We start from the raw sequence: 56,268 nt of genomic DNA on the forward strand, positions 1-56,268 counted from the left end.
TCGCGGCCCACGCCTGCTGCGACGCGCTCTTCTCCGCCGCAGGACTCGGCGACCTGGGGTCCAACTTCGGCACCTCAGAGCCCGAGTGGGCCGGGGCCGCCGGAGTCGTCCTGCTCGCCGAGGCCGCGCGCCGCGTCCGGGAGGCCGGTTTCGAGATCGGCAACGTCGCCGTCCAGGTGATCGGCAACCGGCCCAAGATCGGTCCGCGGCGCGACGAGGCCAACCGGGTGCTCTCCGCGGCGGCCGGAGCGAGCGTCACCGTGACCGCCACGACCACCGACGGCCTCGGGCTCACCGGACGCGGCGAAGGCGTCGCCGCGATCGCAACCGCGCTCGTCGTGCGTCGCGATAGCTAGGGAACCCGCGTACGTCCCTAGACTTGGGGTATGGCACTTCGGCTCTACGACTCGGCGACCCGTGAAGTACGTGACTTCACCCCCTTGCAGCCCGGCAAGGCGTCGCTCTATGTCTGTGGCCTGACCGTGCAGAGCGAGCCGCATGTCGGACATGTCCGCAGCGGGGTGAACTTCGACGTGCTGCAGCGGTGGCTGCGGGCGTCGGGCTACGAGACCACGTTCATCCGCAACGTCACCGACATCGACGACAAGATCCTGGCGAAGTCCGCGGACCAGGGACGCCCCTGGTACAACCTCGGCTACGAGATGCACCGCGAGCTCGACACCGCCTACGCCTCGCTCAACGTCGCCCGCCCGACCTACGAGCCGCTGGCCACCGGTCACATCCCCGAGATCATCGCGCTGATCGAGGAGCTGATCGCGAAGGGGCACGCCTACGCCGCCGAGGACGGCTCGGCCGACGTCTACTTCGACGTACGCTCCTGGCCCGCCTACGGCGAGCTGTCGGGGCAGAAGGTCGACGACATGGAGGCCGCTGCCGACGCGACCCCCCAAGAAATTGCACAGCGCAAGCGCGACCCGCGTGACTTCGCTTTGTGGAAGGGCCGGAAGGTCTCCGAGCCGGAGACCGCCTCCTGGCCCTCGCCCTGGGGGCTGGGTCGGCCCGGGTGGCACATCGAGTGCTCGGCGATGGCCGGGAAGTACCTCGGGCCCGCCTTCGACTTCCACGGCGGTGGCCTCGACCTGCGCTTCCCGCACCACGAGAACGAGCAGGCGCAGTCGCGCGCTGCCGGCCGCCCCTTCGCGAGCTACTGGCTTCACAACGCCTGGATCACCACCTCCGGCGAGAAGATGTCGAAGTCGCTGGGCAACTCGCTGGTCATCCCGGAGGTGCTGAAGAAGGTACGCGGCATCGAGCTGCGCTACTACCTGGTCGCGGCCCATTACCGGTCCCACGTCGAGTTCTCCTTCGAGGCGCTCGGAGAGGCGGCCGCCGGGTTCCAGCGGATCGAAGGTTTCCTGGAGCGGGCGGCGTCGGTGGTCGGGGAGATTCCTTCCGACGGTGTCGCGTGCGCCGACTTCGTCAACGCGATGGACGACGACCTCGGCACTCCCGCGGCCGTCGCCGCGCTGCACGAGGTCGTACGCGAGGGCAACAAGCTGCTCGCCGACGGTGACAGCCCGGCGCTGCGCGGGGTCGCCGCGAGCGTCCGGGCGATGCTGGACATCCTCGGTCTGGACCCCGCCGACCCGGCATGGGGTCCGGCGAGCGGTGATGACGAGAAACTGACCGGCGCGCTCGACGTGCTGGTCCGCGGGGTCCTGGACGAGCGCGCCGAGGCGCGCGCCGCCAAGGACTGGGCCCGCGCCGATGCAATGCGAGACCGGCTCAAGGACGCCGGGATCGAGATCGAGGACACCCCTGAGGGTCCGAAATGGAGCGTTAACTGATGGCAGGCAACTCCCAGCGTCGCGGAGCGATCGCGAAGGGACGCAAGAAGGGTGCCCAGGTCGGCACCGGCGGCAACCGGCGCAAGGGTCTGGAGGGCAAGGGCCCGACGCCGAGGGCGGTCGACCGGCCGTACCACAAGGCGCACAAGGCGGCCCAGGCCGCCGAGAAGCGAGCCGGCAAGGGTCCGCGCAAGCGGGCCGCCGGTGACGCCGAGTGGATCATCGGACGCAACTCCGTGGTCGAGGCGCTGCGCGAGGACGTACCTGTCAACGGGATCTACGTCGCCGAGGGTGCCGAGCGCGACGGGCGGCTGCGCGAGGCGTTCATGCTCGCCTCCGAGAAGGGCATCTCGCTGCTCGAGGTGACCAAGGTCGAGCTCGACCGGCTGACCGGCTTCAACGGTCACCAGGGGCTGGCCGCGCGGATCCCCGCCTATGAGTACGCCCACGCCGACGACCTGATCGACCGGGCGGCCGAGACCGGGGAGAAGGCGCTGATCGTGGCGCTCGACCAGGTCACCGACCCGCGCAACCTCGGTGCGATCGTCCGCTCCGCGGCCGCCTTCGGCGCGCACGGCGTGGTCATCCCCGAGCGGCGTGCCGCGGGCATGACCGCGGCCGCCTGGAAGACGTCCGCCGGTGCTGCGGCTCGGATCCCGGTCGCGCAGACCGTCAACCTGACCCGGCAGCTGAAGGCCTACCAGGAGGCCGGCTGCATGGTCGTCGGGCTCGACATGGAGGGTGACGTCACGCTGCCCGAGCTCGGCGCCCCCGATGGCCTCGCCGACGGTCCGCTGGTGATCGTCGTCGGTGCCGAGGGTGGTGGGCTCTCCCGCTTGGTCCAGGAGACCTGCGACCAGATAGTGTCGATCCCGATGGCCAACTCCGTAGAGTCCCTCAATGCCGGCGTCGCTGCGTCGGTCGTGCTCTACGCGGTCGCGGAGGCGCGCAGCTGATTTCTCGCCGCACTCTGTTTCGGGGCCTCGCCGTCTGGGCGGGGCTCGGAGTGCTGTGGCTCGTGCTGGCCGTCGCGCTGAGCGCGTGGCTCTTCCTGTCCAGCGAACGCCAGGTGGTCCTGGCCGGCCACGACTCGGTCCTGCGCCCGACGCTGTCGGGGAAGGCGATCATCCACACCGGACCGGTGCTGCCTGACGTACGCCTGGACGTGGGTGGCCCGATCGGTGTCGACGTCACCCTCGGGAAGACCGAGCTGCGGTCGATGGACGAGCTCTTCGAGCGCTACGCGGTCCTCGGCTCGGCCCCCGACGGCCAGCGCGCGGTCGTGGTGGAGGAGGTCGAGTCGATGCTCGTCGCGGCCGTGCTCCGCGGCGCCGCCGTCTCGTCGGTGATCGTCGCCGGAGGCGTCCTGCTGTGGTGGCTTCCTGGTGCCCAACGCCGGGCTGACCTGCGCGGACGCGTCAAGGAGGCAGTCCGTACGCGGCGCGGCATCACCACCGCGGGCGTCGGCGTGGTCACGGTGGCGGTGCTCGCGGTCGCGGTCTGGCAGCCCTGGGGCGAGCCCGGAGCGCCGGCCGCCGACAAGGAGGCCGGACCGGTCGCCGGCGACTGGACCCCGCTGGCCGACTTCCTCGGCGCGGAGATCCCCGTGCCCGAGGAGCTGGCCGATGTGGAGGTCCGTGGCGACGCCTACGCCAACCAGACCCGCCGGCTCGTGGCCAGCGCCGTCGACACCTACAACTCCAGCCGGACCTTCTACGAGAAGGTCGTGGCGAAGGTGCCGGACCTGGCGCTGCGCGAGCCTGGCGAGGACGAGACCGTGTCGGTACTCGTCTCCGATCGCCACGACAACGTCGGCATGGACTCGGTGGTGCGCGCGATCGCCGACGAGGGCGGCGCGACCGGCATCCTCGACGCCGGGGACGACACCTCGACCGGGTCCGAGTGGGAGACCTTCTCCCTCGACTCGCTCACCGACGCGAGCGACGGCCTGGACAAGTGGGCGGTCACCGGCAACCACGACCACGGTCCGACGGTCGGCGACTATCTGGCCGACCAGGGCTGGACCGTGCTCGACGGCGAGGTCGTCGACGGCCCCGGTGGCTCGACGCTCCTGGGCGTCCCCGATCCGCGCACCAGCGGCCTCGGCAACTGGATCGACGAGAAGGGCGTCACCCTCGAGGAGGCCGGAGAGAAGCTGGCCGACATCGCCTGTGCCTCGAAGGAGGAGGGTGAGCCCGTCGCGACCCTCCTCGTCCACGACCCGTCGCTGGGCCGCGAGACCCTGCGCCGTGGTTGCGCGACCCTCGTCGTCGGTGGCCACCGTCACGTGCACCTGGGACCCGGCGAAGTGACCGGTGAGAACGGCAACATCGGCTGGACCTACACCAACGGCACCACCGGCGGCGCGGCGTACGCCTTCGCGATGGGGAAGATCCGCCGCACCGCCGAGGTCAGCCTGATCACCTACGCCGACGGGCAGCCCGTCGGCATCCAGTCCGTCGAGCTGGAGACCAACGGAGTCCTCACCGCCCACGAGTACGTCCCGCTCGATCCCGCTCGTTAGCCGCGTCGGCTGCGCACATCGGTGGACGACTGGCTACGATGTCCCCGCCGGTCACCTCGTGGTTGGCATGCCGCGTTAGCTCAGTTGGCAGAGCGCCAATCTTGTAAATTGGATGCCAGGAGTTCGATTCTCCTACGCGGCTCCAGAAAAGTTCCGATAGTGCGCCGTACAGTCATTGCCATGACTCGATGCATGGGGTGTGGGCAGGAACTGACCCAGCGCCACCAGAAGATCTATTGCAGCAACGCCTGCCAGATGCGGGTCAAGCAGAAGCGCATGGTCGAGGAGTGGCTGGCGACGGGGACAGGCAAGGCTCTCAGCAAGCGGCGCCACTGCATCCGCGACTATGTCCTGCAGCAGCAAGAAGGCCTTTGCGCGATCTGTGTGATCCGAGCGGAGTGGAACGGCCTGGAACTCGCTTTCGTGCTTGATCACATCGACGGCGATGCCTCGAACAACCGCCGCGATAACCTTCGGCTCCTGTGCCCGAACTGCGACAGCCAGCTCCCGACGTACAAGGCCAAGAACCGGGGGAGCGGCAGGGCCTGGCGCCGGCAGAGATACGCCGACGGCAAGTCCTACTGATCAGCGGAGCTGGGTGACCTCGTACGTCGTCGGCGGGTTGGCGATGTCGTCCTGGGAGGCGATGAGCTCGAGCTCGCGGCGACCCGACTTCAGCGTCCGGTCGAGGATGGCGAAGAGGGTGTTGGCGGTGCGGCCCAGCGCGGCCGGGGTGGAGCCGGTCGAGAGCAGGTGGGAGAGGTAGACCGCGGCGGTGACGTCGCCGCCGCCGTTGGGGGAGATCGGGAGCAGCGGAGTGGTGACCGACCAGGCACCCTCGTCGGAGACCGCGACCAGGTCTATGTGGGTGGGGTCCTTGGTGATCACCGAGGTGACGAGCACGTTCGACGGGCCGGACTCGCGGACGATGTCGACCGCGGCGAGCACCTCCTGGAGCGTGTCGGTGGTCTCGACGCCGGCGAGGAAGTTGAGCTCGAAGTGGTTGGGCGTGATGACGTCGGCGGCGGGCACGACCTGGTCGCGCATGAACTCCGGGATGCCCTCACGGACGAACATCCCGCGCCCGACGTCGCCCATCACCGGGTCGCAGCAGTAGAGGGCCCGCGGGTTGAGCGCCTTCACGCGGCGTACGGAATCCAGGACGATCGCGCCGACGGCCGGGTCGCCCTGGTAGCCGGACAGGACCGCGGAGACGGTGGAGAGACCGTCGCGCTCGGAGATCCCCTCGATGACCTCGGCGACCTGGTCGGCGGCCACGACCGGTCCACGCCACGCGCCGTAGCCGGTGTGGTTGGAGAAGTTGACCGTGAGCACGGGCCAGACCTCGTGACCGAGGCGCTGGATCGGGAAGACTGCCGCCGAGTTGCCGACGTAGCCGAAGGCCACGTGCGACTGGATGGAGAGGATCTGCATGCAGCCAGTCTCCATCAGCTGGCTCAGGCAGCCTTCTTCCGGGGCGGGTCGTTGAGCAGCCAGGCCGCCAGCGCGCCGCCGATCGCGCCGAAGAGGTGGCCCTGCCAGGAGACGCCGGTCTGCCCGGGGAGTACGCCGAGCAGCAGGCTGCCCCAGACCAGGAAGATGAGCACGCCGATGACGATCTGGCCGACGCGGTGGTTGAACAGCCCGCGCAGGATCAGGTAGACCAGCCAGCCGAAGATCAGCATCGAGGTGCCGGCGGTGATGCTGCCCGGGGGCGACATCAGCCAGACGCCGACTCCTCCGACCACCCAGATGATGAGCGTCGCCACGATCCCGCGGCCGACGCCCGAGGCGAGCACCAGGAAGCTGAGAACGAGCGCGAACAGGGTGTTGCCGTAGAGGTGGGCCCAGCCGAAGTGGAGCACCGGGGCGAACACGATGCCGAGCAGGCCGGCGTCGGTGCGCGGCTGGATGCCGAGCGAGTCGAGCTGGTGTCCGCTGATGTAGTCGGTGGCCTCGAGCACCCACAGCAGCGCGACGAAGCCGAGCGACCACATGCCGGCCCGAATCCAGTCGGCGCGTTGGGGGCGCGTGGGAGAGTCCTGGCTCACGCCTGAAATCTTACCTACCGCTCCACAGCGGCGAGCCGTTGCTCGAGACTCTCGTAGAGGTAGGGGACGGCGGCCGGATGCGGTCCGGTCTCGTAGAGCTCGGTGGCGAGCCTCCGGGGAGACTCCCCGGTGTGGTCGGCCGCCCAGGTGCTGCCACCCCCGGTGATCCGCCCGCCGTCGAGGGGAAGCACCGCCTCGGCCGCCAGTGCGACCCAGCGTCCACCGCCGTCCTCGAGCCAGGCCACCGGAACGGCGTACGCCTCGCCCTCGGTCATGTCGGCGTCGAGGTCGATCCCGCGGCCGATCTGGTGGGCTCCCTGCCGGCTCCACAGGATGGTCGTGACCTCGAGCCGGTCGGCGTCGTCAGGGTCAGGGGTGCCCAGGACGAGGTGGTCGGCGAAGGTCGCCCAGTCGCGTACGTCCGTCGCGGGGAACTCCGGAGGCCCGGCCCGCTCCAGCAGGATCCGTCCGCCGATCACGGCTGCCCAGGTCGCCAGCAGGACGACGACGATGGTCCCGGCGATCTTGAGCCGGCGTGAGACCGCCAGCGTCGGTCCGGTCGCGTTCTCGCCCACCTGACCCCCGTTTCAACGTGCCGATGAGGCCGATCCTAATCGGGAAGGGACCAGTCGACCGGGGAACCGCCCTGCTCGACCAGGAGGGCGTTGGCGCGGGAGAACGGCCGGGATCCGAAGAACCCCCGGCGTGCGGAGAGCGGCGAGGGGTGGACGGACTTGATCGCGGGGACCCCGTTGAGCCGCGGCTCGAGATTCTGCGCGTGCCTGCCCCACAGGATCGCCACCAGCGGTCCGCCGCGACGGCCGAGTACGTCGATCGCTCGCCCGGTGACGTCCTCCCAGCCCTTCTTCGAGTGGGATGCGGGAGCTCCGGGGCGCACCGTCAGCGAGGTGTTGAGCAGCATCACCCCGCGGTCGGCCCAGGTCGAGAGGTCGCCGTGCTCGGGCACCTTCAGGTCGAGGTCGGTGGTCAGCTCGGCGTAGATGTTCTTCAGCGACGCCGGCAGGGGACGTACGTTCTTCTCGACCGCGAAGCTGAGCCCGATCGGGTGTCCGATGGTCGGGTAGGGGTCCTGGCCGACGATCAGGACGCGCACGTCCCGGAGCGGTCGCCGGAAGGCGTTGAAGATGCGGTCGCCGTCGGGAAGATAGGGACGCCTGGCCGCCAGCTCGTCGCGCAGGAAGCGGCCCATCTGCTCGATCTGCGGTTCGGCCGGCGCCAGCGCCTCGGCCCAGTCGGCTGCCATCAGGCCCTTGTCCACGAGTCCTGCCAGTGCGCTCATAAATGATGAGGGTATCGGCTGGGACCGACGGTTAAGTTGTCCGTGGCACTCAGGTTGGACTCATCAAGGAGTAGACATGAAGTTCGGTTTCTTCGTCCCGCAGGGATGGCGCTTCGACCTCGTCGGGATCGACCCGGCGGACCAGTGGACGACGATGAAGGACTTGGCGATCCACGCCGACTCCGGGCCCTGGGAGAGCATCTGGGTCTACGACCATTTCCACACCACACCCGAGCCGTCCGACCAGGCGACCCACGAGGCCTGGTCGCTGATGGCGGGTATGGGCGCGGTGACGTCGCGGGTGCGCCTCGGGCAGATGTGCTCGTGCATGTCCTACCGAAACCCGGCCTACCTGGCGAAGGTCGCCGCCACCGCCGACCACATCAGCGGCGGCCGGGTCGAGATGGGCATCGGCGCGGGCTGGTACGAGCACGAGTGGCGGGCCTACGGCTACGGCTTCCCCGCGGCGCGTGACCGCCTCGGGATGCTCCGCGAGGGCGTCCAGATCTTCCAGCAGGCCTGGACCAAGGGCGTCTCGTCGCTGGACGGGAAGTACTACCAGGTCGACGGCGCCATCTGTCAGCCGCTGCCGCTCCAGCAGGGCCGTTCCGGCATCCCGCTGTGGATCGCCGGCGGCGGCGAGAAGGTGACCCTCAAGATCGCGGCGCAGTACGCCGACTACACCAACTTCCTCGGTGACCCGGAGACCTTCAAGGCGAAGTCCGACATCCTGCGCGGCCACTGCGAGAGCCTCGGGCGCGACTTCGCGGAGATCACCCGCTCGTCGAACTTCAACGTGCTGCTCGGGGAGAACGACGCCGAGGTCGCCGAGAAGGTCAAGGCCTGGGAGGCGCGGCTGGTGCCGCACCTGGGCGCGGCCAGGGCGGCCGAGGTCGTCAACGGCGCCGTCGAGGGACCGACCTCCCTGGTCGGCACCCCGGACCAGGCCGTGGAGAAGCTCAAGGTCGTGGAAGAGCTCGGGATGACGTACGCCATCGGCTACTTCGCCGACGCCGCCTACGACCGCTCCTCCATCGAGCTCTTCGAGTCGCAGGTCATCCCCGAGCTCGCCTGAGCGACGCCCGGCGACACCGTCGCGGACTTTTACAACGAGGTGGCCGCCCGGTAGGAAGACGTACATGAAGATGACGACCCTCCTCGGGGGAGTGGCAGTTGCCGCCGGCGTGGTCGCCGCGCGTGACCTGACCCAGCGCAAGCACGCGATCCTGCGGAACTTCCCGGTGATCGGGCACGCGCGGTACCTGATGGAGAAGATCGGGCCGGAGCTGCGGCAGTACATCGTCGCCGACAACGACGAGGAGCGGCCCTTCAGCCGCGACCAGCGGCGCTGGGTCTACGCCTCGGCCAAGGAGCAGAACAACTACTTCGGCTTCGGCACCGACAACGACATCGAGCACACCCAGGGCCACATCCACATCAAGCACCGTACGTTCGCCGACTCCCTGCCCGACGACCACGACCCGGCTGCCAAGCTCCCGTCGGCGAAGGTGCTCGGAGCGCCGCGCGGGCGCGCGAAGGCGTTCCGGCCGGAGTCGATCGTCAACATCTCGGCGATGTCGTTCGGGTCGCTGTCCGGGCCGGCGATCAAGGCGCTCAACCTGGGTGCACGCCGGGCCGGGGCGATGCACAACACCGGTGAGGGCGGCATCTCGCCCTACCACCTGGAAGGCGGCGCGGATCTGGTGATGCAGGTCGGCACCGCCTACTTCGGGTGCCGGAACGCCGACGGCACCTTCTCGATCGATCGGCTCAAGGAGCGGGTCGCCACCGCGCCGGTCAAGGCGATCGAGATCAAGCTCTCGCAGGGCGCCAAGCCCGGCCTCGGTGGACTGCTGCCGGCGGCCAAGGTGACCCCGGAGATCGCCGAGATCCGCGGCATCGAGCTCGGCAAGGACTGTGCCTCGCCGTCTCGGCACTCCGCCTTCCACGACGTCGACTCGATGCTCGACTTCGTCGAGAAGATCGCCGCCGAGACCGGGGTACCGGTCGGCATCAAGTCGGCGGTCGGTGAGATGGAGTTCTGGCAGGAGCTCGCCGGCCAGATGCGGTCGGGGGAGCGGGGCGTCGACTTCATCACCGTCGACGGCAGCGAGGGTGGCACCGGTGCCGCGCCGCTGATCTTCTCCGACGCGGTCGCGATGCCGTACCGGATCGGCTTCTCGCGGGTCTACGGCACGTTCGCAGAGCTCGGCCTGACCGACTCGGTCACCTTCATCGGGTCGGCGAAGCTCGGCCTTCCGGAGAACGCCGCCGTCGCCTTCGCGCTCGGTGCCGACATGATCAACGTCGGCCGCGAGGCGATGATGTCGATCGGCTGCATCCAGGCTCAGAAGTGCCATGACGACACCTGTCCGACCGGCGTCGCCACGCAGAGCAAGTGGCTCTCCGGCGGTCTCGACCCGCTGGACAAGGGCGATCGCTGTGCCAGCTATCTCAGGACCCTGCGCAGGGAGCTGACGAAGGTCTCCGCCGCCGTCGGCGTCGCCCACCCCGGCCTCCTCACGCCGCACGACATCGAGGTCATGAACGGCGACTACGAGTCACGCACCCTCGCCGGCGTCTACGGCTACAAGGACCACTGGGGCGCCCTCGGCCCCGATGTGGCCCGCGAGCTCCTCGCGGTCGTGCAACCGCACCGCACGTTCAACGAGAAGCCGGCCACCGCCTGAGAGCCGAGGCGTCACCCCCGCAGGCCGAGACGTCACTCGCGTCGGCCGAGTTGGCGCCCGATGCCGACTCGACCGACGCAGCTGACGTCTCGGCCTGCGGGGGTGACTTCTCGTCAGGCCTCGGTGGCGTAGCGGGCGCCGATGGACTCGCGGATCATGTCCATCTGGCGCATCAGGCTGAGCGTCTGGCTGTGGGGCACCAGCGGGGACTCCAGGAGGCCCTCGCGCAGGCAGCGCTGCACCTCGACGATCTCGTTGCCGTACGCAGCGCCGATGACGGGCTCGTCGCCGACGATCTCGACGGGCTCGTCACCGTTGGCGGGCTTGAAGACCGCCGAGGACGGGTGGTGGAAGTCGGTCAGCTCGATGCGGCCCTGGTCGGTGGCGATGGCGGCCGAGCGTGAGGAGTAGGAGGTGACCGAGGAGACCATGGTGGAGAGCTCGTTGCCGGCGTACTTCCCGGTCATCACCAGGTCGAGGTCGAAGGTGGCGCCGTCGGCACCCTCGCCGAGGTTGGCCTGAGCGGTCAGCGCTCGGGCCTCGCCGAAGAGCAGGTGGGCGAAGGTGAGCGGGTAGATGCCCATGTCGAGCAGCGCGCTGGCGCCGAGGGCGGGGTCGAGGAGGCGCTGGTTCTGCTCGGGGTCGGCGACGAAGCCGAGCTCGGCGTGTACGTGACGGGGGACCCCGAAGCGGCCCGACTTCACGTCGGTGACGAGGCGCCGGATGATCGGGTTGGTCGCCATCCACATGGCCTCCATGAGGAACAGCTTCTTGGAGGTGGCCAGGTCGACCATCGTCTGCGAGTCGGCGGCGTTGAGGGTCAGCGCCTTCTCGCACAGCACGTGCTTGCCGGCGTTGAGCACGAGGGTGGCGTGCTCGAGGTGGTGGGAGTGGGGGGAGGCGATGTAGACGACGTCGACGCCCTCGTCCGCGGCCAGCTCCTCATAGGAGCCGTGCGTGCGGACCGGGCCGTGTGTCTCGTACTCCTTCGCGAACGTGTCCGCGGACTCCTTGCTGCGTGAGCCGACGGCCACGAGGCGACCGTCGGGGACGAGCATCAGATCGGTGGCTAGGGAGTGGGCGATCCGGCCGGTGCCGAGAATTCCCCACCTGATCGGGTCAGAGTTGGTGGTCACGCCTCGACTCTAGCCACCTGGGAGGGTCTAGTGGGCGTTGGGCGGGAGCACGTTCTTGGTGTGGCTCCCCTCCACGGCGGCGAGCTCCTCGAGGAAGGTGTCGGCCCAGTGGCGTACGTCCTTGGAGGCGACCTGCTTGCGCATGGCCCTCATCCGCCGGGTCAGCTCCTTCGGCTCGGCCTGGTAGGCCTCGAGCAGCGCGGCCTTCATGCCGTTGATGTCGTAGGGGTTCACGAGCCATGCCTGGCGCAGCTCCTCGGCCGCTCCGGCGAACTCGGAGAGCACGAGGGCGCCGTCGTTGTCGTAGCGGCAGGCGACGTACTCCTTCGCGACCAGGTTCATGCCGTCGCGGTAGGGGGTGACGACCATGATGTCGGCGGCGCGGTAGAGCGCGGCCATCTCCGCTCGGGGGAGCGAGGTGTGGAGGTAGGAGATCGCGGGGCGGCCGATGCGGCCGAGATCGCCGTTGAGGCGGCCTACGAGGCGGTCGATGTCGTCGCGCAGCTTGCGGTACTGCTCGACGCGCTCGCGCGAGGGCACCGCCACTTGGACGAAGATCGCGTCCTCGACGTCGAGCTCGGTGTCGCGGATCATCTCGCCGTAGGCACGCAGCCGGGCGTAGATGCCCTTGGTGTAGTCGAGCCGGTCGACGCCGAGCAGGATCTTCTTCGGGTCGCCGAGCTGCTGGCGGATCTCCTTGGCACGCTGATTGATGGCCTCGTCGTGGGCCATCTCGTCGAAACCGACGAAGTCGATCGAGATCGGGAAGGCGGCCGCGTGCACGGTGCGCCCGTCGGGGAGATAGACCAGGTCACGGTGGGTCTTGTGGCCGACGCGCTGACGCACCAGGCGGACGAAGTTCTGGGCCGCCTGGGGGAGCTGGAAGCCGACGAGGTCGGCGCCGAGGAGGCCCTCGAGGAGCTGGCGGCGCCAGGGGACCTGCTGGAAGAGCTCGGCCGGAGGGAACGGGATGTGCAGGTAGAAACCGATGCGCAGGTCGGGGCGGAGCTCGCGCAGCATCTGCGGGACCAGCTGGAGCTGGTAGTCCTGGACCCAGACTGTCGCGCCCTTCGCGGCGACCTCGGCGCACTTCTCGGCGAACCGCTGGTTGACGCGCTGGTAGCCGTCCCACCACTCGCGGTGGAACTCCGGCTTGGCCACGACGTCGTGGTAGAGCGGCCACAAGGTGCCGTTGGAGAAGCCCTCGTAGTGCTCCTGGATGTCCTCGGCGGTCATCGTCATCGGCAGCAGGTGGAGCCCGTCGTCCTCGAACGGCTCGAGGTCCTCGTCGGTGCCGCCGGGCCAGCCGATCCAGACGCCGTCGTTGGCGCGCAGGACGGGCTCGAGGGCGCTGACCAGGCCTCCGGGGGAGCGTCGCCACGCTTTCGTGCCGTCCGGCATCTCCACTCGATCGACGGGGAGCCGATTGGCCACGATTACCAGGTCAGCCTGCACATCTCCGACTCTAATGGACCGGGGCCAGGTTCGGCGCGGTGTCGTTCCGCCAGTGACTTCCGGCCCCGAACGGAATACCTGTCGAGTAACACGCCGACAGGGTGAACCACAGCGGTGTAGTTCGGCGCGTTAGGGTGTGGTCAGATGCAGACGACACCGGGGGACGAGGAATGAGCGCTGTCAACGTGCAGGTCACAGGCCCAGGCGAGGACCCCGCGAGCCTCAGCGAGCGTGACAAGCAGATCCTCGACTTCGAGCGTCAGTGGTGGAAGTACGCCGGCGCCAAGGAAGCCGCTGTGCGCGAGGCGTTCAACATGTCCGCCACCCGTTACTACCAGGTGCTCAACGCTCTCATCGACAAGCCGGAGGCCCTCGAGGCCGACCCCCTGCTGGTACGCCGCCTGCGTCGGCTCCGCGCGGCCCGGCAGCGTCAGCGCTCGGCGAGACGGCTCGGTTTCGAGGTCTGAATGACCGGCTGCGTACGTCCTTCGAAGGGTGAGCGTGGCGTTGCGCTCCCCACACCCGTCATCGCGCTGAGCGTGGTGACCATCGTCGTTGCCGTGATCATCTTCTGGATCACCGGTGGCGACGGAGACGAGGGCAAGGAGATCGCCCAAGCCGGCGGCAGCCCCTCCGTCTCGGCATCGGCTTCACCGAAGCCGGCCAAGACCGAGGAGAAGAAGCCGGCCAAGGCGGAGCCGTCGCCCGTCGACCGGGCCAAGGTCAGCGTCGAGGTCTACAACCAGTCCAACATCGGCGGCCTTGCCGGCGACGTCGCGGCGAAGGCGACCACGGTCGGCTGGAACGTCGTCGGCGAGGACAACTGGATGGGATCCGTCCCGGAGAACACCGTCTACTTCCCCGCTGAGATGAAGCGCGAGGGCCAGCAGCTCGCCGATGACCTCGGCATCAAACGCACCCATGTGTCGGTCGAAGGCTCGATGAAGGGCGACCGGTTGACGGTGGTTCTGACCGGGGCTCTCTGAGGCTTTCCGGTCGTTCTCGACGGTGTGTGATCTGCCACACGGCTGTGCCCTCCCGGTCGGCTGCGAGGTGGTTGCCGTGTCACAGTTGAGGCATGGCCGAACTCCAGCCTGACGGCACCGCAGGAGAGCAGAAGTACGACGCGATCGCGGCTGCTGCCGCCGAGACCCTCGTCGGTCTGGACTTCGACGGGACGCTCTCCCCGATCGTGGAGGACCCGGCTTCGGCTCGCATCCATCCGGACGCGGCGGCGGTCCTGATCGCGCTCGCGCCCCACGTCAAGGCGCTGGCTATCGTCACCGGCCGACCCGCCGGCCAGGTCGTCGAGCTGGGCGGACTGGCCGCGATCGCCGACGCGCTGGCGGAGCTGGGCAAGGAGCTGTACGTGTTCGGGCAGTACGGCAACGAGCGCTGGAGCGGCGCCGACCGGGTCGTCGTCGGCCCGCCGCCGCCCGAGGGGCTGGCCGCCTTCGAGGCGGCGCTGCCTGGCGTGCTGGAGGCGAACGGCGCGGGCGAGGCCTACATCGAGGAGAAGGGTCTCGCCGTCGGCGTCCACACCCGCCGGTTCCCCGACCCGGACGGCGTCGCCGCGCGCCTGCTCCCGCCGCTGACGTCGCTGGCCGCGGAGCATGGGCTGATGATCGAGCCCGGCAAGCAGGTCATCGAGGTGCGCGCCCCCGGCATGCACAAGGGCCACGCGATCGACACGCTGATCTCGGAGGTCTCGCCCGGCGCGATCCTGTTCGGCGGTGACGACCTGGGCGACATCGAGGCGTTCGAGGCCGTCAGGGCCTGGGGAATGACCACCGGGTCGGCGACGCTGCTCGTCTACTCCCACGCCGGGCCCGACCGTGGTCCGCTCGCGGATCTTGCCGATCTCGAGGTCCAGGGGCCGGACGGCGTGCTGGAGCTGTTGCAGCGGCTGACGGCCGACGCGGCGGCGGTGTAACACGTCGTTCGTAGGACTACTCGCCCTATGAGAACGACCGGATAGTCGGTGTAACAGCGTGTTACACCTCGCGCCGTCCGCTGACAGCGAACACGATAACCGGAGGGAACATCCGGTTGCCCCCAGAAGTTGAGCGGGTATCACTCAACTTTCTAGGAGGGTCCGCAATGGACAAGCTTCCTGTGCTGTTCGTCTCGGATGCCGTGGTCCTGCCGGGGATGGTCGTGCCGATCGAGCTCGACGAGGCCGCGCAGGCCGCGATCGACGCCGCTCGGGCCGGCTCGGAGAGCCGGCTGCTGGTCGCGCCGCGGCTGGGGGACCGGTATGCGACGTACGGTGCTGTGGCCACGATCGAGCGTGTCGGCCGGTTCCGGGGCGGTGAGCCCGCGGCGGTGCTGAGGGCCGTCGGCCGCGCGAAGATCGGCTCCGGCGTGACCGGGCCCGGCGCAGCGCTGTGGGTCGAGGTCGAGACGGCCGAGGAGACCACGACGGAGCACGCGAAGGAGCTGGCCGAGGAGTACAAGCGGCTGGTGGTCGCGGTGCTGCAGCGCCGCGAGGCCTGGCCGGTCATCGACCAGGTCAACCGGCTCACCGAGCCGTCCGAGATCGCCGACACCGCCGGCTACGCGCCCTACCTCGACGACGAGGCCAAGCGTGAGCTGCTGGAGACGCCGTCGGTCGAGGAGCGCCTCGAGAAGGTGATCGCCTGGGCCAAGGACCACATCGCGGAGTCCGAGGTCACCGACAAGATCGCCGAGGATGTACGCGAGGGCATGGAGAAGACGCAGCGGGAGTTCCTGCTGCGCCAGCAGCTCGCCGCGATTCGCAAGGAGCTCGGCGAGGGCGAGCCCGAGGGGTCCGACGACTACCGGGCCCGGGTCGAGGCAGCCGACCTGCCCGAGGCCGTACGCGAGGCCGCGCTGCGAGAGGTCGACAAGCTCGAGCGTGGTTCCGAGCAGAACCCGGAGACCGCTTGGATCCGCACCTGGCTGGACACGGTGCTGGAGCTGCCGTGGGGCGTGGTCACCTCGGACTCGACCGACGTGGTCGCCGCTCGCGAGGTGCTCGACGCCGACCACCACGGCCTCGAGGAGGTCAAGGACCGGATCGTCGAGTACCTGGCGGTGCGGACCCGACGTGCCGAGCGCGGCCTGCAGGTCATCGGTGGCCGAGGATCGGGCGCCGTGGTGCTCCTCGCCGGCCCGCCGGGAGTCGGCAAGACCTCGCTCGGTGAGTCGGTCGCGCGTTCGCTCGGACGGAAGTTCGTCCGGGTCGCGCTGGGCGGTGTCCGCGACGAGGCCGAGATCCGCGGTCACCGGCGCACCTACGTCGGCGCGCTCCCGGGCCGGATCGTGCGGGCCATCAAGGAGGCCGGCTCGATGAACCCGGTCGTGCTCCTCGACGAGGTCGACAAGGTCGGCTCCGACTACCGGGGCGACCCGGCCGCCGCCCTGCTCGAGGTGCTCGACCCGGCGCAGAACCACACCTTCCGCGACCACTACCTCGAGCTCGACCTGGACCTCTCCGACGTCCTGTTCATCGCGACGGCCAACGTCGTGGAGCAGATCCCGAGCGCGCTGCTGGACCGGATGGAGCTGGTCACCATCGACGGCTACACCGAGGACGACAAGGTCGCCATCGCCCGCGACTTCCTGCTGCCCCGGCAGCTCGAGCGCGCCGCGGTGACCGCGGAGGAGGTCACGGTCTCCGACGACGCCCTGCGTGAGCTGGCCGCCAATTACACCCGCGAGGCGGGCGTACGTCAGCTCGAGCGGCTCCTCGCCAAGGCGCTGCGCAAGGCGGCGACACGTTTGGCCACCGGGACCGAGCACGTCGATGTCGACCTGGACAACCTCAAGGACCTGGTCGGACGGCCGAGGTTCACGCCGGAGTCGGTGGAGCGTACGTCGGTCCCGGGTGTCGCCACCGGACTGGCCGTCACCGGTTTGGGCGGGGACGTCCTCTTCATCGAGGCGTCCGCGGCCGACGGGCAGACCGGCCTGAACATCACCGGCCAGCTCGGTGAGGTGATGAAGGAGTCCGCGCAGATCGCGCTCTCCTTCGTCCGATCGCACGCGGCCGAGCTGGGTGTGGACCCGGCCGTGCTCGACCGATCGCTGCACGTCCACGTGCCGGCTGGTGCGGTGCCGAAGGACGGTCCGAGCGCCGGCATCACCATGGTCACCGCGCTCACCTCGCTCGCGACCGGGCGCCCGGTGCGCGGCGAGGTCGGGATGACCGGTGAGGTCTCGCTCTCCGGCCGGGTGCTGCCCATCGGCGGCCTCAAGCAGAAGCTGCTCGCCGCCCAGCGGGCCGGCCTGACCGAGGTCTTCGTGCCGCAGCGCAACGAGCCCGACCTGGACGAGGTGCCCGAGGAGGTGAAGCAGGCGCTGAAGATCAACCTGGTGAGCGATGTCCGAGATGTCGTACGCGGTGCCCTGGCGCCCGCCCAGGGTGGTGCCGCCACCGAGAACTCGGTAGCTGCTGCCTGACCGGATCGTTCCGGATGCTGCCCGCTTGATGCCTCGTGCGTCGAGCGGGCAGCTCGCACACTGGAAGCATGAGCAACCGAGCCCTTCTCGTCATCGACATCCAGGAGTCCTTCCGTCAGCTGGAGGCCTGGCCCCAGACCCTCCACCCCGACATCGCCGAGCGGGCCGAGAGGCTGGTGAGCCTCGCGCGCGCCGCGGGCGACCTGGTCGTCTGGGTGCTGCACACCGAGCCCGGCAGCGGCAACGCCTTCGACCCGGCCTCCGGTCACGTGCGCTACCTCGACGGGCTCAGTGGTCCGAAGCCGGGCGAGGTCGAGGTCCGCAAGACCTCCCACAACGCCTTCACCACGACCAACCTGCAGCAGGTCCTGACCGAGCGCGGGATCACCGAGCTCGTGGTGTCCGGGATCCGCGCCGAGCAGTGTGTCGAGACCACCGCCCGGGTCGGGTCCGACCTCGGCTTCCGGGTCACCTACGTCGCCGACGCGGTCACCACCGAGCCGCTGGGCGGGCTGTCGGCCGAAGAGGTCGTCGAGCGTACGAAACTCGTGCTCAGCGGCCGGTTCGCCGAGATCGCGACCATTGCCGACTTGGAGGCCGTGACAGCATCTGTGGCATGAGCGCCGTCGTGTTCGTGCTGCTGCCCGGCGTACATCTGCTCGACCTCGCCGGGCCGGCGCAGGCGTTCCACACCGCGGGCAACCTGGGGCACCCCTACGACCTCGTCTACGTCGCGGGTGCCGAGCCGGGGGAGGTGCTCTCGGCACAGGGGCTGCCTCTGGCGGCCCGCGGGGAGTGGCCCGATCTCGACCCCGGCGACCTGCTCCTGGTGCCGGGCTGGCGGGCGGCGTACGACCTCGTCGCCGGGCCCCGGCTCAGCCGCGAGACCGCCGAGCGGCTGTGTGCCCACCATGCGGCCGGGGGCGAGGTGGCGAGCGTCTGCGCCGGCGCTGACGCCCTTGGCCAGGCAGGTCTCCTCGACGGACGCCGCTGCACCACCCATCACGACCTCCAGGACGCGCTGTCCCGGCGCTATCCGAAGGCCCGGGTGGTGCGCGACGTACTCTTCACCAGCGATGACCGGATCGTGACTTCGGCCGGTATCGCCAGCGGCATCGACCTGAGCCTTCATCTCCTCGCGATGCGCCACGGACCGGCGCTGGCGGCCCGGGTGGCCCGCGACATGGTCGTCTATGCGCGGCGCAACGGCGACCAGCCGCAGGAGAGCGTCCTGCTGCGCCACCGGAACCATCTCGATGACACCGTCCACCACGTGCAGGATGTCATCGACACCCGGTTCGCCGAGCCGCTCCCGCTCGCCGGCCTCGCCGAGGGGGCGGGCGTGAGCGAGCGCACCCTGACCCGCGCCTTCGTGAGCGCGACGGGTCTCACGCCGCTCCGCTACCAGCAGGCTCTTCGCCGCGAGCGCGCCGACCACCTGCTCGCTGCGGGCACCACCATGGAGACGGCCGCCCGTGCGGTGGGGTTCGATGACGCCCGCATGCTGCGGCGTCTCCGTGCTCGCTGACTGTCCATATCGTGGACGTTGGGTCCGCGGAGTGGAACCCGGGTGTGTTTGGCGGTTGATACCTGCCGTACGATCGCTACTGCTCATCGAGAGGGACTGAGGGAACGGCCCAGTGAAGTCCCGGCAACCGACCGCGAGCCTCCTCCCATGCCAGGGCGGGTAGCGGAGCAGGTGCTAATTCCGGCCCGGCGCGAGAGACGTGATCGGGGAAGATGAGGAGGAGGTTTCTCATGAGCGCTGTGACATCGGAGCCCTACGGCACGACCACCGAGAAGAAGGGTCTGCGCGAGGGTGCGTTCGGCAACGCCTCGGCCCTGTCGTGCCGGGAGTGCGGCAACCAGGTCGAGCTCGGACCGCATTACGCCTGTCCGGAGTGTTTCGGGCCACTGGAGGTGGCCTATGACTTCCCGGCCGTGACCCGCGAGGAGATCGAGGCCGGACCCCGCAACATCTGGCGCTACAAGGCGCTGCTGCCGGTGCCCGACGACATCGAGCAGAGCCCCAACACCGAGCCCGGCTTCACCCGGCTCCTGGACGCGAAGAACCTCGCCAAGGAGCTCGGCATCGAGAAGATCTGGGTGAAGGACGACTCGACCAACCCGACCAACTCCTTCAAGGACCGCGTGGTCGCCTGTGCGCTGAGCGCCGCCCGCGAGCTCGACGCCAAGGTCTTCGCCTGCCCGAGCACCGGCAACCTGGCCAACGCGGTGGCAGCGGCTGGAGCGCGGGCCGGCATCCCGACCGCGGTCTTCATCCCGAGCAACCTCGAGCAGCCCAAGCAGGTCAACTCGGCCGTCTTCACCGACAACCTGATCGCCGTCGACGGCAACTACGACGACGTCAACAAGCTCGCCCAGGAGATCGCCGCGGAAGAGGACGGCTGGGCGTTCGTGAACGTCAACGTACGTCCCTTCTACGCCGAGGGCTCCAAGACGCTCGGCTTCGAGATCGCCGAGCAGCTCGGCTGGCGCCTGCCCGACCAGATCGTCATCCCGGTGGCCTCCGGATCCCAGCTGACCAAGGTCGACAAGGCCTTCAAGGAGCTGATCAAGCTCGGTCTGGTCGAGGAGAAGCCCTACCGGATCTTCGGCGCCCAGGCGACCGGCTGCAACCCGGTCGCGACCGCGTTCAAGGCCGGCGTCGACGCCATCCGCCCGGTCAAGCCCGACACGATCGCCAAGTCGCTGGCCATCGGCAACCCTGCCGACGGCATCTACGTCCTCGACGCCACCCGCTCCTCCGGCGGCGCCGTCGAGGAGGTCACCGACGACGAGATCCGCGCTGCGATCGTGCTCCTGGCCCGCACCGAGGGCATCTTCACCGAGACCGCCGGCGGCACCACCCTCGCGGTCACCAAGAAGCTCGTCGAGACCGGCGCCCTCGACCCGAGCCTGGAGACGGTGATCATCAACACCGGCCACGGCCTCAAGACGCTCGACGCGATCAGCGGCATCGTCGGCCCCCGCGCCACCATCGCCCCCAACTACGACGCCTTCGAGGATGCCGGGCTCTCCCAGGCCTGACGACTCCTCGGCCACTACATCAGTGGGCCTGACCTTGTGAATCGTTCACAAGGTCAGGCCCACTGATGTAGTGGTGCATCAATCATTCAGTCGTCGGCACTCGCCGGCGACGCAGGCCAAGCCGTTGCGCAACGACAGCGTCGGTTCGGCGTGTTCCGCGAGATCTACCGTGTAGCTCTCCACCGTGCGCCCGCGCACCGCATCGAGTCGATACACCCGGGTGCCGACCGCGTCGCGGTCGGCGACGAGCTGGAGGTAGGTGTCGTAGACGGAGGCGAGGAGCTTCACGTACGCATCCTCGATCCTGACCACGCGTGAGGACCCGGCGCACCAGACCGCCCTGTGGGTTGGCCTGTGCTGTCGGCGTCAGCGGTGTAGAGGAAGTCACCGGCAAGAGCGATTGGATCCCTCTGGAATGCGAACGACTCGGTGCGCACGACCGTGCCGGTGGCGACGTCGACGATCATGAGGCGCCGGTACGTGACCTCGTCGCGGATTCCGACATAGCGGTCCTGCTCGATCAGCCAGGGCATCCCAGAGGTGAAGTGCAAGTCCCACCACAAGTCGGTGCCGGTGACGATCACACCACCGTTGGCAAGTGTCGGCCCACCTGGCCGTCGCTGTCCCGTCGAGCATGCTCCAGGTGAGTGCACCGTCTCCGTAGTACCCGACCGCCGATCATCCGTGGGCGACGACGACACCTGAGACCGGGGCAGGGCGTTCCTGGACGACCGCAGCGAAGCCGACGAACTCCGCCGGCAAGCATGACTGCAGCGGTGATCGCCTGCGCCCGAGACATGGTCACCGCACAAACTATGCATCGCTCATCGGTTCCGGTGACGCACGGCGCACGCGCGCGAAGGTTTGTGTTCACACTCGTGCGCTACAGATAAGGAATGTGAGCAGCGCGAAGACGAGTGAAGAGGCCAGGTGGCTCGGTGTGGTCGCCGCGACCGCCGGAGTCGCCGGCGCGATCGGCGTGGTGGGGGCGGCGGCCGGTGCCGGGTTCGTGACGTTGCTGAAGAGACAGGCGGCGCACGCGCGCGACGTGATCGGCAAGCCGCTCGGCGAGGAGGCGATCTACGCCGACAAGGTCTACAAGAAGACCTACACCGGTACGCCGGTCGAGCTCCTCGTCCTGGGCGACTCGATCGCCGCCGGGCTGGGTGCGGAGACCCGCGGCGGCACGCTCGGCGCACGGCTGGCCAAGGGTACGGCGAAGGTCCTGCAGAGGCCGGTGCGGCTGCGTACGGCCGCGGTGGTCGGGGCGGAGACGTCGATGGTTCCCGCTCAGCTCGAGTCGCTCCCGGATGGCTACCGGCCCGACGTCGCGGTGGTCATCGTCGGCGGCAACGACGTCACCCACCGGGTGCCGCAGAAGGACTCCACCCGGGTGCTGGGGGAGGTCATCGACGCGCTGCGGGAGCGCGGCGCCGAGGTGGTGGTCGGGACGTGTCCCGATGTCGGTGCGGTCCGACCGCTGCCGCAGCCGCTGCGCTCGCTGGGCCGCAGGATCGCCAAGCAGCTGGCCGACGGGCAGCGGGAGACCGCGCTGGCCAAGGGCGCCCACGTCGTCTCGCTCTCCGAGGTCGTCGGCCCGTTCTTCATCACGAACCCCGACGAGATGTTCGCCATCGACCACTTCCACCCCAGCGCGATGGGCTACAAGCGCACCGCGAAGGCGATGCTGCCCTCCGTCCTCGCCGCGCTGGGGCAGGTCGAGCGGGTCCCGTTCGGCCACCACCTGCCCGAGGTCGTGGACGTCACCGAGGGGCGCCCCAGCGAGAGCTGAGGCGCCCCTCGGTGCGGCCTAGGCGCCGGTCTCGGCCTCGGTGTCGTCGTCCGGGCGCTTGCCGCCGGTGCTGAGCAGGTCGGCGGTGAGGCCGGTGGCGGCGCGGTAGTCGACGGTCCCGGCAGGCGTACGCGGCACCGAGTCGACGAGCAGGACGAGCTTGGGCTCGTGCGACTCGCCGAGCAGGTCACGGGAGTGCTTGCGCAGGTCGGCGGCGGTCGTCTCGGACGACGGAGCCAGCCGCACCAGCGCCGCTACCTGCTGGCCCCAGCGCGGGTGAGGCATGCCGAAGACCGCGGCGTCGACGACGTCGCCGTGGGCGAGGAGCACGCCCTCGATGGTCTCGGGGTGGATCTCGAGGTCACCGGTGCGTACGAGTGTGGCGGCCCTGCCGAGCAGCGTGATCGAGCCGTCCTGCTCGCGACGGGCGAGGTCGCCGGGGAAGGTCCAGCGCCGGTTGTCGATCAGCTTGATCGCGGTGGCCGAGCGGGCGTTGTCCTTGTAGTAGCCGAGAGCCGAGGGGCCGGAGCGGGCCAGCAGACCCTCGACCCCGGGAGCCGCCGGGGTGAGGTCGGGGTTGAAGACCTCCACCTCCGGGCCGACCATGAACCGCGCCTCGCCGGGCACGAGGGGGGAGCCGTCGTCGGCGCGGGAGCCGGTGACGCCGGTCTCCAGCGTGCCGTAGGAGTCGACGATGACCCGGCGGGCGAAGGCGTTGCGCAGGACCCCGAGGACGTTCTCGGAGAGCGGTGCGGCGGTGTTGGAGACACCGGCGAGCGAGCGCAGCGGCCAGCGCTTCTTGCCGGTCAGCCGGGCGTTGGCCACCGGCCGCGCCTGGGCATCGCCCAGCAGCGTGATCGCGGTCGCGCCGGCCTCCTCGGCGAGGTCGAGGAATGCCTCGGCGGAGAAGGTGGGCGAGGTGTCGAGCACCGCGGTGCCACCGGCGACCAGCGCCCGCAGGAGCAGCAGCTGGCTCTGCCCGTGCAGCAGCGGACCGCCGGCGAGCAGGACGACACCCGAGTCGCGAGCGGCCGCCTCGGCGGCGAGGCCCTCGACCGACGGGATCGGCGCGTTGCGGCGGACCGTGTTCAGCGCTGCCCAGATCAGGTCCTCCTGGCGCCAGACCGCACCCTTCGGGGTGCCCGTGGTGCCGGTGGTGAAGATGATGTGCCAGTCACCGGGCGTACGTCCGACCGTCGGCCGCTCCTTGGACGCCGCGGCGACCTTGGCGTCGTAGTCGGGGCCGAGGACGACCCGGTGGTCCAGCTTCAGGTCGAGCTCGTCGAGGTCGTCGGTGAACTCGGGGGAGACGATGGCCGCGACGCAGTCGGTGGCGGCGTACGTCCGGGCGAGCTCGTCGCGCCGGTAGGCGTGGTTGATGTTGACCGGGATCGTGCGGGCCTTGAGGCATCCGTAGAGCGCGTCGACCCACTCGATCCGGTTGGTCGCGTGGACGGCGACCTGGGCACCAGGCTCGAGGCCGACGCTCAGCAGGTGGTTGGCCAGGCGCGTGGCACGCTCGTCGATCTCGGCGTAGGAGTAGGCGCGGTCGGAGGTGACGACAGCCGTGCGATCAGGGATCGCATCGGCCATCGCCTCCAGGATGTCGGGCAGTGTGAGGGGGATCACGGCGGACACAGAGACGTAGGCTTTCCAGGGGTAGGGCCGTACGGCACCGAACCGTACGTCGGATCAGCCGGTCGTCACCTACGCGCCTCGAGCAGCTCGGCAGCGACCGTAGCGCTCGCACGATAGTCCACCTTGCTCACGGGCGTGCGAGGGACTCGCTCCACGAGCAGGATGTCCTTGGGCACCTTGTAGGCGGAGATGAGACTGCGACAGTGCTCCCGCAGCGCATCGTCCGAGGTCGTGGTGCCCTCGCGGAGCTGCACGAGAGCGGTCACCTGCTGACCCCAGCGCTCGTGCGGGGTGCCGACGACCGCGGTGTCGAAGACGTCGGGGTGACGCAGCAGGACCGCCTCGACCTCCTCGGGGAAGACCTTCTCGCCGCCGGTGTTGATGCAGCCCGAGCCGCGGCCCAGGACGGTGATCGAGCCGTCCTCCTCGCGCCGCGCGAAGTCGCCGGGGATCGACCAGCGCTGCCCGTCGATCTCCTTGAACGTCGCCGCGGTCTTGACCGGGTCGTTGTAGTAGCCCAGCGGGATCGACCCGGTGCGCGCGAGCATCCCGGTCTCGCCCGGGGCGCACGGCGACAGGTCGGTGTCGAAGACCTGTACGTCGATCCCGACCTGGAACTTCGGCGCGGCCTGCGCGCCCTCGTTGCCCTCGTCGACCTGCATGCCGGTCGCTCCGGACTCTGAGGCGCCGTAGGAGTCGAGGATGTAGCGGCCGGGCAGTGCCTCCCGGAGCTGGGTGCGAACCCCCGCGGAGAGCGGGGCGGCGCCGTTGGAGACCGCGAACAGGCTGCTCAGGTCCCAGCGCTCGGGCTCGCGCAGGATCGCCTCGGCCACCGGGCGCCCCATCGCGTCCCCGAGGAAGGTGAGCGAGTTGACCCCGGCCGCCTGGACGAGATCCAGGATGGCCTCGGGTGACCAGGTCGGCTCTGTGAAGAGCGCGACCGTGCAGCCGCCGACATGGCCGTTGCCCATGATCCACTGGCTGCCGCCGTGCATCATCGGGCCGCACGCCAGCAGCACCATCGGCGTCTCCTGCGCCGCCGCCTCCTGGGCGAGCTGCTCGACGGTGTCGAACGGTGCCCCGAACCGGCTCGCGTTCATCGCTGCCCGGATGATGTCCTCCTGGCGCCACACGACGCCCTTCGGCATCCCGGTGGTGCCGCCGGTGAAGATCACGTAGCGGTCGTCGGGGCTGCGCTCGATGTCGGGCCGCTCCTTCGACGCGGCGGCGACCGCGGCGTCGTACTCCTCGCCCAGCACCAGCGTGGGGATGTCCAGGCCGAGCGCGGCGACCGCCTCGACGTGCTCCGGCCCGATGATCGCGGCGACCACGTCGGAGCTGCGGTAGAGGTGGTCTAGCTCGTCGTGGAGGTACTTGTGGTTGATGTTGATCGGGACCGCCCGTGCCTTCATGCACCCGTAGAAGGCGTCGACCCACTCGATCCGGTTGCGGGAGTGGACGGCGACGTGATCGCCAGGCTTGATGCCCTGCCCGAGGAGGTGGTTGGCCAGCCTGGTCGCGCGCTCGTCGACCTCGGCGAAGCTGTAGGCGTGTTCCATGGTGAACACGGCGGTGCGGTCGGGGATGGCGTCGGCCATCGCCTCGAGGATGTCGGGGAGAGTGATCGGGGTCACAGCACCGAGTGTCGCAACTAGAACGTGTTCTCGTCTAGCGAACGGGGTTCAAAACTTCCAGAGCGGCCCGCCGCCGGTCGAGGTCGGCCCGCTCCGGGCTGTGTGTACAGAGCGCGATCGCCTCGGCGTAGGCCTCGATCGCGTCGAGGTGACGCCCCGACCGCTCCAGCAGCTGTGCCCGTACGGCAGGCAGCCGGTGCCCGGGGAGGGCAACGGACTCCAGTGCCTTCAGTCCGGCCTCGGCACCCTCCGCCTCGGCGACCGCGACGGCCCGGTTGAGACGTACGACCGGGGTGTCCCGGAGCGCGAGCAGCTCGTCGTAGCGCTCGACGATGCGGTCCCAGGCGGTCGTCTCGGAGGTGGGCGCGACGGCGTGCTCCGCGGCGATCAGGGCTTGGAGGAGGTAGGGCGCCGGTGCGGAGTGGGCGAGCGGGGTGAGGATCGAGAGGGCCTCGGTGATCTCGTCGGTGCGCCAGCGGGTGCGGTCCTGGTCGGGAAGCAGGACGAGCGCGCCGTCCGGCCCGATCCGCGCGTCCCGCCGGGAGTGCTGCAGCAGCATCAGGGCGAGCAGGGCGTCGATCTCCGGGTCCGGGCCGGGGAGCACGGTCATCAGCACGCGGGCCAGCCGGATCGCCTCGCCGGCCAGGTCGCTGCGTACGACATCGGGGCCGGTGCCGGGGGCGTAGCCCGCCGTGAACGCGAGATAGGCGACCTCGGCGACGATGCCGACCCGGTCGGCGAGATCGTCGAGATCCGTGGGCACCTCGAAACGGGCGCCTGCGAGCCGCTTCCGTGCCCGCGTCAGCCGTGCCGCCATCGTCGCTTTCGACTGCAGGAAGAGCCGCCCGATGTCCTCGGTGGAGACACCCAGGACCAGCCGGAGGGTGAGGGCCGCGGCGGCCTCCCGAGACAGTGTCGGGTGGGCGCAGAGCAGCACCAGCCGCAGCCGTTCGTCGGTGATCGTCTCGCCGCCGGCCCCGGCCGGCACCGTGGCCATCACCTGCAGCGCCTCCTGCGTGAGTCCGGCATCGACCACGAGCAGCGGCATCTTGCGGGCCAGCACCTCCTCCGACCGCATCCGGTCCACGATCCGCCGCCGGGCGCTGGTGAGCAGCCAGGCGGGCCCGTTGTCCGGCTCGCCGTCGACCGGCCAGCGCCGGGCGGCGGCCTCGAAGGCGTCGGCCAGACCGTCCTCGGCCAGGTCGAGACGCCGGAACTGCGCGACGAGCAGGGCAAGCAACCGGCCCCACTCCTCGCGCAGCAACGTCTCCAGCATCGTCGGTCGTCAGTCCAGCTCGGCCGCGCGGATCTCGATTGCCGACTCCGCCGTGGCGAGCAGTCGGCAGCACTCGACCAGATCGTCGCGGTCCTCGGACTCCACGACGTAGAGCCCGGCCAGGTGCTCGGCCGCTTCGGTGTACGGCCCGTCGGTCACCCCGGACCCGCGCACGGTCACGGCCGTCGCCGGATCGGCGAGCGCCGCGCCGTACCCCTTCAGGTTGGTGTGTCCGCGTTCTTCGAGCAGAGCGGCGAACTTCTCGTGCGTGGCGAACACGGCGTCCTTCTCGGCCTGCGTCTTCGCCTGCCACTCGGCCTCCACGTTGGGGATGAGCAGGTAGTACCTCATGCGGACATCCCCTCGTGCTCGACGATCTCGCGGACCTCGAGCGCCGTCTCGAGCTCGGCGAGCACCTTGCAGCACTCGAGCATGTCGTCGACGTCGTCGGTCTCGATCGTGTAGAAGCCGGTCACGTGCTCGACGGTCTCGGCGTACGGACCATCGGTGATCGACACGCCGTTGCCCGTCTTGCGCAGCGTCTTGGCCTTGCTGGAGTGGTGGAGCTCGGCGCCACCGTTGACCTTGTGGCCGCGTTCGGCGAGCAGCTTGGCGAACCTGCCGTGCACCTCGTATCCGGCTGCCTTCTCCTCCGGCGTCGACTCGGCCCAGAAGGCCTCGTTCGCCGGCAACAGCACCATGTATCTGGTCATGGTGGATTCCCTTCTTGTCTCGGAATGAGTCTGTCACCGGGGATGACGGCTGGAACAAGGCCAAATCGACAGCGAGAAAGAAGGAAGATGTATGTCATGCGTTCAACTGACCCCGGAAGGCTCCGGGTGTGACCGACCCCTTGCTGCGAGGCGAGCTCGCGCCCGAGCCTCGGACGCTCGTCGACATCTTCCGGGAGACCGCGGCCCAGGTGCCCGAGGAGCCGGCCGTCGAGGCGGGCAACGGGCTGCTGACGTACGCCGAGCTCGAGGACGCCGCCGACGGGCTGGCCGCCGAGCTCAACGCCGCCGGGATCGGGCCGGGGGACAAGGTCGGGCTGCGGATCGCGAGCGGCACCACCGACCTCTACGTCGCGATCCTCGGGATCCTCTGCGCGGGCGCTGCCTACGTGCCGGTCGACGCCGACGACCCCGAGGAGCGGGCCCGCCTGGTCTTCGGCGAGGCCCAGGTCGCCGCGATCGTGACCAACGACCTGCGGGTCACCACGACGGGCGGGACCGGCGAGGCGCGCGAGCCGGAGGAGCCGGCGACCGGCGACGACGCGTGGGTGATCTTCACCTCCGGGTCGACCGGCACCCCGAAGGGCGTCGCGGTCACCCACCGCAACGCCGCGGCGTTCGTCGACGCCGAGTCGCGCCTCTTCCTCCAGGACGCCCCGATCGGGGTCGGTGACCGGGTGATGGCGGGTCTCTCGGTGGCCTTCGACGCGAGCTGTGAGGAGATCTGGCTGGCGTGGCGCTACGGCGCCTGCCTGGTCCCGGCCCCGCGAGCGCTGGTGCGGTCCGGGGTCGACGTCGGCCCGTGGCTGGTCGCCAACCAGATCACCATCGTCTCGACGGTGCCCACACTCGTCGCGCTGTGGCCGCCGTCGTCGCTCGAGCGGGTCCGGCTGCTGATCACCGGCGGCGAGGCGATCCCGCCCGAGCTCGCCGCCCGCCTGGTCACCGCCGAGCGGGAGGTCTGGAACACCTACGGTCCGACCGAGGCGACGGTGGTGGCCTGCGGTGCCCGCTTGACCGCCGAGGGACCGGTCCGGATCGGTCTCCCGCTCGACGGCTGGGACCTCGCCGTCGTCGACCCTGCCACCGGCGTCCCGGTCCCCGAGGGCGAGACCGGCGAGCTGATCATCGGCGGCGTCGGCCTGGCGCGCTATCTCGACGCGGCCAAGGACGCCGAGAAGTACGCCCCGTTGCCCACCCTCGGCTGGGAGCGCGCCTACCGCTCCGGCGACCTGGTCGTCAACGACCCCGCCGGGCTGCTCTTCGGCGGTCGCGCCGACGACCAGATCAAGCTCGGTGGGCGGCGCATCGAGCTGGGCGAGATCGACAGTGCCCTGCTGCAGCTTCCCGGTGTCGTCGGGGCGGCCGCCGCCGTGCGGAGGAGCACGGCCGGCAACAGCCTCCTGGTCGGCTACGTCACCGTCGACGACACCTTCGACCAGGCCACCTCCGTCGCGCGGCTCCGGGCCGACATGCCGGCTGCGCTGGTGCCGCGGCTGGCCGTGGTCGACAGTCTCCCGACGCGTACGAGCGGGAAGGTCGACCGCGACGCACTGCCGTGGCCGCTCGCCTCGGCCGCGGGTTCGGGGGAGGGGCTCAGCGACACCGAGGCCTGGCTGGCCGGGCTCTGGAACGACGTCCTCGGCGCCGAGGTCACCGGGCCGGCGGCCGACTTCTTCGACCTCGGCGGCGGCAGCCTGACCGCGGCCCAGATGGTCAGCCTGATCCGCGAGCGCTTCCCGGAGGTCGCGCTCGGCGACATCTACGACCAGCCGAAGCTCGGCGCGCTGGCCGGCTACATCGACGAGATGGGCAGCTCTGCCGCGCTCTCCGAGCGCGAGGTGCCGGCCGTACGCCTCAAGACCCAGGTCGCTCAGGTGGTCGCGACGATCCTGCTGCGCTGCCTCGCGGCACCGCGCTGGCTGACCTGGATCGCGCTCGGGACGACGCTCGCCCAGCCGTGGACGCCCTGGCTGCCCTCGCTCAGCTGGTGGGTCCTCGTACCGGCCGTCCTGGCCTTCCTGACCCCGCCCGGCCGGATGCTGCTCGCCGCGGGCGCGGCGCGGCTCATCCTGCACGGCGTACGTCCGGGGGAGCATCCCCGCGGCGGCAAGGTCCATCTCCGGCTCTGGCTGGCGACGCACGCCGTCGACGAGCTCGGCGCCCACGGTCTCGCCGGGGCGCCGTGGATGCTCTGGTACGCCCGGCTGCTCGGCGTGCGGATGGGCAGGAACGTCGACCTGCACAGCCTCCCGCCGGTCACCGGGATGCTCACCCTCGGCAAGGGCTGCTCGATCGAGCAGGAGGTCGACCTCTCGGGTCACTGGATCGAGGGCGACGTGCTCCATCTCGGTGAGGTCGAGGTGGGCGAACGGGCCCGGGTCGGGGCACGGTCGACGCTCCTGCCCGGCGCGACGGTTGGCGACGATGCCGAGGTCGGGCCCGGATCGGCGGTCTTCGGGCAGGTGCCGGCGGGCGAGTTCTGGTCGGGTTCACCGGCTGTCCGTGCGGCCCGGGAGGCGCGCGGGCCGTGGCAGCCACCCCAGGCACGGGCCCGGGTCTGGATGCTCCTCTACGGCATCGCGGCCGCCGTCCTCGCCCTGCTTCCCGCGGTCGCCATCGGCGTCGGGACCGTCGTCGGCGTCGCCCTCGCCGGTGTTCCGGACTCCTACGCCGACATCGGTGCGCTGCTCGCCTGGAGCCCGGTCGCGGTGGCGGCCGGTTTCGCCACCCTGGCCGCGCTGATCTGGGCGGTGGTGCGGCTCGCCGGTCTGGCGATCAGCCCCGGCGTACATCCCGTACGCAGCCTTGCCGGTGTCGCGGTCTGGTCGACGATGCAGGTGCTCGACGAGGCCCGCACCTGGCTCTTCCCGCTCTACTCCTCGACGCTGACACCACTGTGGCTGCGGGCGCTGGGCGCGAGGATCGGCAAGCACGTGGAGGCGTCGACGGTGCTGATGATCCCCGGGCTGACGCAGGTCAACGACCAGAGCTTCCTGGCCGACGACACCCTGATCGGCGGCTACGAGCTCGGCGGAGGCTGGCTGCGGGTCGAGCGGGTGAAGATCGGCAAACGCGCCTTCGTCGGCAACTCCGGTATGGCGGCGCCCGGCCGCAAGGTGCCGAAGGCGTCCCTCGTCGCCGTACTCAGCGCGGCCCCGCGCCGCAAACGCGCGCAGAAGGGGGAGAGCTGGCTCGGCTCGCCGCCGGCGCCGCTGCGCCGGGCGGCCGGCGAGACCGACTCGGGGCGCACCTACGACCCGCCGGCCGGGCTCAAGATCGCCCGGGCGCTCGTCGAGGTGGCCCGGCTGGTGCCGCAGACGCTCGCGGTGCTGCTCTACGCGGGGGTGGCCTATGTTCTCGTCAGGATCTGGGAGGCGACCGACGTCCTCGTCGCGCTCCTGGTCACCGGGCCGGTGCTCGCGGCGGCCGGAGCGGTCGCCGCCGGCATCACGGTGGCGGCGAAATGGCTGCTCGTGGGCCGCATCCGGGCCGGCTCGCACCCGCTGTGGAGCTGGTTCGTGTGGGCCAACGAGCTGGCCGACACCTTCGTCGAGGTGCTCGCCGCGCCCTGGTTCACCGGCGCTGTCTCCGGCACCCCGGTGCTCAACCTCTGGTTCCGCGCGCTCGGCGCGAGGATCGGCCGCGGTGTATGGATCGAGACCCACTGGCTCCCCGAGACCGACCTCGTCGAGCTCGGCGACGGTGCCACGGTCAACGCCGGTACGGTCGTGCAGACCCACCTGTTCCACGACCGCGTCCTGGCCCTCGACGAGGTCGTCCTCAGGCGCGGCGCCACGCTCGGGCCCAACTCGGTCATCCTGCCGGCCGCGGCCATCGGCAGGCATGCGGTCGTCGGACCGGTCTCGCTGGTGATGCGCGGGGAGAGCCTGCCGGACAAGACCCTGTGGATCGGCAACCCGATCGGTCCCTGGGACCAGGCCGGCTGAGCGGATGCCTCTACCATGACCGCCGTGCCGAAGCTCCCCACAGCCGACCCCTACCTCCCGGGACACGGGGACCCGTCGTGGAGTGCGACCCACTACGACCTCGAGCTCACCTACGACCTGGTCGGCAACCGGCTCGCGGGGACGGCGACGATCCGCGCGGTCGCCGTCGACGACCTCAGCCGCGTCGTCCTCGACCTCTCCCACCTGCGGGTGCAGAAGGTCGCGATCGACGGCCGTCCGCCCGCCAAGTGGTCCCACCACGACCACCGCCTGGTGCTGAACCTCCGCTCGCGGATAGCGGCCGGCGAGGAGTTCGTGGTCACGGTCCGATACTCTGGCAAGCCCCGCCCGGTGGTGCTCTCCCACCACGGCGACGCCGGCTGGGAGGAGCTCGACGACGGTGTCATCGTCGCAGGTCAACCGCATGGTGCGCCGACCTGGTTTCCGTGCAACGACCGCCCTTCCGACAAGGCCCGCTACGCGATCAGCGTGACCACCGCGCCGGGTTATGCGGTCGTCTCCAACGGCGAGCTGACCTCCCGCGTACGCCGCGGCAGCGGGGAGACCTGGCGCTACTGGCAGGCCGAGCCGATGGCGACCTATCTCGCCACGGTGCAGATCGGGCGCTACCGGGTCGTCGACATCGCGCCGACCGAAGGGCCGGGTGGCCGGGTGCCGATCCGGGCCGCGTACCCGGTCGACGCCACCGCCGGGTTCGAGGCGTCCTTCGGGCGCCAGCGGGAGATGATGGCCTACTTCACCTCCGTCTTCGGCCCCTACCCGTTCGGCTCCTACTCCGTCGTGGTCACCGACGACGAGCTCGAGATCCCCCTCGAGTCGCAGTCGCTGTCGACCTTCGGACGCAACCACCTCACCGGCGAGTGGTCGGACGTACGCCTCGTGGCCCATGAGCTCGCCCACCAGTGGTTCGGCAACGCGGTGACCCTGCGCGAGTGGCGCGACATCTGGCTCCACGAGGGTTTCGCCTGTTACAGCGAGTGGCTCTGGTCCGACGCCTCCGGGGGCCGCTCGTGCGGTGAGCACGCCCGTCACCACCACCGCCGGCTCTCCGCCCTGGCGCAGGACCTGGTCCTCGTCGACCCCGGTCCCGCGGACATGTTCGACGACCGCGTCTACAAGCGCGGAGCACTCACCCTGCACGCGCTGCGGCGCACCGTCGGCGACGAGGCCTTCTTCGAGATCCTGCGCACCTGGGTGGCCAGGCACAGCGGCGGATCGGTCAGCACCGCCGACTTCGAGGCCCTCGCCGCCGAGGTCAGTGGCCGGGACCTCACCGCGCTCTTCGACGCCTGGCTGCGGCGGGCGGCGCTGCCGGACCTGCCTGCCTGAAGATACTCGCGCCGCTGGTCGACACGCTCGGCCGCGCGCCTCGACCAGCGGGTGCTCACTCCGGCTACCCTCGGCGACGTGCCTGAGCTGACCTTCCGTGATGCCACCTTCACCGACGTTGACGTCCTGGTGGAGCTGATCGAGTCGGCCTACCGCGGCGACGCCTCGAGGGCCGGCTGGACCACCGAGGCCGACCTGCTCGCCGGCCAGCGCACCGACCCCGAGGGCGTACGCGAGGTGATCACCGCACCGGGGTCCCGGCTCCTGGTGGTCGAGCGCGCCGGTGAGATCGTCGCCTGCTGCCAGCTGCAGAAGCGGGAGGCGTACGTCTATTTCGGAATGTTCTCCGTCTCGCCGGCGTTGCAGGGCGCGGGCGTCGGCAAGGCCGTGATCGCTGAGGCCGAGCGGATCGCGCGGGCGTGGGGTGCGGCTGAGATCCGGATGACGGTGATCCGCCAGCGCGAGGACCTGATCGCGTTCTACGAGCGGCGGGGGTTCGTGCGTACGGGACGCTTCGAGCCGTTCCCCTACGGCGACGAGCGCTTCGGTCTTCCGCTGCGCGACGACCTCGAGTTCGCCGAGCTCACGAAGGCCCTCTGAAGCGGATTTTCTTGCACTCTCGGGGGTCGAGTGCTAAACATGACGCTGGCACTCTTACCATGAGAGTGACAACAACCGGACCGATGACGTTGAGGCGTCGCGAGCGGCAGGGAAGGGTTCTGCCGGGAGTGGCGTCGTCCGTCGCGGGCAGCCCATCGGACCGGATCCAACGAACTTCCCAAGTGAAGGATCGCAGGAGCAATGCCGAAGCTCATCGCTTTCAACGAGGAGGCCCGTCGGGGTCTGGAGAAGGGTCTCAACACCCTCGCCGACGCCGTCAAGGTCACCCTCGGTCCCAAGGGCCGCAACGTCGTGCTCGAGAAGAAGTGGGGTGCCCCCACGATCACCAACGATGGTGTTTCCATCGCCAAGGAGATCGAGCTCGAGGACCCCTACGAGAAGATCGGTGCCGAGCTGGTCAAGGAGGTCGCGAAGAAGACCGACGACGTCGCCGGTGACGGCACGACGACCGCGACCGTTCTCGCCCAGGCGCTGGTCCGCGAGGGCCTGCGCAACGTCGCCGCGGGTGCCAACCCGGCCGGCCTGAAGCGCGGCATCGAGGCGGCCGTCGACGCCGTATCCGAGCAGCTGCTCGCCCAGGCCAAGGACATCGAGACCAAGGAGCAGATCGCTGCTACCGCCTCGATCTCCGCTGCTGACACCACCGTCGGCGAGATCATCGCCGAGGCGATGGACAAGGTCGGCAAGGAAGGCGTCATCACCGTCGAGGAGTCGAACACCTTCGGGCTCGACCTCGAGCTGACCGAGGGTATGCGCTTCGACAAGGGCTACATCTCGGCCTACTTCGTGACCGACCCGGAGCGTATGGAGACCGTCCTCGACGACCCGTACATCCTGATCGTCAACTCGAAGATCTCCAGCGTCAAGGACCTGATCCCGGTCCTGGAGAAGGTTATGCAGACCGGCAAGCCGCTGGTCATCCTGGCCGAGGACGTCGACGGCGAGGCTCTCTCGACGCTGGTCGTCAACAAGATCAAGGGCACCTTCAAGTCCGTCGCCGTCAAGGCTCCGGGCTTCGGTGACCGCCGCAAGGCCATGCTGCAGGACATCGCGATCCTCACCGGTGGTCAGGTCATCTCCGAGGAGGTCGGCCTCTCGCTGGAGACCGCCGGCATCGAGCTGCTCGGCCAGGCCCGCAAGGTCGTCATCACCAAGGACGAGACCACCGTCGTCGAGGGTTCGGGCGACCAGGGTCAGATCGAGGGCCGGGTCAACCAGATCCGCGCCGAGATCGAGAAGTCGGACTCCGACTACGACCGCGAGAAGCTCCAGGAGCGCCTCGCCAAGCTGGCCGGCGGCGTGGCCGTCATCAAGGTCGGCGCGGCCACCGAGGTCGAGCTCAAGGAGCGCAAGCACCGCATCGAGGACGCCGTCCGCAACGCCAAGGCTGCTGTCGAGGAGGGCATCCTCGCCGGCGGTGGTGTCGCGCTGATCCAGGCCGCTGCCGCTGCCTTCGAGAAGCTCGAGCTCGACGGCGACGAGGCCACCGGTGCCTCGATCGTCAAGGCCGCCATCTCGGCGCCGCTGAAGCAGATCGCCATCAACGCCGGCCTCGAGGGCGGCGTCGTGGCGGAGAAGGTCGCCGGCCTCCCGCAGGGTCACGGCCTCAACGCCGCCACCGGCGAGTACGTCGACCTGCTGGCCGCGGGCATCATCGACCCGGCCAAGGTGACCCGCTCTGCGCTGCAGAACGCCGCGTCGATCGCCGCGCTGTTCCTCACCACCGAGGCCGTCGTGGCCGACAAGCCGGAGAAGGCCGCCGCTGGTGGCGACCCGACCGGTGGCATGGGTGACATGGGCGGCATGGGCTTCTGAGCCCGTCCCGCTAGCGCCACAAGAGGGCCCCTCCTTCGGGAGGGGCCCTCTTTCGCTTCGATGGGGAATTTCCTTCATCAAGGTATGCAGGGAAACGACCGCTTCCCCGGCGGACCTCCGCAGGGGGAGTGATCCTTCGGCTGCATACCTTGACGAAGGAACCGCACGCCGCCCCAGGATCACCGGGCTACGCTCGACGGCATGAGCCCGAAGGCGATGGCGGCGCTGGCGATCTCGGCGGTGCTTCTCGCCGGGTGTGGTGGTGAGCCGGCCGCTGCGCCGTCGTCTCGGGCAGCGAGCCCGACGACCTCGTCGGCACCCGCGACGCCGTCACCGAGCCCGTCGGAGACGCTGCCGCCGGTGACAGACAAGGTCTCTCTCCCGCAGCTGATGCGGGAGGACTTCCCCGGTGGCGAGGTGAAGGTGCTGCGAGAGTCGGGGAGCACGGATGCGTACCGGCGCTTCGAGGTCAGCTATCCGAGCGGCCGGCTGACGATCACCGGGGTGCTCTTCCGGCCGCGGGGTGCGGGGCCGTTCCCTGGCGTCGTCTTCGCGCACGGCCACATCGACACCGACATCTACGTCACCGGCCAGGGCCTGAAGCGCGAGCAGGACCGGCTGGCGCGGGAGGGCTATGTCGTCCTGCACACCGACTACCGCGGCCATGCCGGGTCGTCGCCCATCCCGGAGGGAACCGAGGAGGACGAGAGCCGCCTCGGCTACACCCGCGACACCATCAACGCCGTCCAGGCGATGAAGAGGCTTCCGTACGTCGACCCCGACCGCACCGCGCTGCTCGGCCGCTCGATGGGCGGAGGAGTGGTGATGAACGCGCTCGTCGCCCAGCCGGGGCTGGTGCGGGTCGGGGTGGCGTACGCGTCGGTCTCCTCCGACATCGTCGACAACATCAACCGGTGGGCGGTGCCGTCACGGCCCGACGAGGTGGCCAGGCTCTACCGGCAGTACGGCGATCCCGAGACGGAGCCGGAGTTCTGGGACGGCCTGTCGGCGCGGACGTACTTCGACCGCATCGAGGTCCCGCTCCAGATGCATCACGGGACCAATGACGAGTCCTGCCCGATCAGGTGGGCCTACACCACCCGGGACCTGCTGGAGGGCGCGGGCGTACGCCAGCGGCTGTGGGTCTACCCCGGAGAGCAGCACGCCTTCGGGCCGCAGTGGGATCTCTCGATCCGGCGCGTCATCGGGTTCCTCGATCGTCATCTGGCATGACCTGATCGGACGATGAGAAGAGGCCCAGCGGCCCCATCCTTTTGGGGACTTTCGACACTGTCTCGACAACAGCTCGGTAACGCAACATTGGTGCTCCACACAGTGGCCGACTGCGGGGAAGCGTCTGGATCTGGGGGGCTTTGAAGCCCAAGGGAATATCCGGGTGAGGTTCTGCAGCGGCGGGCGGGGTCAGGGCTCTTCGAAGCCAGGGCCCCGCCTGCGTGTGTCAACGTGCTGGTGCTCAGCGGGGTCCACGGATGGCACCCAGCGATGAGGCATGATGTTGGCATGAGCGAGGGCCAGCGAGCGACAACAGGTCTCAGGCCGCCGCGGTCACCGTGGCGTTGGGTCGCGGCCGTGATCGCCGCCGCGGTCGTGCTCGTCGCCATCGTCGCCTCCTTCGGCCTCCTCAGCTCCGACGACACCGCTGAGGACCCGGAGGCCGCACCTCCCTCGCCGACCGCGACGGTCACCGAGACCGCGCCGGTCCCCTCGTCATCCGCCCCGGCGGAAGGTGCGGGGGCGACCGAGCTGACCGTCGTGGCGGACGCCGCCCGGTGCATCCCGCCGACCTCGAAGTGGCTCTCCCAGAACGCTGCGCTGGCCTTCGAGGGCACCGCGGAGAGCGTGACCGAGACCGAGGCCGTGCTGCGGGTGAAGACGTGGATGTACGCCGACGGCGTCGGTGGCACCGACACCGTCCGGATCATCCGGCCCGCGCCGAGCACGATCCCGATGCCCGAGTTCGAGAAGGGCAAGACCTACCTGGTCGCGGCCAAGGGCGATGCCAAGGTCATCGGCTGTGGCTACAGCGACGTCAAGGCGGCGAAGCTGCAGAAGCTCTACACCGCCGCGTTCAAGTGACGATGATCGCCGGCCTGCTCCTGGCCGCCGGCGCCGGGCGGCGGATGGGGATGCCCAAGGCGCTGGTCGAGGACTGGCTGGTGCGGTCGATCGAGGTGCTGCGCGAGGGCGGCTGCGACGACGTGCTCGTCGTGCTCGGCGCCGCCGCCGACGAGGCCCGAGCACGCCTCCCGGAGGGGCAGCGGGCCGTCGTCGCCGAGGACTGGGACGAAGGGATGGGGGCCTCGCTGCGGGTCGGCCTCGCGGCTCTCGAGCCGGATGCCGAGGCTGCCGTGGTTCATCTCGTCGATCTGCCGGACGTCGGGGCCGATGTGGTGGCCCGAGTGATCGCCGCCGGCTCGACCGGCGGGCTGGCACGAGCGGCGTACGCCGGGGTTCCGGGCCATCCGGTGCTGATCGGGCGCGACCACTGGGCGGGGGTCATCGAGACAGCCGTCGGTGACCAGGGCGCCCGGAGCTACCTGAAGACCCACGACGTACGCCTGGTGGAGTGCGGCGACCTGGCCGGCGGGAACGACGTCGACCGCCGCTGAACGACACTCGTCCGCCCCCTCGTTCGAGGTTGTCCAACCCAGAGCCAACGCTTCGCGTTCTAGGCTCAGGTCATGGACCTGACGCCCCGGGAGATCGCTGACCGCCTGGCGGCGACCGGATACCTGGCCGACCCGGAGCTGGCGACGGTGACCTTCCTCGCGCTGCGGATGCAGCGACCGCTGCTGCTCGAGGGCGAGCCCGGGACCGGGAAGACCGCGCTCGCGGAGGCCGTCGCCGAGGCACTCGACCTGCCGCTGGTGAGGCTGCAGTGCTACGAGGGGATCGACGACACCCAGGCCCTCTACGACTGGGACTTCGCCCGCCAGATCCTCCACCTGCGTGCCCTCGAGGCGGCCGGTGGCGCGGGGGAGGTGGAGGAGGCGGAGAAGTCTCTCTACGACGAGCGTTTCCTGCTCGCCCGCCCGGTGCTGGCCGCGCTGCGCCAGGCCCCGTCGGTGCTGCTCGTCGACGAGGTCGACCGGGCCGACGACGAGTTCGAGGCGTTCCTGCTCGAGGTGCTGTCCACCTACCAGGTGACGATCCCGGAGTTCGGGACCGTCGCGGCGACGGTCCCACCGGTCGTCGTCCTCACCTCCAACCGCACCCGCGAGCTCCACGACGCCCTCAAGCGCCGCTGCCTCTACCACTGGATCGACCACCCGGGCCTGGCCCGCGAGATCGAGATCGTACGCAGCCGGGCCCCCGAGGTCGCCGATGAGCTCGCCCGCCAGGTGGTCACGGTGGTCCAGCAGCTGCGCGGCGCCGAGGGCGCGAACGCGCTGCTCAAGCCCCCGGGCGTCGCCGAGACCCTCGACTGGGCCCGCGCCCTGCACCATCTCGGGGTGGCCGAGATGGACCTGGAGACCGCCGCCGCGACGCTCGGCGCGCTCGTCAAGCATCGTGAGGACGCCGACCGCGTCCGGGCTGCCCTGGACCGGCTGCTGGCATGACGGCACACGAAGGCCCCGAGATCCTGCTCGGCTTCACCCGGGCGCTCAGGGCGGCAGGGGTACAGGTGACCCAGGACCGCGCCCACGGCTTCCTGCAGGCGACCGCGATCGTCGGTGCCGGCGACCCGACCGCCACCTACACCGCCGGACGGGCCACGCTGTGCGCCGGCCCCGACGACCTGCGCCGCTACGACCAGGTCTTCGAGGCCTGGTTCGGGTCGACCGCGACGCTGCCGGGGCCGCAGGGGCCGCCGCGTACGGTCTCGGTCACCTCGACCCTGCCCGAGACCGAGCCGCAGGAAGGCGAAGGAGAGGGCGAGGAGACCGACGACCTCATCAGGGCGCGGGCCAGCGACCTCGAGACCCTGCGCCACCGGGACGTCGCCGGCCTCGACCCGGCCGAGCAGGAGCGGGTCGCCGCGCTGATCGCTCGCCTCCGTCCGCGAGCCCCGCGCCGACGTACGCCGCGCCAGGATCCGTGGCGGCGAGGGCGCGTCGATGCCCATCGCACCCTGCGGGCCAGCCTGCGACACCTCGGCGAGCCGGCCGGCATCCACTACCGCAGGCGTGGGGAGCGGCCGCGCCGTGTCGTGTGGCTGATCGACGTGTCCGGCTCGATGAGCTCTTATGCCGACGTGCTGCTGCGGGTCGCCCACCGGGTGAGCTCGACGACCGGGAACGGGGCGGTGTTCACCATGGGGACCAGGCTCACCAACGTCACCCGCGCGCTGCGTCATCGCGACCCCGACCGCGCGCTCGTCGCGGCCGGCGAGACGGTGCCCGACTGGTCGGGCGGGACCCGGCTCGGTGACGACCTGCAGGCGTTCCTGCGGCGACACCAGGGACTGGCCAGAGGCGCGGTGGTGGTCATCGCGAGCGACGGCTGGGAGCGCGGCGACACCGCACTCCTCGAGGAACAGGTGGCGAGGCTGCACCGCCTCGCACACCGCGTGGTGTGGGCCAACCCACACCGTGGCAAAGTTGGATATGAACCACTGCAGCGAGGCATCGTCGCGGTGCTGCCGCACGTGGACGACTTCGTCGCCGGACATTCCCTGGCGACGTACGAAGATCTGGTGGAGGTGATCGCGCGTGCGTGACGTACTCGACGATCTGATGAAGTGGTGGGACTCCGGCGAGACCGTGGCGGTGGCCACCGTGGTGGCGACGTTCCAGTCGGCTCCCCGGCCGCCGGGCGCCTCGATGCTCGTCGGTCCCGACGAGACCGCGGTCGGCTCGGTCTCCGGCGGCTGTGTCGAGGGTGCGGTCTACGAGGTCGCCCGCGAGGTCGCGGCGACCGGAGCCCCGGAGCTCAACCGCTACGGCTTCTCCGACGACGACGCCTTCGCGGTCGGGCTGACCTGCGGCGGCATCCTCGACGTCTTCGTCGAGAAGGTGTCGAAGGAGACGTTCCCCGAGCTCGGCGAGCTCGCCGAGGACGTACGCAGCGGCAGCCCGGTCGCCCTGGCGACCGTCATCGAGCACCCGGACCCCGAGATCCTCGGGCGCCGCGTCCTCATCCGCCCCGAAGGGGTCAAGGGTTCGCTGGGCAGCGCCCGGATGGACGACGCTGTCCACGACGACGCGCTGGGGCTCCTGGCTCACGGCACCAACCAGACGCTGTCCTACGGGATCGACGGCGAGCGCCGCGGCGAGGGTATGCGGGTCTTCGTCTGGTCCTTCGCGCCCAAGCCCCGGATGCTCGTCTTCGGTGCGATCGACTTCGCCGCCGCCGTCGCTCGCGTCGGTGCGTTCCTCGGCTATCACGTCACCGTCTGCGACGCCCGTCCGGTCTTCGCCACCAACTCCCGCTTCCCCTCGGCCGACGAGGTCGTCGTCGACTGGCCCCACCGCTACCTGGGTGCCGAGGTCGAGGCCGGCCGCATCGACCAGCGCACCGTGATCGCCGTCCTCACCCACGACCCGAAGTTCGACGTACCCCTGCTCGAGGTCGCCCTCCGCCTCCCCGACATCGCCTACGTCGGCGCCATGGGCTCGCGCCGCACCCACGACGACCGCCTCGCCCGCTTGGTCGAAGCCGGCCTCGCCGAGGAGGAGATCGCCCGCCTGAGCAGCCCCATCGGCCTCGACCTCGGTGCCCGTACGCCGGAGGAGACCGCCATCTCCATCGCCGCCGAGATCGTCGCCGGCCGCTGGGGCGGCTCCGGCGAGCGCCTGGCCACCACCACAGGACGGATCCACGAGGACCGTTAGACAGCAGACACTCGGCGCACCTGCGATCGAGCCACGATCTGGCTTGTTACGGTCGAAGGGTGAAGAGAACATGGCAGCTCGGGAATGTTCTGGCCCTCGTCTTTGCCCTGGTGGCCAACTTCCTGACCGGTGCGCAGATTCTCGATCTGCCACCGATCGGCGAGATATCGGACAAGTACGCGACCTACCTGACCCCGGCTGGGTATGCGTTCTCCATCTGGACCCTCATCTATCTGCTGCTGATCGTCTTCGCGGTCTACCAGGCGAGGGACCTGCGTGATCCGCGCGACGACAACCAGATCCCGCAGCTGCTCGGGCCGCTCTTCATCGTCGCCAGCATCTGCAACGGGCTGTGGACCTACGTCTTCGTGAAGGAGTGGGTCGGCCTCTCCGTCGTCGTTCTGCTGGCCCTCACCGCAAGCCTCTATGCCGCGCTGTGGCGCCTCGGGGTAGGCACGACCCGGCCGTCCACCAAGGACTTCCTCATGGTCTGGCTGCCGCTGATGCTCTACACGGGATGGGTGACCGCGGCGAGCATCGTCAACGTCGCCACGTACCTCGACTCGTTGGACGTGACGATCAGCCCGCTGGCCTCGATCGTGGTGATCGCGGTGCTCACCGTCGCACTGCTGGCGCTTCTGCTCAAGCGCAACCTGCGAGAGCTGCTGATTCCCTGCGCCTGGGCGCTGGTCGCGATCGGTGTCCGCCAGATCGAGCTCTCGCAGAGCACGTCGGTGGCGATCGTGGCGCTGGTCTGCGCCGGAATCCTTATCGTCGCGATGCTCGTCCACGCGCTCGCTCGCGGACTGTCGTACGAGCTACCGCACCGAAAGCGCTCCGACCTGACCGTCGGCACGCCGGGCTGAGCAGGAGCTCTACAGCTCCTTCTCGTAGTAGAGCGCCCGCGGCCCGGAGCCGCGGCCCTCGTGGTTGTCGAAGCCGAACTTCTCGTACAGCGCGCGGGCGGACGAGTCGTCCTCGCTGGTCCCCAGATCCATGTACGTCACACCGCGGGCCTTCGCCTCGTCGATGATCGCCTGCAGCAGGATGGTGCCGAGGCCGTGCCCGCGGCGGTCGGGCACGACGTAGAGCTCGGCAAGGTAGGCCTCGAGCTCGTCGGCCGTGGTCTGCAGGCGGAAGCGGGTGATGCCGTGGCCGACCGCGGGGTCCCCGATCAGCATCACGGTCGTGTCGCCGTTCTCGACGAGCCGGCTCAGGTGACGGGCGAGCTCGTCGGCGGACGGGGCGGGGTAGTCGTACTCGGTGTTGAAGTCGACCTGCAGCCTGGCCGCAGTCTCGAAGTCGACCCGGGTCGTGGCGGTGCGCGTGTCCATGCACCCACTGTGACACCGCCGCGGGAGCCGCGATGGGGCGTGGCGCGAGTGGGTACCGCGGAGGGGATCGTGAGGTGGGTCACAGGGTGCTACCTTGGCAGAACCGAGCCTCAGGGCCGAGCTCCGAAGGGGGAGTGATGGTTCGTAGCGATCTGCAGGAGCGCCGCATCAGCGCGGCGCGGGCGTGGACCGCCTTCGTGGAGAGCGGCGATGCCGCCGAGGACTTCGTCAGACCCGAGATCCTGAGCAGCTGGACGCGCTCGGCGACGACCGTCAGGACGGACGTACGCGAGGCGCCGCTGGCGGACGAGGACGAGACGCGCGAGATGTGGCGCGGCTCGCCGCTCCAGGTGGCGGTCGAGCGGGTCGAGGAGGAGCTGCGGTGCACCGCCGACGACGGTGACCTGGTCATCGCGGTCACCGACCCGGACACCCGGGTGCTGTGGACGTACGGCGGCCGGGTGATGCGGCGGAAGGCTGAGTCGGTCAACTTCGTGCCGGGCGGCCGCTGGGACGACGAGAGCGCCGGCACCAACGCGCTCGACCTCGCCAACCGCACCAACGCCCCGACGATGGTCTTCGGCCCCGAGCACTACGCCGAGGTCGTGCACAACTGGGTCTGCTGGGCTGCGCCGCTCCACGATCCGGTCACCGGCAAGCACCTCGGTGTCCTCGACCTCTCCACGACCTGGGACCGCACCCACCCGATCGGCCTGGCCACCGCCCGCGTGATGGCCCGGCTCATCGAGGGTGCGTTGCCGAAGATGCCGACCCAGCGAGGCGGCGACGAGGCGATCGAGCAGCCCGGGCTGGTGCTGACGCTGCTCGGCACCGCCGAGACCTGGCTCGACGGGCAGCGGCTGCTGCTCAACCGTCGCCAGACCGAGATCCTCGCCCTGCTCGCGCTCCACCCCGAGGGCCTCTCCCTGGAGCGGCTGCACGCGATGGTCTACGGCGACCAGGCGGTCACCTTCTCGACGCTCAAGGCTGAGGTCTCCCACCTGCGCCATGCCCTCGGCGGCCAGGTCGCATCCAGGCCCTACCGCCTGCTGATGCCGGTCGTGACCGACGTCGAGCAGGTCCTCGCCCTGATCCGGCACGGCCGGGTGGCCGCTGCCGTGGAGGCGTACGGCGGTGACCTCCTGCCCGGCACCAACAGCCCGGCGCTGGCCGAGATGGCCGAGTACGTCGCGGTCGCGCTGCGCGAGGCGCTGATCGCCGACCCGCAGCCGGATGCAGTGCTCAGCTACAGCGAGCTGGCCCCCTACGACACCGAGGTCGTCGACGTCTGCCTGCGCCGCCTCGGCAGCAGCGCCCACCCCGCGTTGCCCCTGCTCAGGGCACGCCTGGCGGCCAGCCGCTGACCAAGAACGGGTACGCCAACCCAGCAGCCAACCGGAGCCCAACCCTGCGCGTCCTACTGTGATCTGGCCCACACAGTGACGTCTGGCAGGGAGACAACATGGCCCGGATCAGCATGCGCGTCGACGGTATGAAGGTCACCGACGACGTCGAACCGCGAACGCTGCTCGTGCAGTACCTTCGCGAAGGACTCGGCAAGACCGGCACGGTGATCGGTTGCGACACCAGCAACTGCGGCGCCTGCACGGTCCATCTCGACGGTGACTCGGTGAAGTCGTGCAACGTGCTCGCGGTCCAGGCCGACGGGTGCGAGGTGACCACGATCGAGGGCCTCGCCGACACGGTCGAGAGCGACCTCCACCCCGTCCAGGAAGCATTCCGCGAGTGCCACGGGCTGCAGTGCGGATTCTGCACGCCGGGGATGATCATGCAGTCCGTCGACCTGCTCAAGCGCAACCCTCAGCCCAGCGAGGAAGAGATCCGCGAGGGCATCGAGGGCAACCTGTGTCGCTGCACGGGCTACCACAACATCGTCCGCGCGGTGCAGTACGCCAGTGGCCACCTGGCCACCGCCGCCAACCCGCGCGGCGCCACCGAGGAGGTGGACGCGCTGTGACCGCCGTCGACGCTCGTCCGGAGCAGACCAACGAGATCGGCCGCGACCGGCGCCGCAAGGAGGACGCGCGCCTGATCACGGGACGGACCCGCTGGACCGACAACATCAACCTGCCCGGGATGCTGCACCTCGCGATGGTGCGAAGCCCCTTCGCCCACGCCCGGATCACCGGCATCGACACCAGCGCCGCGGAGGACTCCGAGGGCGTGGTGACCGTGCTGGCCGCCAAGGACTTCGACGAGAGCCTCGGCGTCTGCATCAACGCCTGGCCGATCACGCCCGACCAGAAGACGCCGGCCCATCCGCCGATCGCCATCGACCGGGTCACCTTCGCCGGTGAGATCGTCGCGATCGTGGCCGCCCGGTCCGCGGCCGCGGCCCGTGACGCCGCCGAGCTGGTCGAGGTCGACTACGAGGAGCTCCCCGCGGTCGTCTCCCTCGAGGAGGCGGTCAAGGACGAGGTGCTCGCGCACCCCGACCTCGGCACCAACAAGTCCGCCCTGTGGGTCTTCGACAGCGCCCAGGCCGGCACCGGCGGCAACGTCGACGAGGCGATCGCCTCCGCGAAGAGCGACGGCATCGTCATCGAGCGCACCTACCGCCAGCAGCGGCTGATCCCCGCCTTCATGGAGCCCCGCAGCGTGGTGTGCGACCCGACCGGGGAGCAGATCACCGTGTGGAGCGCCACCCAGATCCCGCACATCCTGCGGTTCGCGTTCGCCGCGACCACGGGTGTGCCCGAGTCGAAGATCCGGGTGATCGCCCCCGACGTCGGCGGCGGCTTCGGTGGCAAGCTCCAGCAGACGCCCGAGGAGATGATCGTCTTCGCGATGGCTCGCCGGCTCGGCAAGCCGGTGAAGTACACCGAGACCCGCTCCGAGTCGCTGCTCTCCGCCCACCACGGCCGCGACCAGATCCAAAAGCTGACCCTCTCGGCCACCAAGGACGGCCAGGTCACCGGCCTCAAGGTCGAGCTCGACGCCAACCTGGGGGCGTACGTCGCCATCGTCGGCGGCGGTGTCCCGGTGCTCGGCGCGTTCATGTTCAACGCGATCTACAAGTTCCCGGCCTACCAGTTCAATTGCCAGACGGTGCTCACCAACACCACCTGGACCGACGCCTACCGCGGCGCGGGGCGGCCGGAGGCGACGTACGCCATCGAGCGGCTGATGGACGAGCTGGCCGCCGAGGTCGGGGTCGACCCCCTCGAGATCCGGGAGAAGAACTGGATCAAGCACGAGGAGTTCCCGTTCACGACCATCGCCGGCCTGACCTACGACTCCGGGAACTACGAGGCGGCGACCGCCAAGGCGAAGGAGATGTTCGGCTATGACGCGCTCCGGGCCGAGCAGGCCGAGCGTCGCGCCAACAACGACCCGGTCCAGCTCGGCATCGGCATCTCCACCTTCACCGAGATGTGCGGCCTGGCTCCGTCCCGGGTCCTCGGCAGCCTCGACTACGGCGCCGGCGGCTGGGAGCACGCTCAGGTGCGACTGACGCCGACCGGCAAGGTCGAGGTCATCACCGGTGCCAGCGCGCACGGGCAGGGGCACGAGACCGCGTTCAGCCAGATCGTGGCGGACCGTCTCGGCGTACCCTTCGAGGACGTCGAGGTGCTCCACGGCGACACCCAGATCGCGGCCAAGGGCTACGACACCTACGGGTCCAGGTCGCTGGTCGTGGGTGGCGAGGCGCTGGTGCGGGCCGCCGACAAGGTGCTCGAGAAGGCCAAGCCGATCGCGGCCCACCTGCTCGAGGCGAGCGTCGACGACATGGAGTTCACCGGAGGCAGGTGGACGGTGCGCGGCACCGACCAGGGCATGTCCATCGGCGAGCTGTCCACGGCGGTCTTCGCCGCGCACAACCTGCCCGACGGTGTCGAGGCCAACCTCGACTCCGAGGCCACCTTCGACCCGGAGAACTTCAACTTCCCGCACGGCACCCACCTGTGCGCGATGGAGGTCGACACCGAGACCGGGCAGGTGAAGATGCGGAAGTACGTCTGCTGCGACGACATCGGCAACATCATCAACCCGCTCATCGTCGCAGGTCAGGTGCACGGTGGACTCGTCCAGGGCATTGCCCAGGCGCTGTGGGAGGACGCGGTCTACGACGACGCCGGCACGCTCGTGTCGGGCTCGTTCGTCGACTACCTGCTCCCGACCGCCGCCGACACGATCAGCTTCGAGATCGACCACACCACCTCACCGGCGACCACCAACACGCTCGGCACCAAGGGTGTCGGCGAGGCCGGCACGATCGCCTCCACGCCGGCCGTGGTCAACGCGGTCGTCGACGCCATCCGCCCGCTCGGCATCAACGACATCGAGATGCCGTGTACGCCCGAGCGGGTCTGGCGAGCCATCAACTCTGCTCAGAAGGGAGCCTGAGGATGATTCCCGCATCGTTCGACTACGTCGCCCCGACCACGGTCGAGGAGGCGCTGGCCGCCCTCGCGCAGTACGGCGACGAGGCCAAGATCATCGCCGGCGGGCAGAGCCTGCTGCCGGTGCTGAGGATGCGCCTCAACGCCCCGGAGTGGGTCATCGACCTCGGTCGCATCGACTCCCTCAAGGGCGTACGCGACGAGGGTGCCTCGATCCTGATCGGCGCCATGACGCGCCACTGCGACGTCGCGACCGATCCTCTGGTCGCCGAGCACGCGACCCTGGTCGCCCGTGCCACGGCGACGGTCGCAGACGAGCAGGTACGCCACCGCGGCACGTTCGGTGGCGCGCTCGCCCACGCCGACCCGGCGGGCGACCTCGGAGCCCCGGCCCTGGCCCTGGACGCCGAGTTCGTCATCGCCGGGCCGGCCGGCGAGCGGGTCGTCCCGGGGTCGGAGTTCTTCCAGGGGCTCTTCGAGACGGCCGTCTCCGAGGACGAGCTGCTCGTCGGCGTACGGATCCCGAAGCACACCGGATGGACGGCCCACTACGAGAAGTTCGTCCGGGTCGCCCACCAGTGGCCGATCTGCGCGGTCGGCGCGACCCTCAAGGTCTCCGGTGGCGTGATCGAGGGTGCGGCGATCGGTCTCACCAACATGGGCGCGACCCCGCTGCGGGCCGCCGGCGTCGAAGCCGCCCTGGTCGGCCAGCAGGCCACCGAGGAGGTCGTACGCAACGCCGCGGCCCTGGCCGCGGACGGCGCCGAGCCGCCCTCCGACCTCAACGGTGATGCCGACTACCGGCGTCATCTGGTCATGGTCCTGACCCGGCGCGCCATCACGAAGGCCCTCGGGGGCTGAGGCGTGGACCTGACGCACGAGTTCACGGTTCCGACCTCGGTCGAGGAGACCTGGGACAGCTTCTTGGACATCGGCTCGCTCGCCGAGTGCTTCCCGGGAGCCCAGGTCACCTCGGCCGAGGGCGACACCTTCACCGGCACGGTGAAGGTCAAGCTCGGCCCGATCGCCATGGTCTACGCCGGCTCCGGCACCTTCGTCGAGAAGGACGAGGCCGCCCGCCGCCTGGTGGTCGAGGCCAAGGGACGCGACAAGCGCGGCAACGGCACCGCCGGCGCCAACGCCACCTTGACGATGGCCCCGGAGGGCACCGGTACGAAGGTCGAGATCGTCACCGATCTCGCCGTCACCGGCAAGCCCGCCCAGTTCGGCCGCGGGGTGATGCAGGACGTCTCCGACAAGCTGCTCGGCCAGTTCGTCGCCTGCCTGGAGTCCAAGTCGGCTCCGGCCGCGGAGCCCGCCGCCGCTGAGGAGCCGTCGGGTGAAGCAAGTCCCGAACCTTCGGAGGCTGTCACCCCGGCGGGGGCATCCGCTCCGCGGGCCGCGGAGCCGAAGCACGCTCAGCAGCCCGAGGCGATCGACCTCGGCGCCACGGTCGTACCGGTGCTGATCAAGAACTACGGCAAGAAGATCGCCATCGGGGTAGCCGTGATCGCGGCGGTGGTGATCGGCTACAAGCTCCTGCGAGGTTGAACCCGTCGCGCAAACCGGATACCACCCGCGCAACGCGGATAGCGAGGGCCGTCCGACCTCTCTAGCGTTTCCATGACGCAGACCCCACTGCGAGAGGAAACAGAAAAGTGAAGATCGCGGTCATCGGTGCCGGGTTCGCAGGCGTTGCCTCGGCCAAGGTGCTCACCGAGCTCGGTCATGACGTGACCGTCTACGAGAAGGCCCCGGACATCGGCGGCGTCTGGAGCCGGACCCGTCGCTACCCGGGCCTGACGACGCAGAACAACAAGGACTCCTACACGCTCTCGGACCTGAGGATGCCGAAGGTGTTCCCCGAGTGGCTCAGTGGCGAGCAGGTGCAGAGCTATCTCGAGATGTACGTCGAGAAGTACGAGCTCACCCCGATGATCAAGCTCTCGACCGAGGTGCGGAGTGCCCAGCCGGCTGGAGGGGGCGGCTGGGACATCGTCCTCGCGGGTGCGGACGGCGAGACGACCGAGCACCACGATCATCTGATCGTGGCAAGCGGCGTCTTCTCGGAGCCGTTCGCCCCTGCGTACGACGGGGTCGAGGAGCTGGAGGCCGCCGGCGGCCGGATCCTGGCGGCCAGCGAGCTGCTCGACCTGGAGACCGTCAAGGGCAAGAACGTCGTGGTCGTCGGCTACGGCAAGTCGGCCTGCGACGTGGCCGTCGAGATCGCCAAGGAGGCGGCCTCGACCACCGTCGTCGCGCGCCAGCTGCTGTGGAAGATGCCCCGCAAGATCAAGGGCGTCCTCAACTACAAGGTGCTGCTGCTCACTCGCATGGGGGAGGGACTCTTCCCCTACCAGAGCATCCGCGGGGCCGAGAAGGTCCTGCACGCGGGCGGCTCGAAGATGGCCGGTTCGATGGTCGGCAGCGTCGAGTCGGTCACCAGCAGCCAGCTCAAGCTGAAGAAGCTCGGGCTGCTGCCCAAGGGCCAGTTCACCGACATCGCTCGCTCGACGGTCTCGCTGGCCACCGAGGGCTTCTTCGAGGGCGTCGAGGCCGGGGACATCGCCGTCGAGCGTGACACCGAGATCGCCGCTTTCGTCACCAAGGACGGCAAGCCGTACGCCGAGCTCGCCAACGGGCGCGCGGTGCCCGCCGACGTCGTGGTGACCGCGACCGGCTTCAAGCAGGAGCTGCCGTTCTTCTCCGAGGAGATCCAGGACCAGCTCACCGACGACAACGGCGACTACCAGCTCTACCGTCAGATCCTCCCGCTGGGCGTGAAGGACCTGACCTTCGCCGGCTACAACTCCTCGTTCTTCTCGCCGCTCTCGGCCGAGATGAGCGCCGTCTGGATCGGCTCGCACCTCGGTGGCGGCCACGAGGTCCCGCCGGTGGAGGAGATGGAGGCCCACGTCACCGAGCGGTTGGCCTGGATGCGGGAGCGCACCGACGGCCACCACGCCCGCGGCACCAACATCATCCCGTTCTCGATGCACAACATCGACGAGGTTCTCGGTGACGTCGGCATCGACGTCAGCAAGCGGGTCAAGGCAGTGCAGTGGTTGCTACCCATCAACCCGAAGGCGTACGCCTCCATCACTCCCAGACTCGTGGAGAAGCTGGCAGCGAGGAGCTAGTACGGCGAGATGCCGGTACTCCTGGGTGGGACCGGCATCTCGTTCGGGTCTGGGACCGGACCCAGGCCGGGACTTTTGGCAGTGATTGCGCCGCGTTCGCGTCGACGCGGCGGCGGCTCCGCTACGCTCTTCGGTCAATCGAGCCGCGCGCCAGGAGCCTGCCTTGCCCCGTCCCCTGCTGGGTCGCCACACCGTTGTCGCCACCACTGACGTGGACCAGGCCAGAGAAGCCGTAGCCGAACGGTTCTGTGCTCATTACCTGGCGCTGACCAAGGCTGGTTCCCACCTCGACATGGTGCACAACGCCGCGCCGCTGGGCGAGGACGTGATGCTGAACTACATGCGCTACGGCGACGAGGTGCGGATCACCCCCGGCACCTTCGACGACTTCTACCTGATCCAGCTCCCGCTGGCCGGCACCGCCAAGGTCAAGGTGGGGGAGCAGGTCGTCCTCGCCGACCGCACCCGCGCCTCGATCGGCTCGCCGACCGAGGCGGTCGACATGCTCTGGTCCGACGGCTGCGAGAAGCTTCAGGTCTACATCCGGCGCAGCGCCGTCGAGGAGGCGGCCGCAGGTATCGGCGGCTCCGGGCCGGTGGTCTTCGACCCCACGCTCGACCTCGGCCGGCCCGAGGTGCGCGACTGGCTGAAGATGGTGCGGCTGGCCTACGACAACGTCGAGGCCGGGGGCTCGCTGATGAGCTCGCCGCTGGTGGCCGCCCCCTACGAGCAGGCGCTCATCGGGGGACTGCTGACGGTGCAGGCGAACACGTCCCTGGAGATCGTCTCCGAGAACGTCACGCCCACGATCTCCCGAGCCGTACGCATGGCAGTGGACCTCCTCGAGGCCCACCCCGAGCGCCCGTGGAAGGTCGCCGAGCTGGCTCTGGCGGTCGGAGTCTCCACCCGCACGCTGCAGGAGGCGTTCCAGCGCGACCTCGACACCACCCCGCTGGAGTACTGGCGACGGACCCGGCTCGACCGTGCCTACACCGACCTGCTCACCGCCGACGCCACCGCCACCTCGGTCACCCAGATCGCCGCCCAGTGGGGCTTCTTCCACCTCGGCCGGTTCTCCCAGGCGTACCGGGCGCAGTTCCAGGAGCTCCCGTCTCAGACGCTCATGCGCTGAGGATCACCACTGGGGCTCACCACTGGGACTCACCACTGGGACTCACCACTGGGGCTCGTCGCTGAACCCGCCGTAGTCGTCGAGGTCGGCGTCGTCGCGGCGGTAGTCCTGACCGTCACCGTTGCGCCGGTCGAGCTTGTCCTCCTTCTCGTCCTGGCTCTGGGGCTCCTCGGGCGGGTCTTCCTGCTCGTTGGGCTTGATCCGCACCTTCGGGGTCAGCTTCTCCTTCAGGCGCTCCTCGACGGACTCGCCCTGCTGGGACTGCTCGGGGCCCTGGCCGGCGTCGGTGGGGCAGTCGCCCTCACGCAGGGTGGCCAGCGCCTCCTCGTAGGCCGCCTTCGCTCCGGCTTGGTCGCCGGCGTCCCGGGCGCGGTCGCCGATCGCCTCCTGGGTCAGCGACATGTTGATGCGTACGGTGCACTCGTGGTCCTCGGGCACGCGCTCCAGAGCCTCGCCGTAGTAGGCGATCGCACGGGCGTTCTCGCCGAGGAGGAAGGCCGCGTTGCCGGCGTCGAAGTGGGCGATCCACGGCTGCAGGAAGTTGAGGTCGCGGTTGGCCGAGTAGTGCTCCATCGCGGTCGCGGCGTCGCGTACGTCCCAGGCGTCCCGGCCGCCGCGGTCGTGGTGATCCATCAGGATCACCTTCCCCAGGAAGGCGAGGCCGATCACCACCGGCACGATCCCGGCGAGCAGCAGCGCGCGCCGCACCTGCTCGCGAGGAGTGCGTAGCGGCTGCGGCTCGGTCGAGTCGACAGGTGTCTCGGTGAGGGTCATGCCAACACCTCCTCGGCCTCGTGTGCACGGCGGCGATGGCCCCACAGCTCCCACAGCAAGAGTGCCAGGAGCGGGAAGCCGAAGATCCAGGCCCGGGACGTCTCGCCGCCGGCGGAGGTCTCCTCGGTGAGCATCTCGGAGTCCCAGGTCGAGGCCTCCGTGGTGATCTCCTTGGTCTCCTTCGTCGTGCGGTGAAGCGTCTGAAGACCCATCTGACCTGCGATCTCGCGCAGGTTGGCGAGGTCGATCCGGGAGCGGGCGTCCTGGCCCTCGCCGTTCTTGAGGTAGCCGTCCTGGGGACGTTCGTCGTCCCAGGGCATCCGACCGCCCTCCTCGGTGCCGTAGCCGAGCACCACTCCACCGGCCGAGAGGTCGTCGACCTCGGCGAACGACTGCTGGTCGACGCCCTCGCGGGTGTTCTCGCCGTCGGAGGCGAACACCACGATCCGGCGCCGCTCGGGGAAGCGCTCCTGGTCACGCTCGAGGGCGTCGATGACCACGTCGCGTGGGGCGTCGACCATCGAGCCGGACCCGTCGAAGGCCCGCTCGGCGTAGAGCCCGTCGACCCAGGCATTGAAGGCGGTGGTGTCGTAGGTGAACGGCATCTCGGTGCGGACGACCTCGCCACCGAAGGTGATCGCGCCGAACCGCACCGATGGCAGCGCGGCCGAGAGCGCCTTGAGGTCCTTCTTGAGCTGGGTTATCCGGGCCTCGCCGCCGGGGGCGTCCTCGGCGACCATCGACCGGGTCCGGTCGACCACGACCAGGACGTCGAGGTCGGCCGTACGCATCTCCGCAGGTGCCGCGCCCCAGGTCGGTCGCACCAGGACGACGACGGTGAGCAGGACGATCAGCACGCGGCGTACGAGGGTGAGGATCTGCCATCCCAGAGCGCTCATCGACCCACCTCGCTCCGTGGTGGGGTCTGCTGGGTCGGCTGGGTCTGCTGGGGCCACGCGACAGGCGGGGTCGGCCGGGAGCCCGGGGAGAGCCTTCCGGAGCGGATCAGGGCGTAGACCCACCCGGCGATCAGCATGAGGACCCCGACGACGATCGTGACGATCGGCCAGCCGGGAGCGTCACGGATCTGGTACTTCGGCGGCTCGACGACCTCATCGGCGGAGAGCCGGTCGATGCCGGCCAGGATCGACTCGATCGACCCGTCGTCGCCGAGCAGCGAGAAGGTGCCGCCGGTGTCGGTCATCGCCTTGTCGAAGGTGGCGCGCTTGTCCTCTTGGAAGCTGAGGTCGGCCGAGCCGATGCCGTAGAGCTGGACGTCGCGCTCCTTGGCGAACTCGGTGGCCTCGGGCAACGTGTAGACCGGCGGGCCGCCCTGCGGGTCGTTGTCGGAGGCGACGATGACCGCCCGGCCGCGCTCGGAGTTGGAGAGGTCGAAGCGCTTGACGCAGGAGACGATGCCGTCGCTGATCAAGGAGGCCCGTTCCTTGCCGAGATAGGTCCCGGCGACGTACTCCTGGTCGCCGAGGGCGAAGGCCCGGCCGGCCCGCGCCAGCTCGTCCTGCACCCAGCCGTAGTCGTCGGTGAGCGGGAAGACGGTCACCGCGGCGTCGCTCCACAGGACCAGGCTGACCCGCTCCCCGTTGAGACCGGCGACGAGCTGGGAGTAGGCCTGGGTGACCTGGGTGTCCTCGTCGAACATCGAGGTCGAGGCGTCCAGGCAGAGCACGATGTCGCGGGTGGAGTAGCGGTTCTGGGTGATGTCGGTGGTCTGCGGCCTGGCGATCAGCCAGATGCAGCCGATCACCGCGAGCGCGATCCCCGCGGTCTGCCACCACGACAGCCACCGCTGCTGGGTCGCGAGCTCGCGGAACCGGGGGAGCCGCTTGAGTCGCGCGGTGTGGGCGACGAGCACCGCGTCGGCCGGGCGGCGATGCACCCGGGCGGCGTACACGACGATGGCGGCGATCGCGATGATGGTGAGGATCAGCACGATCGCGCCGAGAACGGGCCATCTCAGGTCCATGTCGTCACCACCTGGCGGGCCCGGCTCAGCGCCTCGGGGAAGCGCTCGGAGGCCTTGCCCTCCTCCTCGGAGGCGAAGGCGGGCGGGTACATCACCTCGACGGCCATCGCCAGCGGGCGCGTGCGGGGGTCGCTGCGTACGGTCGCCTTCAGGTCGGCGAGGACCATCTTGTCGGCCGGGATCTGGCTGACCTCGGCGACGTAGTCGCGCACGGTGCGGCTCAGGTGCTGGTGACCGACCCGCGCCGGGACGTCGCCGCGATGCACCGCCCGCTCGATCCGGTCGATCTCGGCCAGGTGCTCGGCACGGAGGTCACGCGGCTCGGGCACCCAGGGCGTCTCGACCTCGACGACCGGCTTGCGCTTACGGGTCAGCAGGATGACCACGAGGTAGTAGAGCGCCACCGCGGCGAGAAGCGCGAGCGCGAGCACCAGCCACCAGCCCGAGTGCGCCAGCGGCTGCTGGAACTCCTCGGGGACGCTACCGGCGCGCATGGCGGTGCCTCTCCAGGAGATGGAAGACCGCGCCGATGGCGGTGGTGTCGTCGCGGACGCGCTGGTAGGCGATGCCCAGGCGGTCCAGGGTGCCGCGCAGGCCGTGCTCCTCGGCGGCGGCCAGCTCGGCGTACTGGGCCTGGAGGACCGCGTCGCCGGTGAGCCACCCGGGCAGGGCGGAGACGGTGTCGACGTCGACGGTCGGCGCGCCGCCGGCCACGGCGGTGGTGGGGTCGAGGTCGTCGATCCCAGCGACCAGGACCTCGTGCTGGACGGTGAGTCGGCGCAGGACCGCGGCCATCTCGTCACTGACCGAGTGCTCGTCGGTGACGACGAGCAGGATCGCCCGGCGGCGTACGTTGGTGGCGATGTGGCGCAGGACCGCGACGATGTCGGCCTCGGCGGAATCGGGGGTGATCGCGTCGTGGGCCTGCCCCAGCGCCCGCTCGAGCGCGACCTCGGTGTCGGCGGGCTTGGTGAGCTTCTGGGTCTCGGAGTCGCCGTAGGCGACCGCGACCTTGTCGCCGTGGCGCACGCCCAGCCAGCCGACCAGACCGGCGGTGAAGATCGCCAGCTCGCGCTTGGTCGTGGTGCCGGTCGCCTGGGCCGCCATGCTCCGGCCGGTGGAGATCGCCAGCAGCACCAGATGCTGGCGCTCGGCGGTGAACCGCTTGACCAGCAGGCTCCGGGACCGAGCCGTCGCCTTCCAGTCGATGTCCTTCACGTCGTCGCCGGGGACGTACTCCCGCAGGTCGTGGAAGTCCATGCTGCGGCCGGTCTGGAGGCTGGCGTACTCCCCGTCGAGCAGTCCCACGACCTTACGGTGGGCATGGATCATCAACCGCGTGCGGATCCGGGGAAGGTACGTCGCCATTCTGTGCCTGATTTCCTGGCGCCACTCAGGGGCTCGGGACAGCGCGGACCAGCGCGTCGACCAGCATCTCGGGCTGGACCTTCTCGGCCAGCGCCTCGAAGCTGAGGTGGAGCCGGTGACGCAGGATGCTGTGGCGCAGCTCGCGCACGTCCTCGGGAGTCACGTAGGAGCGGCCGAGCAGCAGCGCCGCCGCTCGCGACGCCTGCAGGAACGCGATCGAAGCACGCGGGGACGCGCCGATCTCGACGTAGGAACCCGTCTCCGGCCCGAGGAGCTGGCGGGCGTTGCGGGTGGCCTGGACGAGGGCGACGATGTAGCGCTTGATCGCCGGGTCGACGTAGACGCGCTTGGTCAGCTCCTGCAGCCAGATCACGTCGTCGGGGTCGGCGACCGGGCGGGTCTCCTCGTGGTCAGGGCCGAGCGTGCCGGCCTCGATGCGCTCCAGGACGACGAGCTCCTCGCCTTCGCTGGGGTAGTTGACGATCTCCTTGAGCAGGAACCGGTCCATCTGCGCGTGAGGCAGGACGTAGGTGCCCTCCTCCTCGATCGGGTTCTGCGTGGCGAGCACCATGAACGGGCGCGGCAGCGGGTGGATGTGGCCGGCGATCGACGTCTGGCGCTCCTGCATCGCCTCGAGCATGGCGCTCTGGGTCTTGGCGGAGGAGCGGTTGATCTCGTCGAGCAGCACGAAGTTGGCGTGCACCGGGCCGAGCTGGGTCTCGAACGCGTGGTTGCGCTGGTCGTAGACCTGGGTGCCGATGATGTCGCTGGGCAGCAGGTCGGGGGTGCACTGGATCCGGGAGAACTGCGCCTTGACGGTCTGGCTCAGCGTGCTCGCGGCAAGCGTCTTGGCCAGGCCGGGCACGCTCTCGAGCAGCACGTGACCCTCGGAGAGGAGCGCGATCAGCAGCGCCGTCCGGAGCCGCTCCTGGCCGACCACACGGCTGCTGAAGGCGGTGCTGACCCGCCCGACGATCTCCTTCGCCCTGGCGATCTCTTCAGCGGACGGCGGGGCGAGGGTTGGTGCGGTGGTGGTCAAGGCGGCTCCAGGGGCGTCGGCTGTCGGTCCCATCCTTTCCTACCAGCGTACGGAACGCATCTGGGGGCCGCCTCAGAACACGTTGCGGGGC

The 56,268-nt window shown here is 69.9% G+C and carries 55 protein-coding genes, 1 tRNA gene and 1 riboswitch (2 of these 57 only partly in view); of the genes, 34 read left to right on the top strand and 22 right to left on the bottom strand.

Features of this window, described 5'->3' with window-relative positions:
• The 6 genes from ispF to BLT25_RS12360 all read left to right on the top strand — a co-directional run.
• A protein-coding gene (gene ispF / locus BLT25_RS12335) for a 2-C-methyl-D-erythritol 2,4-cyclodiphosphate synthase (protein ID WP_091046022.1) crosses the window boundary here: on the top strand, positions 1-356 show its 3' portion. It extends 127 nt beyond the left edge of the window; 356 of the gene's 483 nt are visible here — the last part of the coding sequence; its start codon lies off the left edge, out of view; the stop codon is at positions 354-356.
• 30 nt (positions 357-386) lie between these two features.
• Positions 387-1,808 (top strand): cysteine--tRNA ligase, encoded by a 1,422-nt coding sequence (cysS, locus tag BLT25_RS12340; RefSeq protein ID WP_091046025.1) that lies wholly within the window; start codon positions 387-389, stop codon positions 1,806-1,808.
• Complete coding sequence (gene rlmB / locus BLT25_RS12345; RefSeq protein WP_091046026.1) at positions 1,808-2,764, top strand: 23S rRNA (guanosine(2251)-2'-O)-methyltransferase RlmB; 957 nt, start codon at positions 1,808-1,810, stop codon at positions 2,762-2,764. Before cysS ends, rlmB begins: the two co-directional genes overlap by 1 nt.
• A 50-nt stretch (positions 2,765-2,814) precedes the next feature.
• Entirely contained in the window at positions 2,815-4,332 is a 1,518-nt protein-coding gene (locus tag BLT25_RS12350) for a metallophosphoesterase (RefSeq protein WP_091046028.1), read from the top strand.
• Positions 4,333-4,401: 69 nt separating this feature from the next.
• Positions 4,402-4,477 (top strand) — tRNA-Thr (locus tag BLT25_RS12355).
• 35 nt (positions 4,478-4,512) lie between these two features.
• Positions 4,513-4,917: an HNH endonuclease gene (locus BLT25_RS12360; protein ID WP_091046030.1), complete on the top strand. Its 405-nt coding sequence runs from the start codon at positions 4,513-4,515 to the stop codon at positions 4,915-4,917.
• Here BLT25_RS12360 and pdxY read toward each other — a convergent pair whose 3' ends face one another.
• From pdxY to BLT25_RS12380, 4 genes are read right to left on the bottom strand one after another with little or no spacing between them, the layout of a single operon-like run.
• A complete protein-coding gene (gene pdxY / locus BLT25_RS12365; protein ID WP_091046033.1) occupies positions 4,918-5,766 on the bottom strand; it encodes a pyridoxal kinase PdxY in 849 nt (282 codons plus the stop codon).
• Between the two features lie 23 nt (positions 5,767-5,789).
• Positions 5,790-6,383, bottom strand: a complete 594-nt coding sequence (locus BLT25_RS12370) for a rhomboid family intramembrane serine protease (protein ID WP_091046035.1) — start codon at positions 6,381-6,383, stop codon at positions 5,790-5,792.
• A 14-nt stretch (positions 6,384-6,397) separates the two neighbouring features.
• Positions 6,398-6,958 carry a hypothetical protein gene (locus BLT25_RS12375; protein WP_091046038.1) on the bottom strand — a complete coding sequence of 187 codons (561 nt, stop codon included), beginning with the start codon at positions 6,956-6,958 and terminating at the stop codon, positions 6,398-6,400.
• 35 nt (positions 6,959-6,993) lie between these two features.
• Positions 6,994-7,683, bottom strand: a complete 690-nt coding sequence (locus BLT25_RS12380) for a uracil-DNA glycosylase (RefSeq protein WP_091046040.1) — start codon at positions 7,681-7,683, stop codon at positions 6,994-6,996.
• A 76-nt stretch (positions 7,684-7,759) separates the two neighbouring features.
• On the opposite strand from BLT25_RS12380, the gene BLT25_RS12385 reads away from it, so the two are divergent.
• The gene (locus tag BLT25_RS12385; protein ID WP_091046042.1) at positions 7,760-8,758 is read left to right on the top strand and encodes an LLM class F420-dependent oxidoreductase; all 999 of its coding nucleotides are present in this window, start codon (positions 7,760-7,762) and stop codon (positions 8,756-8,758) included.
• Positions 8,759-8,822: 64 nt separating this feature from the next.
• Entirely contained in the window at positions 8,823-10,373 is a 1,551-nt protein-coding gene (locus BLT25_RS12390; RefSeq protein ID WP_091046044.1) for an FMN-binding glutamate synthase family protein, read from the top strand.
• Positions 10,374-10,486: 113 nt separating this feature from the next.
• On the opposite strand, the gene BLT25_RS12395 is transcribed toward BLT25_RS12390, so the two are convergent.
• Positions 10,487-11,509 carry a Gfo/Idh/MocA family protein gene (locus tag BLT25_RS12395; protein ID WP_091046046.1) on the bottom strand — a complete coding sequence of 341 codons (1,023 nt, stop codon included), beginning with the start codon at positions 11,507-11,509 and terminating at the stop codon, positions 10,487-10,489.
• Positions 11,510-11,536: 27 nt separating this feature from the next.
• On the bottom strand, positions 11,537-12,979 hold the full coding sequence (locus tag BLT25_RS12400; protein ID WP_091046048.1) for an alpha,alpha-trehalose-phosphate synthase (UDP-forming): 1,443 nt from the start codon (positions 12,977-12,979) through the stop codon (positions 11,537-11,539).
• A 155-nt stretch (positions 12,980-13,134) separates the two neighbouring features.
• On the opposite strand from BLT25_RS12400, the gene BLT25_RS12405 reads away from it, so the two are divergent.
• The 7 genes from BLT25_RS12405 (at position 13,135) to thrC (ending at position 20,440) form a co-directional block, all read left to right on the top strand.
• Complete coding sequence (locus tag BLT25_RS12405; protein ID WP_091046051.1) at positions 13,135-13,431, top strand: DUF3263 domain-containing protein; 297 nt, start codon at positions 13,135-13,137, stop codon at positions 13,429-13,431.
• Positions 13,432-13,950 (top strand): LytR C-terminal domain-containing protein, encoded by a 519-nt coding sequence (locus BLT25_RS12410; RefSeq protein ID WP_091046053.1) that lies wholly within the window; start codon positions 13,432-13,434, stop codon positions 13,948-13,950.
• 92 nt (positions 13,951-14,042) lie between these two features.
• Entirely contained in the window at positions 14,043-14,897 is an 855-nt protein-coding gene (gene otsB, locus BLT25_RS12415) for a trehalose-phosphatase (protein ID WP_091046056.1), read from the top strand.
• A 167-nt stretch (positions 14,898-15,064) separates the two neighbouring features.
• On the top strand, positions 15,065-17,389 hold the full coding sequence (gene lon, locus BLT25_RS12420; RefSeq protein WP_091046057.1) for an endopeptidase La: 2,325 nt from the start codon (positions 15,065-15,067) through the stop codon (positions 17,387-17,389).
• Positions 17,390-17,457: 68 nt separating this feature from the next.
• A complete protein-coding gene (locus BLT25_RS12425) occupies positions 17,458-18,009 on the top strand; it encodes an isochorismatase family protein (protein WP_091046060.1) in 552 nt (183 codons plus the stop codon).
• Positions 18,006-18,917, top strand: coding sequence for a GlxA family transcriptional regulator (locus tag BLT25_RS12430; RefSeq protein WP_091046063.1), 912 nt, complete (start codon positions 18,006-18,008; stop codon positions 18,915-18,917). Before BLT25_RS12425 ends, BLT25_RS12430 begins: the two co-directional genes overlap by 4 nt.
• Before the next feature lie 80 nt (positions 18,918-18,997).
• Positions 18,998-19,136: riboswitch (SAM riboswitch) on the top strand.
• An 11-nt stretch (positions 19,137-19,147) separates the two neighbouring features.
• Complete coding sequence (gene thrC / locus BLT25_RS12435; RefSeq protein WP_091046066.1) at positions 19,148-20,440, top strand: threonine synthase; 1,293 nt, start codon at positions 19,148-19,150, stop codon at positions 20,438-20,440.
• A 78-nt stretch (positions 20,441-20,518) separates the two neighbouring features.
• Here the strand turns inward: thrC and BLT25_RS12440 are convergent, their stop codons facing one another.
• Positions 20,519-20,728 (bottom strand): hypothetical protein, encoded by a 210-nt coding sequence (locus BLT25_RS12440; RefSeq protein ID WP_091046069.1) that lies wholly within the window; start codon positions 20,726-20,728, stop codon positions 20,519-20,521.
• Positions 20,725-21,024, bottom strand: a complete 300-nt coding sequence (locus BLT25_RS12445; RefSeq protein WP_091046072.1) for a hypothetical protein — start codon at positions 21,022-21,024, stop codon at positions 20,725-20,727. Before BLT25_RS12445 ends, BLT25_RS12440 begins: the two co-directional genes overlap by 4 nt.
• A 314-nt stretch (positions 21,025-21,338) precedes the next feature.
• Between BLT25_RS12445 and BLT25_RS12450 the strand changes: the two genes are divergently transcribed.
• The gene (locus tag BLT25_RS12450) at positions 21,339-22,232 is read left to right on the top strand and encodes an SGNH/GDSL hydrolase family protein (protein ID WP_091046073.1); all 894 of its coding nucleotides are present in this window, start codon (positions 21,339-21,341) and stop codon (positions 22,230-22,232) included.
• Positions 22,233-22,250: 18 nt separating this feature from the next.
• Here the strand turns inward: BLT25_RS12450 and BLT25_RS12455 are convergent, their stop codons facing one another.
• From BLT25_RS12455 to BLT25_RS12475, 5 genes are all read right to left on the bottom strand, one after another.
• Complete coding sequence (locus BLT25_RS12455) at positions 22,251-23,861, bottom strand: AMP-binding protein (RefSeq protein ID WP_143033727.1); 1,611 nt, start codon at positions 23,859-23,861, stop codon at positions 22,251-22,253.
• A gap of 74 nt (positions 23,862-23,935) precedes the next feature.
• Positions 23,936-25,504: an AMP-binding protein gene (locus BLT25_RS12460; RefSeq protein WP_091046078.1), complete on the bottom strand. Its 1,569-nt coding sequence runs from the start codon at positions 25,502-25,504 to the stop codon at positions 23,936-23,938.
• Between the two features lie 34 nt (positions 25,505-25,538).
• Complete coding sequence (locus tag BLT25_RS12465) at positions 25,539-26,780, bottom strand: RNA polymerase sigma factor (RefSeq protein WP_091046081.1); 1,242 nt, start codon at positions 26,778-26,780, stop codon at positions 25,539-25,541.
• 9 nt (positions 26,781-26,789) lie between these two features.
• Positions 26,790-27,131 carry a YciI family protein gene (locus tag BLT25_RS12470; protein WP_091046082.1) on the bottom strand — a complete coding sequence of 114 codons (342 nt, stop codon included), beginning with the start codon at positions 27,129-27,131 and terminating at the stop codon, positions 26,790-26,792.
• Entirely contained in the window at positions 27,128-27,493 is a 366-nt protein-coding gene (locus BLT25_RS12475) for a YciI family protein (RefSeq protein WP_256328561.1), read from the bottom strand. Before BLT25_RS12475 ends, BLT25_RS12470 begins: the two co-directional genes overlap by 4 nt.
• A 128-nt stretch (positions 27,494-27,621) precedes the next feature.
• On the opposite strand from BLT25_RS12475, the gene BLT25_RS12480 reads away from it, so the two are divergent.
• The 4 genes from BLT25_RS12480 to groL all read left to right on the top strand — a co-directional run bounded on the left by BLT25_RS12480 (position 27,622) and on the right by groL (position 35,247).
• Positions 27,622-31,461, top strand: a complete 3,840-nt coding sequence (locus tag BLT25_RS12480; RefSeq protein WP_091046086.1) for a Pls/PosA family non-ribosomal peptide synthetase — start codon at positions 27,622-27,624, stop codon at positions 31,459-31,461.
• 15 nt (positions 31,462-31,476) lie between these two features.
• Positions 31,477-32,811 (top strand): M1 family metallopeptidase, encoded by a 1,335-nt coding sequence (locus BLT25_RS12485; protein WP_091046089.1) that lies wholly within the window; start codon positions 31,477-31,479, stop codon positions 32,809-32,811.
• A gap of 78 nt (positions 32,812-32,889) precedes the next feature.
• A complete protein-coding gene (locus BLT25_RS12490; protein ID WP_091046322.1) occupies positions 32,890-33,411 on the top strand; it encodes a GNAT family N-acetyltransferase in 522 nt (173 codons plus the stop codon).
• Positions 33,412-33,612: 201 nt separating this feature from the next.
• Complete coding sequence (gene groL, locus BLT25_RS12495; RefSeq protein ID WP_091046092.1) at positions 33,613-35,247, top strand: chaperonin GroEL; 1,635 nt, start codon at positions 33,613-33,615, stop codon at positions 35,245-35,247.
• Positions 35,248-35,426: 179 nt separating this feature from the next.
• Here groL and BLT25_RS30420 read toward each other — a convergent pair whose 3' ends face one another.
• Positions 35,427-35,618, bottom strand: coding sequence for a hypothetical protein (locus BLT25_RS30420; protein ID WP_256328562.1), 192 nt, complete (start codon positions 35,616-35,618; stop codon positions 35,427-35,429).
• On the opposite strand from BLT25_RS30420, the gene BLT25_RS12500 reads away from it, so the two are divergent.
• The 7 genes from BLT25_RS12500 to BLT25_RS12530 all read left to right on the top strand — a co-directional run bounded on the left by BLT25_RS12500 (position 35,608) and on the right by BLT25_RS12530 (position 41,908).
• Positions 35,608-36,480 carry an alpha/beta hydrolase family protein gene (locus tag BLT25_RS12500; protein ID WP_256328563.1) on the top strand — a complete coding sequence of 291 codons (873 nt, stop codon included), beginning with the start codon at positions 35,608-35,610 and terminating at the stop codon, positions 36,478-36,480. The two genes, BLT25_RS30420 and BLT25_RS12500, sit on opposite strands and share 11 nt — an antisense overlap.
• Positions 36,481-36,768: 288 nt before the next feature.
• Positions 36,769-37,344: a hypothetical protein gene (locus BLT25_RS12505; protein WP_143033728.1), complete on the top strand. Its 576-nt coding sequence runs from the start codon at positions 36,769-36,771 to the stop codon at positions 37,342-37,344.
• Positions 37,345-37,346: 2 nt separating this feature from the next.
• Entirely contained in the window at positions 37,347-37,877 is a 531-nt protein-coding gene (locus tag BLT25_RS12510; protein WP_091046096.1) for a nucleotidyltransferase family protein, read from the top strand.
• Positions 37,878-37,949: 72 nt separating this feature from the next.
• Positions 37,950-38,828, top strand: coding sequence for an AAA family ATPase (locus tag BLT25_RS12515; protein WP_091046099.1), 879 nt, complete (start codon positions 37,950-37,952; stop codon positions 38,826-38,828).
• Positions 38,825-39,928 (top strand): vWA domain-containing protein, encoded by a 1,104-nt coding sequence (locus BLT25_RS12520; protein ID WP_091046101.1) that lies wholly within the window; start codon positions 38,825-38,827, stop codon positions 39,926-39,928. Before BLT25_RS12515 ends, BLT25_RS12520 begins: the two co-directional genes overlap by 4 nt.
• On the top strand, positions 39,921-41,042 hold the full coding sequence (locus BLT25_RS12525) for an XdhC family protein (protein WP_091046103.1): 1,122 nt from the start codon (positions 39,921-39,923) through the stop codon (positions 41,040-41,042). Before BLT25_RS12520 ends, BLT25_RS12525 begins: the two co-directional genes overlap by 8 nt.
• Before the next feature lie 59 nt (positions 41,043-41,101).
• Positions 41,102-41,908 carry a TspO/MBR family protein gene (locus BLT25_RS12530; RefSeq protein WP_143033729.1) on the top strand — a complete coding sequence of 269 codons (807 nt, stop codon included), beginning with the start codon at positions 41,102-41,104 and terminating at the stop codon, positions 41,906-41,908.
• Between the two features lie 9 nt (positions 41,909-41,917).
• Here BLT25_RS12530 and BLT25_RS12535 read toward each other — a convergent pair whose 3' ends face one another.
• On the bottom strand, positions 41,918-42,376 hold the full coding sequence (locus BLT25_RS12535) for a GNAT family N-acetyltransferase (protein WP_091046108.1): 459 nt from the start codon (positions 42,374-42,376) through the stop codon (positions 41,918-41,920).
• Between the two features lie 137 nt (positions 42,377-42,513).
• Here BLT25_RS12535 and BLT25_RS12540 point away from each other — a divergent pair, with 137 nt between their 5' ends.
• From BLT25_RS12540 to BLT25_RS12570, 7 genes are all read left to right on the top strand, one after another.
• Positions 42,514-43,740 carry a helix-turn-helix domain-containing protein gene (locus tag BLT25_RS12540; protein ID WP_091046111.1) on the top strand — a complete coding sequence of 409 codons (1,227 nt, stop codon included), beginning with the start codon at positions 42,514-42,516 and terminating at the stop codon, positions 43,738-43,740.
• 98 nt (positions 43,741-43,838) lie between these two features.
• Positions 43,839-44,354: a (2Fe-2S)-binding protein gene (locus BLT25_RS12545; RefSeq protein WP_091046113.1), complete on the top strand. Its 516-nt coding sequence runs from the start codon at positions 43,839-43,841 to the stop codon at positions 44,352-44,354.
• On the top strand, positions 44,351-46,744 hold the full coding sequence (locus BLT25_RS12550) for a xanthine dehydrogenase family protein molybdopterin-binding subunit (RefSeq protein ID WP_091046115.1): 2,394 nt from the start codon (positions 44,351-44,353) through the stop codon (positions 46,742-46,744). Before BLT25_RS12545 ends, BLT25_RS12550 begins: the two co-directional genes overlap by 4 nt.
• Positions 46,745-46,746: 2 nt before the next feature.
• Positions 46,747-47,601, top strand: coding sequence for an FAD binding domain-containing protein (locus BLT25_RS12555; protein WP_091046117.1), 855 nt, complete (start codon positions 46,747-46,749; stop codon positions 47,599-47,601).
• Positions 47,602-47,604: 3 nt separating this feature from the next.
• Complete coding sequence (locus BLT25_RS12560) at positions 47,605-48,291, top strand: SRPBCC family protein (RefSeq protein WP_091046120.1); 687 nt, start codon at positions 47,605-47,607, stop codon at positions 48,289-48,291.
• Positions 48,292-48,398: 107 nt separating this feature from the next.
• Positions 48,399-49,880 (top strand): flavin-containing monooxygenase, encoded by a 1,482-nt coding sequence (locus tag BLT25_RS12565; RefSeq protein WP_091046122.1) that lies wholly within the window; start codon positions 48,399-48,401, stop codon positions 49,878-49,880.
• A 163-nt stretch (positions 49,881-50,043) separates the two neighbouring features.
• The gene (locus BLT25_RS12570; RefSeq protein ID WP_091046125.1) at positions 50,044-51,012 is read left to right on the top strand and encodes an AraC family transcriptional regulator; all 969 of its coding nucleotides are present in this window, start codon (positions 50,044-50,046) and stop codon (positions 51,010-51,012) included.
• Positions 51,013-51,054: 42 nt separating this feature from the next.
• Here the strand turns inward: BLT25_RS12570 and BLT25_RS12575 are convergent, their stop codons facing one another.
• From BLT25_RS12575 to BLT25_RS12605, 7 genes are all read right to left on the bottom strand, one after another.
• Positions 51,055-51,786, bottom strand: a complete 732-nt coding sequence (locus BLT25_RS12575; RefSeq protein WP_091046127.1) for a tetratricopeptide repeat protein — start codon at positions 51,784-51,786, stop codon at positions 51,055-51,057.
• Positions 51,783-52,685 carry a vWA domain-containing protein gene (locus BLT25_RS12580; RefSeq protein WP_091046129.1) on the bottom strand — a complete coding sequence of 301 codons (903 nt, stop codon included), beginning with the start codon at positions 52,683-52,685 and terminating at the stop codon, positions 51,783-51,785. Before BLT25_RS12580 ends, BLT25_RS12575 begins: the two co-directional genes overlap by 4 nt.
• Positions 52,682-53,770: a VWA domain-containing protein gene (locus BLT25_RS12585; protein WP_091046131.1), complete on the bottom strand. Its 1,089-nt coding sequence runs from the start codon at positions 53,768-53,770 to the stop codon at positions 52,682-52,684. The genes BLT25_RS12580 and BLT25_RS12585 overlap by 4 nt, the downstream gene beginning before the upstream one ends.
• A complete protein-coding gene (locus tag BLT25_RS12590) occupies positions 53,761-54,264 on the bottom strand; it encodes a hypothetical protein (RefSeq protein ID WP_091046134.1) in 504 nt (167 codons plus the stop codon). Before BLT25_RS12590 ends, BLT25_RS12585 begins: the two co-directional genes overlap by 10 nt.
• Positions 54,251-55,078: a DUF58 domain-containing protein gene (locus BLT25_RS12595; RefSeq protein ID WP_176883825.1), complete on the bottom strand. Its 828-nt coding sequence runs from the start codon at positions 55,076-55,078 to the stop codon at positions 54,251-54,253. The genes BLT25_RS12590 and BLT25_RS12595 overlap by 14 nt, the downstream gene beginning before the upstream one ends.
• A gap of 85 nt (positions 55,079-55,163) precedes the next feature.
• Positions 55,164-56,177 carry an AAA family ATPase gene (locus BLT25_RS12600; RefSeq protein WP_176883828.1) on the bottom strand — a complete coding sequence of 338 codons (1,014 nt, stop codon included), beginning with the start codon at positions 56,175-56,177 and terminating at the stop codon, positions 55,164-55,166.
• A gap of 72 nt (positions 56,178-56,249) precedes the next feature.
• A protein-coding gene (locus BLT25_RS12605; RefSeq protein WP_091046139.1) for an alpha-ketoglutarate-dependent dioxygenase AlkB crosses the window boundary here: on the bottom strand, positions 56,250-56,268 show its 3' end. It continues 599 nt past the right edge of the window; only the last 19 of its 618 coding nucleotides appear in the window; its start codon lies beyond the right edge, outside the window; its stop codon occupies positions 56,250-56,252.

Origin of the sequence: Nocardioides sp. YR527 (genome assembly GCF_900101045.1) — a bacterium.
Classification (GTDB): Bacteria; Actinomycetota; Actinomycetes; order Propionibacteriales; family Nocardioidaceae; genus Nocardioides.

What these genes read in the sequence shown, in the direction of transcription:
- cysS (WP_091046025.1), top strand. Translation starts at nt 387, where the DNA reads ATGGCACTTCGGCTCTACGACTCGGCGACCCGTGAAGTACGTGACTTC.
- rlmB (WP_091046026.1), top strand. Translation starts at nt 1,808, where the DNA reads ATGGCAGGCAACTCCCAGCGTCGCGGAGCGATCGCGAAGGGACGCAAG.
- BLT25_RS12360 (WP_091046030.1), top strand. Translation starts at nt 4,513, where the DNA reads ATGACTCGATGCATGGGGTGTGGGCAGGAACTGACCCAGCGCCACCAG.
- pdxY (WP_091046033.1), bottom strand. Translation starts at nt 5,766, where the DNA reads ATGCAGATCCTCTCCATCCAGTCGCACGTGGCCTTCGGCTACGTCGGC.
- BLT25_RS12380 (WP_091046040.1), bottom strand. Translation starts at nt 7,683, where the DNA reads ATGAGCGCACTGGCAGGACTCGTGGACAAGGGCCTGATGGCAGCCGAC.
- BLT25_RS12385 (WP_091046042.1), top strand. Translation starts at nt 7,760, where the DNA reads ATGAAGTTCGGTTTCTTCGTCCCGCAGGGATGGCGCTTCGACCTCGTC.
- BLT25_RS12390 (WP_091046044.1), top strand. Translation starts at nt 8,823, where the DNA reads ATGAAGATGACGACCCTCCTCGGGGGAGTGGCAGTTGCCGCCGGCGTG.
- BLT25_RS12405 (WP_091046051.1), top strand. Translation starts at nt 13,135, where the DNA reads ATGAGCGCTGTCAACGTGCAGGTCACAGGCCCAGGCGAGGACCCCGCG.
- BLT25_RS12410 (WP_091046053.1), top strand. Translation starts at nt 13,432, where the DNA reads ATGACCGGCTGCGTACGTCCTTCGAAGGGTGAGCGTGGCGTTGCGCTC.
- otsB (WP_091046056.1), top strand. Translation starts at nt 14,043, where the DNA reads ATGGCCGAACTCCAGCCTGACGGCACCGCAGGAGAGCAGAAGTACGAC.
- lon (WP_091046057.1), top strand. Translation starts at nt 15,065, where the DNA reads ATGGACAAGCTTCCTGTGCTGTTCGTCTCGGATGCCGTGGTCCTGCCG.
- BLT25_RS12425 (WP_091046060.1), top strand. Translation starts at nt 17,458, where the DNA reads ATGAGCAACCGAGCCCTTCTCGTCATCGACATCCAGGAGTCCTTCCGT.
- BLT25_RS12430 (WP_091046063.1), top strand. Translation starts at nt 18,006, where the DNA reads ATGAGCGCCGTCGTGTTCGTGCTGCTGCCCGGCGTACATCTGCTCGAC.
- thrC (WP_091046066.1), top strand. Translation starts at nt 19,148, where the DNA reads ATGAGCGCTGTGACATCGGAGCCCTACGGCACGACCACCGAGAAGAAG.
- BLT25_RS12465 (WP_091046081.1), bottom strand. Translation starts at nt 26,780, where the DNA reads ATGCTGGAGACGTTGCTGCGCGAGGAGTGGGGCCGGTTGCTTGCCCTG.
- BLT25_RS12470 (WP_091046082.1), bottom strand. Translation starts at nt 27,131, where the DNA reads ATGAGGTACTACCTGCTCATCCCCAACGTGGAGGCCGAGTGGCAGGCG.
- BLT25_RS12475 (WP_256328561.1), bottom strand. Translation starts at nt 27,493, where the DNA reads ATGACCAGATACATGGTGCTGTTGCCGGCGAACGAGGCCTTCTGGGCC.
- BLT25_RS12485 (WP_091046089.1), top strand. Translation starts at nt 31,477, where the DNA reads ATGACCGCCGTGCCGAAGCTCCCCACAGCCGACCCCTACCTCCCGGGA.
- groL (WP_091046092.1), top strand. Translation starts at nt 33,613, where the DNA reads ATGCCGAAGCTCATCGCTTTCAACGAGGAGGCCCGTCGGGGTCTGGAG.
- BLT25_RS12505 (WP_143033728.1), top strand. Translation starts at nt 36,769, where the DNA reads ATGAGCGAGGGCCAGCGAGCGACAACAGGTCTCAGGCCGCCGCGGTCA.
- BLT25_RS12510 (WP_091046096.1), top strand. Translation starts at nt 37,347, where the DNA reads ATGATCGCCGGCCTGCTCCTGGCCGCCGGCGCCGGGCGGCGGATGGGG.
- BLT25_RS12515 (WP_091046099.1), top strand. Translation starts at nt 37,950, where the DNA reads ATGGACCTGACGCCCCGGGAGATCGCTGACCGCCTGGCGGCGACCGGA.
- BLT25_RS12520 (WP_091046101.1), top strand. Translation starts at nt 38,825, where the DNA reads ATGACGGCACACGAAGGCCCCGAGATCCTGCTCGGCTTCACCCGGGCG.
- BLT25_RS12535 (WP_091046108.1), bottom strand. Translation starts at nt 42,376, where the DNA reads ATGGACACGCGCACCGCCACGACCCGGGTCGACTTCGAGACTGCGGCC.
- BLT25_RS12540 (WP_091046111.1), top strand. Translation starts at nt 42,514, where the DNA reads ATGGTTCGTAGCGATCTGCAGGAGCGCCGCATCAGCGCGGCGCGGGCG.
- BLT25_RS12545 (WP_091046113.1), top strand. Translation starts at nt 43,839, where the DNA reads ATGGCCCGGATCAGCATGCGCGTCGACGGTATGAAGGTCACCGACGAC.
- BLT25_RS12555 (WP_091046117.1), top strand. Translation starts at nt 46,747, where the DNA reads ATGATTCCCGCATCGTTCGACTACGTCGCCCCGACCACGGTCGAGGAG.
- BLT25_RS12575 (WP_091046127.1), bottom strand. Translation starts at nt 51,786, where the DNA reads ATGACCCTCACCGAGACACCTGTCGACTCGACCGAGCCGCAGCCGCTA.
- BLT25_RS12580 (WP_091046129.1), bottom strand. Translation starts at nt 52,685, where the DNA reads ATGAGCGCTCTGGGATGGCAGATCCTCACCCTCGTACGCCGCGTGCTG.
- BLT25_RS12585 (WP_091046131.1), bottom strand. Translation starts at nt 53,770, where the DNA reads ATGGACCTGAGATGGCCCGTTCTCGGCGCGATCGTGCTGATCCTCACC.
- BLT25_RS12590 (WP_091046134.1), bottom strand. Translation starts at nt 54,264, where the DNA reads ATGCGCGCCGGTAGCGTCCCCGAGGAGTTCCAGCAGCCGCTGGCGCAC.